Genomic DNA, 57,073 nt, shown 5'->3' with positions numbered 1-57,073 from the left:
TCGTAGGCGGTCAGGAAACCGCCGTCCACACTCGACGGTTCGACGATCCGGCTCACCTGGCGGCCGTCGGTGTCGGTGTAGCCGATCCACACCCTGCGCCCCTCCTCGGCGGCGTGGGAGAGCGCCTCCATAGCCGCCTTGGCCCGGGAGCCGGGCGGCCCGTCCCCGGGCAGCGGGACGGGCCGCCGCGCGGCCGTGGCCGCCTCGTCCCCGGCGCGGACCGCGCGGACCGCGGCGCGCGCCAGTTCCCCGCGCGTCCCCGACTCGGCCGGGACCCCGGTGTCCGCGGGCGCGGCGCGGCGGACCTCCGGGCGGGTCAGCCGCATGGAGCCGTCACCGCTCTCCGCCACCGGGTGGTAGCCCAGGGACCGCAGCCGCTCCACCAGGGCGGCCCGGTTGAGCCGACTGGCCACGACGGTGGGGGCCAGCCGCACTAGGCCCAGCTCGGCGGTCCTGCGGTCGCCCACCAGCTCCTCCAGCACCGTCGGCTCGTCGCACCGCAGGTAGCTGGAGGCGCTCCCCGCGCGCAGGCGTCCGTGGCGGCGGGCCGTGTCCGACACCAGGTAGCGCAGCGCCTGCGGGACCGGTGTGCGCGAGTGCCGTTCGAGCAGCGCCGTGAGGTCGGCGGCGCCCCGGCCGGCGTCCAGCGCGCGCCGCACCGACCCCTCCGTGAAGCGGTACACGGTGGCACCGCCCGTCGACTCCACGTCGGCGACCAGGGCGAGTTCGCGGGCCAGTTCACTCACCAGGGGCCCCGGGGCGACCGCGGTCATGTCGCCCTGGAGGAGGACGTGGTCGAGGGGTTCGGGCAGCTCCGGCGCCAGAAGGTGGGCCGCGCCGTCCTCGTCGCCGTCCAGGAGCGGCCGCGTGTGCTCGGCGAGGGCCCCCAGCCCGGTCAGGCCGAGAACGGCGGCCTCGTCCTCGGCCGCGCCCACGAGCTCGGTGTACACGGCCGAACCGCGGCGCGGGTGGCGCCAGGCCAGGCGCGCCTCCAGTGACTCGGCGGTCGGTGCCAGGCCGGGGGGCGCGCTCCCCAGTTCCCCGAGCACGTCCAGGCGGGCCTGCGGTGCGCCGGGGCGGGTCAGGCCGGGGCCCAGGACGTTGCGGACCCGGCCGCCGGAGTCCCGGGTGCCGGTCAGGGCCGCGACCCGGTCCGACCCCAGCCACGCCGAGGCGAGCCGCAGCCAGCGGCGTTCGGGAGGGCTCTCCCGCCACAGGTCGTACTCGCGGGTGGGCAGCCACTCGCCGCCCACGCGGTCGTCGGCGCCGATGAGGCCCGCGGCGCGGGCGGTCTCCACGAGCAGGGCGGCCGTGGGTTCGTCGGTGTCCATCACCTGGGCGGCGCGCCGCAGGTCCCGCACCCCCAGCCCGCCGTTGCGGAGCACGGCCGCGGGCTCCTGGGACCAGTGTTCCAGGAGCTCCCCGACCGCGCGCAGCACGGTGAACGCCTGACCGGCCGCGGTCCGCGACACCGATTCGGCCGCCCGATCCGCACCTTGGAACGGCGGCGGGTCCAGGGCCAGGTCCTGGAAGAGCGTTCCGCCGCGCAGGACCAGACCGACCTCGCGCGGCAGGGTCAGCGTGTCGTCTCCGGTGGGCAGCAGCAGGGCGCGGGCGATGAGCGCGTCGACGGGGGAGGCGGCCGCGTCCGGGGCCACCTCGCGGCGCGCGTTGGCGACCGTGCCGTTGGGCGGCCCCCAGGCGAGCCCGTCCAGGAGTCGGTGCGCCCGCGCGTCCACCCGTTCGAGCAGGCCGGCCACCCGAGCCGGGTCGGACAGGGCCGTGGCCACCGTCTCCACGGGTGTGGCGGCGGTGCTGCCGGGGGCGAGGCCGTCCGCGAGCCGGACGACGGCGGCGTGCGGCAGGGCGGTGAGTAGGGCGCGCACCGGGGGGCCCAGCCGTGCGGGGTGGGGGATCAGGTCGCGCAGGACCTGGACGGGGCGCAGCCGCCCCCGGTCCGGCCAGACCAGGGCCAGGCCGAGGAGGGTGTCCAGTGCGCGGGCGAGGGGGTCGTCGGCCGGTGCCGGGGGCGGCTTGACGCCCAGGGCCTCCGCCAGGTCGGCGGGGGCGGCGCCCACCGGTTCGGAGAGGCGGTCGTCGCCCAGGGCGATCACCGACTCCAGGACCTGGAGGGTGAAGCGGTCCAGGCGCTCCAGGACGCGCAGCACGGCGTTGCGTCCGGCGGCCCGGGCGGCCAGCGCGCCCACGTCGGCCGGAACCGGCCGGGCGAGTTCGGGACGCGCGGTGAGCAGCGCGGTGAGTTCGTCGTCCGAACGGCCGCGCAGCCAGGACGTGAACGTCGGCGGACGCCCGGAGGAGACCGCCGAGCCGCTCCGCGTCCCAGGTCGACCCGGGTGTGCGTTGTCGTTCATCACGCTCCACGCTAGGCGATGGCCGCTGCGGGGTTCGTCGGGGTCCGTGCCGGTCCGCCGACGCCAGCGGTGACCGAAGGCCCGTATTCGAACAGGAATCGTCAACCGGAATCAGGAGAGAGGGTTAAAACCCGGGGTCGCTTGGGTCACTATGGGGTCATGTCCCAGCGAGCGGAACAACTGGTACTCGACTACCTGTCCGAGGTCGGTCTGGCCCTGCACGGCCGACTGTCCCCCAGGGAGCGCACCGAGTACCTGGCCGGACTGCGCAAGCGGATCGACGCGCGGCGCTCGGCCCTGGGCGACCCCGGACCGGAGGGCGTCCGCGACATCCTGCGGGTGTTCGGCTCCCCGCAGGACTGCGTGCGCCAGGCGTGCGAGGGCCGTGACCTCGACCTGGAGGACGACGACCTCATCCCGCCCATGCCCGCGCACGCCGTCCGGGTGCCCCCGCCCTGGCGTGGCGGCCCCAACCACGGCCTGATGCGGCTCCTGGACGGGCCCGGGGGCGGAAACGCGCGACCGCACCGCGCACAGCGCCATGGAGGCCTGCGGGGGCTCTCCCTCACCGTGCGCACGCACACCTCGGAAGCGGCGGCCCTCGGGCTGATGCTGCTGGCGGTGCCGTGGGGGCTGGGACTGACGTTCCTGTGGGTGCTGTCGGCCGCGCTGGTCGTGCTCAGCCGGGTGTGGGGCACCGCGGACAAGTGGATCGGCGTGGGGCTGCCGCTCGCCGCCTGCGCCGTCGCCATGCTGCTGTGGAACGGGGACGCCAAGTTCATCGACGTCTACATCGCGCGCTCGCTGCCCGACACCGGGGTGATCGGGATCGGACTGGGCTCCCTGGTGTGCGTGTTCTACCTCTACCCGAAGGCCCTGCGGTCCGCCCAGGAGCACACCTGAGTCACCGGTTGGCAAATATTGGGGAATGACCGCTTCCGTTCCGCGGCGGCGCCGTGCCCGGAGGTCGGCCGGTGCGGTACTCCTGTCCTTACCCCGGTGCGCACCGCGCCCAGGGGGCCGAGTCACGGCACCACGCCCGGCGTCCAGTCCGGGAGCCGTCACGTCGAGGCGCCGCGCCCGCGCCGAGTCCCGTCCCGCACTCCGCAACCCGGCGCACGGGGCGCCGCCGACGTTCCACGGGGCCCGGATGATCCGTATCCGGGCCCCGCGCGCGGGCCGTGTCCGCACCCGGCCTCGCACAGGGGCACGGGGCACGCGATATGCCCTCGCGCGGGACAGCCCGTCCAAGTAACTTGGGAGGGTCCCCAGCAGTCCTGGGGCGCCGAGGAGACGGACGGGGGAGCGGGCGGAGCGCGTTCTCCGGGAGAGCCGGGAACCGAGGCGCCCACCAGAGAGAGCATGAGGTCGCCAGGTGCCCACCGGCAAGGTCAAGTGGTACGACGGAGACAAGGGTTTCGGTTTTCTCACGCGCGACGACGGCGGTGAGGTGTTCGTGCACTCCTCCGCGCTGCCCGACGGCACCGACTCCTTGCGTCCCGGACAGCGCGTCGAGTTCGGTGTGGCCGAGGGGCGCAAGGGGATGCAGGCGCTCCAGGTGACACTGCTCGACGGCCAGCACTCGGTGGCCAGGGCCCGGCGCAAGAAGCCCGACGAGATGGTGGTCATCACCGAGGACCTCATTACGCTGCTCGAAGGGCTGTCCAACGGCTACCGCAGAGGGCGCCACCCCGACCGTCGGGACGCGTCCAGGATCGCGTCGGTCCTGCGTGTGCTCGCCGACGACCTCGACGTCTGAGCGGTCGGGCCGGGCCCCGTTGACCGCCCCTTGGCGGGGGCGGACCCGCCCGTGACGGGGAACCGGCCCGATCTTGGCCTCCGGCATGGTCGAATCGGTGTGTGCGATCAGTGAGAATGGGGAGCGTGAGCCCTACTCGACGTTCCCCTGTACCGGACAAAGCCTGCATCGAGGCGGTGGACCTGGCGCGCTCGGTGGCCGCCGAGGCCGGCCGCCCCGAGTGGGTGGGCGAGCACCGTGCCCCCCGAGTCGAGGGCACGCGCCTGGTCACCCACTACTTCACCTGCTTGGACCCCGCCTACCCGGGGTGGAACTACGCCGTCACCGTGGTGCGCGCCTCACGCGCCAAGAACGTCACGGTGAACGAGGTGGTGCTGCTCCCCGGCGACGGCGCGGTCGTCGCGCCCGAGTGGGTGCCCTGGAAGGAGCGCCTGCGGCCGGGCGACGTCGGCGTGGGAGACCTCCTGCCCACGGACGAGGACGACGAGCGGCTCGTCCCCGGGTTCGCCCAGGTTCCCGCGGGTGAACTGGACGAGGAGGGCGCCGACCAGCAGATGCAGTGGGAGCTCGGCCTGGGCCGGCGCCACGTGCTCTCCGAGACCGGCCGCGAGCAGGCCGCCGAGCGGTGGTACAACGGCGACGCCGGACCGCGCAGCGCGGTCGCCACCGCCGCCCCCGCCCGGTGCGCCACGTGCGGTTTCATGACCCCCCTCGCCGGTGAACTGCGCCAGATGTTCGGTGTGTGCACCAACGAGTACGCGCCCGACGACGGCAGGGTGGTCTCCCTCGACCACGGCTGCGGGGCCCACTCCGAGGTCCGCCACCCCGAGGAGCGCGCCGAACGCAGGAGCAGCACACCGGTGGTCGACGAACTCGGCTACGACCACATCGTCTTCGACGACACCGCGGAGCTGGAACTGGTCTCCTCCGACCACTGAGCGGTCCGGTCCAACGGGCGGTTCGGTGCGTCCCGTCGCGCGGCGTCGCCGACGATGGCCTAGGGTCGTCCTGGTGCCCGGGCCACGTTCGCCCGGTGCGCCGTTCCGGGGTGGTCCGCACCGCAGGAGGAGTCCGCGATGTCCGAGCCGGTGACCGCTCCGGCGGTCGATCCCTTCCACACCGCCGAACTCCGTCGGCGCGTGCTCGCCGCGTGGGCCGACGCGCCCGCGCGCTTCCGCGAGGACGCCAACGCCGAGGAGGACTACGCCCTGGACGGCTACCGCGACCGCGTGGTCGTGGAGCTGGCCCAGAACGCCGCCGACGCCGCCCGCCGCGCCGGGGTGCCCGGTCGGCTGCTGCTGGCGCTGGAGGGCGACCGGTTCACCGCGGCCAACACCGGTGCCCCCCTCACGGCGGAGGGGGTGGAGTCGCTGGCCACGCTGCGGGCCTCCACCAAGCGCGGTGAGCACGGGGCGGCCGGGCGCTTCGGGGTCGGCTTCTCCGCCGTGGCCGCGGTCAGCGACGACGTCACCGTCGCCTCCGGCGGCGCCGCCGTGCGGTTCAGCTCCGAACAGGCCAGTGCCGCCGTCGCCGACCTGCTCGTCGAGGGCGCCGCCCACGAGGGCCTGGCGGACGAGGTGGGGCACCGCTCGGGCCACGTGCCCATGCTGCGCCTGCCCTTCCCCGCCGAGCCCCGGGGCGTGCCGGGCTACGACACGTGCATCACCCTCCTGCTGCGCGACGAGGCCGCCCGTGAGCGTGTGGCGGCCCTCCTGGACGCCACGGGCGAGGCGCTGCTGCTGACCCTGCCCGGCCTGGGCGAGGTGACCGTGTCCGTCGACGGCTCCGAGCGCGTCCTCACCCGGGACGACACCGGCGCCGACGGGCCGGTGACCGCCTACAGCGACGGCGGAGGCACCCGGACGACCTGCTGGCGGGTGCTCTCCCGCTCCGGCGCGTTCGACCCCTCCCTGCTCGCCGACCGCCCCGTGGAGGAGCGCGGCCGCACACAGTGGTCGCTGACATGGGCCGTGCCCGTGGACGCCCGGGGGAGGGTGACCGAGCTGCCCCCCGACGTCGAACCGGTCGTGCACGCGCCAACCCCCACCGCCACCGAACTCGACCTTCCCGCGGTCCTCATCGGCACCTTCCCGCTCAGCACCGACCGGCGGACGGTCCAGACCGGTGCCGCCACCGACCTGCTGCTCGTGGAGGCGGCCCACGCCTACTGTGCGCTGTTGAGGGAGATCGACCCGCGCTGCGCCCTCGACCTGGTGCCCGGCACCCGTATGGGCGGCGGGGCCGTCGACGCCGTCTTCCGGGCCCGCGTCGCCGAACCGCTCCGGGACACCCCGTTCCTCACCACCGCCCTCGGCGCACCGGTGGCCCCGCGCGAGGCGGTGCTGGTCGACACCGGCGCCCCGGGCGGCGCCGACGAACTGGTCGGTGTGCTGTCCGAGCTCGTCCCCGCCCTGCTGCCCGGATCCTGGAACCCGCGCCATCCCGCGCTGGCCGCCCTGCGCGTGGACCGCCTCGGGCTCGCAGACATCGCCGACCTGCTCGCCGACACCGAACGGCCGCCCCTCTGGTGGGCCGGGCTGTACACGGCGCTGGAACTCGCCGGGACCGCCGGGGCCGACCTGGACGAGCTGGGTGCGCTGCCGGTCCCCCTCGTCGACGGCAGGCTCGTGCGCGGCCCCCGGTCGCTGCTGCTGCCCACCGAGGACTGGTCCGGCGGCGGTGTCGACCCCGTCGCGGTGTCCGCTCTGGGGGTGCGGGTGGTCCACCCGGACGCGGTGCGCCCCCTCCTGCGGCGGCTTGGCGCGCTGGACGCCGGCGCGGCGACCGTGCTGTCCGATCCGCGCACCGAGGCCGCCGTCCGCGACTCCCTGGAGGCGGAGGACCCCGACCCCGTCGCGGAGGCCGTCCTGGAGCTGGTGGCCGCTGCCGGGACGACCGCCGCGGACGCCCCCTGGCTGGCCGACCTGGCTCTGCGCGACGACGAGGACGGCTACTCCGTCGCCGCCGAACTGCTCGTGCCCGGGGCGCCCCTGGCCGACCTCCTCGCGGACGACGCCCCCTTCGGCACCGTCCATCCCGACCTCGTCGAACGGCACGGAACGGACGCCCTGCGCGCCGTCGGTGCCCTGTGGGAGCTGTCGGTGGTGCGCGCCGAGGAGGCGGTGCTGGGCGAGGAGGTCGTCTCCTCCTTCGGGGAGAACGCCCCGGAGGGGCTGGAGGACTGGGCGGACGAGGTGCTGGAGCGGGTCGGCGACCCCGACCTGCCGCCGGTCGTGCCCGAACTCGTCTGCGTCGCCGACCTCGACTACGTGGACGACGACCGGTGGCCGGAGGCGCTGCGGATGCTCTCCCGCGGCCCCCTCCGAGAGGCGGTCACCGCACCGGCCCGTGTCCTGCTTCCGGACGGGCGCGCGGTGGACGTCCCCTCCTACACCGCCTGGTGGCTGCGCGGGCGTGCCCTGATCGGGGGGCGGACCCCCGTGCAGTTGCGCATCGCCGACGCCGAGGAGACCCTGGCCGGGCTGTACGACGAGGCGCCCGCCGACCTCGACCCCGAGCTGGCGCGGGCCCTGGGCGTGCGTACGAGCCTGGCCGACCTGGTCGCCGACCCCGACGGCCCCGACGACCTGCTGGAACGGCTCGCTGAGCCGTCCCGGCACGTGGACCGGGCGGCGCTGCGCCGGGTGTGGGCGGCCCTGGCGGGGGTCGAGGCCGACCTGGTCACCCCGCCGTCCCGGGTGCGTGCCGTGCGCGACGGCGCGGTTGTCGTCGCCGACGCCGAGGACGCCGTGGTCGTGGACTCGCCGGACCTGCTGCCGCTGCTCGCCGACCACGCCTTGGTGCTGGCGCCCGCCGACTCCGCCGAGGCCCTCGCGGACGTGCTCGACCTGGAACTGGCCAGCGAGAGCGTGGATGGCGATGTGGAGGGCGAGGGACGGATGCGCTCCGTCCCGGGGGAGGCCGCCCTGTTCCTCGACCCGGCGGAGGAGCCGGACCGCACCTACCTGCACCACGACACGCTCACCGTGGACGGTGTCGAGGTGGCGTGGTACGTGGGCGACGGCCGGGTGCACGCCTCCACCGCCGACGGCCTCGCCCGCGCGCTGTGCTGGCGGGCCGGGCAGTGGGAGCGGCGCCACCTGCTGGCCGCGGCGCTGCGGGAGCCGTCCGCGGTGGCGGACCTGCTGGCCGAGGCCGACCTGGACTGAGCCGGTTCCGCTCCGCCGCCCCGCTCAGGCCAGGGCGGCGGCCAGGCGTTCGCCCAGCCCCTCCTCCGCCTCGCCCCAGGCGGTGACGTCGACCGTGTCGCCGACCGACAGGGTGCCGGGGCGGGTGACCGCGAACTTGGCGCCGAAGGCCACCCCGCCCTTGTCGGAGCGGCGGTAGACGGCCAGGGAGCGGATCGGTTCGGGGCCCCGCTTCTCCCCGGTCTCCTGGTCCACGGTGGGCACCGCGCAGCGGATGCATACCTTCGCGTAGCCGAGTTCGGCCGTGCCCAGGCGGGCCGTGCGGACGAGGTCCTCGGTGTGGGGCTCCGGCCAGCCTGAGACGACCACGTTGGGGCGGAAGCGGTCCATGGGGACGGGTTCGGCGCCGCGCGCGAGGATGCGCTCGTTGAGCAGGTCCAGCGAGGAGAGCGAGGCCATCAGCACTGCGGTGCTGTCGGCGAAGGCGGCGGTCCCGGGGGTCGCGCCGCCGGTACGGCGGTCGTGGCCGTCGGGAACCCGCACGAGCCGGCTGTCCGCGCCGAGCGCCTCAGAGAACCACTCGGCGGCGGTGTCGCCCTGGTCGAGGCCGGTGTAGGGCCTGCCGTGCATCACCACGTCCACGGGCGGGCCGCACGGGTTGGCCTCGATACGGAGGGGTTCGAGGCCGTCCAGGGCCAGGTCCAGGTACGCGCCGTCCGCGGAGACGCCGGTGCGCACGCGGGCCATGCGGGGGTCCACGCGCTGGCTGCGGAAGGCCCCCTCGGCGGTGACCACCATGAACGTGCGGTCGTGCCTGAGGCCGGCCGGGGTCAGCTCCGCGGCGGGCACACGGGTTCCAGAGCACCCCTTGACGGGGTAGTGGACGAGTTCGGTGATGTCGGCCATGGACAGGAACCTACCGCGTGGCCGTGCGCGGCGGCCCGGTGCGGGCGCTCCCACTCGGTATCCACTCTAGCTTATATAGTCGGTAGCTTATATAGTGTGGTCCGTGCATGCCTTCGACGTCCTCGGCGACCCGGTCCGCCGCCGCATCCTGGAGCTGCTCAACGACGGTGAGCGCTCCGCCGGCGAGCTGACCGCCGCCGTGCGCGAGGAGTTCGGCATCTCGCAGCCCGCCGTCTCCCAGCACCTGCGCGTGCTCCGGGAGAACGGGTTCGCCACCGTGCGGCCCGAGGGCAACCGCAGGCTCTACGCGGTGGAACGCGCCCCGCTGGGCGAGGCCGAGGAGTGGCTGGGCCGGTTCGCCGAGCGCTGGCGGCCCCACCTGGACGCCCTCGAAACCGAGATCGCGCGGGGCAGGCGTGCGCGGCGCCGGAGCGGCGAACAGCAGTGAGAGAGCACCCGACCAGGGGGAACACGATGGACATCGACCAGCAGACCGCCGCGACCGAGCGGACCGTGAGTGTACGGACCACCGGCTCCGGCGAGGAGACCGCCGTGGTGGTCTCCCGCGTCTACGGCACCACCGCCGAGGACCTGTGGGAGGCCTGCACCAGCGCCGAGCGCATCCCGCGCTGGTTCATGCCCGTCAGCGGCGACCTCCGGGAGGGCGGTACCTACCAGTTGGAGGGCAACGCCGGGGGGAAGGTCTTGGACTGCGACCCGCCGCGCTCGTTCCGTGCGAGCTGGGAGTACGGGGGCGAGTACAGCGAGATCACGGTGAGCGTCACCCCGGTGTCGGAGGCGAGCGCGCGGTTCGAGCTCAGGCACGAGGCCCCGATGAGCGAGCACTGGGAGCGGTACGGGCCCGGAGCCACCGGTATCGGCTGGGAGATGGGCCTGCTCGGCCTCACCCTGCACCTGGGGAGCGGGGCCGATAAGCCGGTGGAGGCCACCGAGTGGGCACGGTCGGAGGAGGCGCTGCGCTTCATGGCGGCCAGTGCGCGCCTGTGGGGTGAGGCGCACGAGGCCGCCGGGGCCGACGCCGCCACCGCGAAGGCCGCCGCCGACCGGACCCTGGCCGCCTATACTGGGCAGCCCGAGGGGTAGTGGGGCCGTCCGTCGGCGAGGGCCCCGGCTGGCGTCAGCGCATCCGGACAACCTGTCGTCCATGCCGTGCGCGGCCCCGCCGCGAACCTGTGTCCGGCCTCTTTCCGACCGTTGTCACAGGTCCCGATAGACCTCGTGTCGGTGTGCCACGCTCAGTACCAGGACCACCAACTCCTGGTCGCGGATCGCGTACACGACCCGGTAGTCGCCCACACGGATGCGCCAGGCCTCGGCATCGCCTTCATCATGCCCTAGAAGCACGCCAACCACGCCAGGTTGGCCGCAATGTCGCCTGGGGCGTTGGTGCCGGATCCCGCGGGCGTCAGCGCGTCACCTTGAAGAAGCCCTCGGAGATCAGGGTGCGCAGGGCGTCGGGGGCGCGCCCGCGCACCACCTCGGGGTGCTCGCCCATCAGCTCGGCGATCACGTCCAGCAGCGGCCCCACCGGCATGGTGCCGTCGCACACCCCGGCCAGCGCCGCCTCCACGGTCCCGATCCGGGCGACCCGGCGCAGGCCGTCGCGCTGTCTCAGCAGGATCTTCTCCGGGTCCGGTGCCCCGGGGCGGCCCACGCGCTCCTCCACCACGCCGGGGGCGAGCGCCACGCGTGCCGACAGCAGCGCCGTGTCGGGGAGCCGCAGCGCCGTCATCGCGCCGTCCACCACCTCCGGCAGGTAGGGGCCCACGGGCCGCTCGATCTCGTGGCGCAGCTCCTCCACGCGCACGGCCGCGTCCTGGGCGACGTCGTTGCGCAGGCAGATCCAGCCGAACCCGATCCCCTTGATGCCCTCGCGCTCGAAGTAGTCCAGCCAGGCGTCGTAACGCCGCGTGTACTCCGTCGTGCCGTGCTCGCACGAGTCGCGCAGCCACAGCTCCACGTACTCCGCGGGGTCCTGCACGTCCCGCTGGACCACCCAGCCCGAACAACCGGTCCCGGTCACCCAGCCGCCGACCCGGTCCTCCCAGTCGTCGCCGTCGGAATGCACCCAGTTGGCGAGGAGCTGGCACCAGCCGCCCTCGGTCAGGTGCGCGGGGGCCCGCCGCACGAGTTCGGCGCACACCTCGTCGCCGGGCAGGTCGGACTCCCGGTAGGTGTAGCGGGCCGACTCGGGGGTGATGACGAACGGCGGGTTGGACACCACCAGGTCGAAGCGCTCGCCCGCCACGGGCTCGAAGAGCGACCCCTGGGCCAGGCGGGCGTCGCGGACACCGGACAGGGCCAGGCTGATCCCGGCCAGGCGCACCGCGCGCGGGTTGAGGTCGGTGGCCACCACCTCGCGTGCCCGCGAGGCCAGGTGAAGCGCCTGGACGCCGCAGCCGGTGCCCAGGTCCAGCGCCCGGTCGAAGGGGCCGTTCACCATGAGTTCGGCCAGGGTGGAGGAGGCGCCGCCGGTGCCCACCACGTGGTCCGGGCGGGGGACGAGGCCCTGCCCGGGGCGCACCTTTGGGTCGGAGACCACGAAGCCGGGCCGCCCTTCCTCCAGTTCCCAGGGGGTCAGGTTGACCAGTGCGCGGACGGTGCCTCCGTCGGCGGCCACGAGCCCGGCCCCGGCCAGTTCGTCGACGGGCAGGATGGCGCGCGCGGCCCGTTCGGGGATCGGCGACTGCAGCCACCACAGGCGCAGGAGCAGTCCGAGCCGCTCGTCCCCTCCGGTGGCCCGCAGGGCGGGCACCAGCTCCTCGCGGGCCAGGGCGCGCGCGGCGGCGTCGCCGAGCCGGTCGCGGACGCCGGAGACCGTGTAGTCGGCGTCGATGAGGATGCCCCGGAGCCGGTCGGCGAGCGAGCGGGGGAAGTCTGTCTCAGGCACGCGCCCATTATCGGCCACGCGGGGCGTGCTCCGTGGTGGGCGGGGTGCTCAGGCCTCGTCCGCGGCGTCCCCGCCGGTGCGGGGGGCGGAGCGCTCGGCGGCCCGGGCACGTGAGCGCAGCAGCCGCGGGATGTAGAGGAAGCCGAAGACGCCCAGGAGGATCCCGGTCACGCAGACCCCGATCCACCAGTGCTCGGTCTCGGGCAGTGAGTCGCCCATGGACAGCAGGACGACGAGCGCGACCGTCCACGCGAGGGTGCCCAGGGCCGCGGGCACGCGGTAGTCGCTCTCGTGGACGCCGGGGTCGGGTCGGCGGGATGTGGGCACGACTCCAGGGTATCCGCCGACGGCCCCGCCGGACGGTGCGGCGGTCGGGGGTGGCGCGACCGGGAGTGATCGCTCACACTTTTACGATGGATCGCCCGGCTCTATGGTGTTTCCTATGAAACATGCCCGATACATGTGTCCCTATCTGTAGAAATATGCAACTAATCTGACTCAGAATCCCGTTTGTCCGTTAACAAGGTCAGGTCAGGCTGAGGTCGTGAACACACCCACCACATCCCCCAACGCCGCGGAGCGGGCCCCGGGAGGGCCGCTGGACCGCTACTTCCGCGTCTCCGAGCGCGGCTCCACACTCGGCACCGAGATCCGCGGCGGCCTGGCGACCTTCTTCGCCATGGCCTACATCGTCGTCCTCAACCCGCTGATCATCGGTACCGCCGAGGACGTCGACGGCCGGACCCTGGGCATCCCCGAGGTCGCGGCCGTCACCGCCCTGGTCGCGGCGATCTCCTGCCTCCTCATGGGCGTGGTCAGTCGCTACCCCTTCGCCATCGCCGCCGGCATGGGCCTCAACGCGGTCATCGCCTACGGTCTGGCCCCGCTGATGCCGTGGGCCGACGTCTTCCTCCTGGTGATCATCGAGGGCGTCCTCCTGCTGATCCTGGTCCTGACGGGCTTCCGTACCGCGGTGTTCGCCGCGATCCCACCGGGCCTCAAGACCGCGATCGCCGTCGGCGTGGGCCTGTTCCTGGCCCTCATCGGCCTGGCCAACGCCGGGTTCGTGCAGCAGGGCGAGGGCACCCCCGTCCAGTTGGGCGACGGCGGACTGCACGGCTGGCCCATCCTGGTCTTCGTCGTCGGCCTGCTGGTGAGTATCGCCCTGTACGCCCGCAAGGTGAAGGGCGCCCTGCTCATCGGCATCGTGGCGTCCACCGTCCTCGCGATCATCGTGGAGGCCGTGTTCGGTGGTACCGAGGAGGGCCTCGGCTGGAGCCTGACCGTCCCGAGCGTCCCCACCGGTATCGGCGACCTGGTCGCCCTGCCCGACCTCGGACTCGTCGGCCTGTTCACCGACGGCGGTTTCAACCTCGTCGAGCGCTGGAGCTCCATCGGCGTCGCGACCATCCTCATGCTGGTCTTCACGCTGCTGCTCGCCGACTTCTTCGACACCATGGGCACCATGGTCGGCGTCGCGAACCAGGCGGGCCTGACCGACGAGGACGGCAACCTGGCCAACGCCAGGGAGGTGCTCGTCGCCGACTCCCTGGGCACCGTCCTCGGCGGTGTCGGCTCGGCCTCCGTGAACACCGTCTACGCCGAGTCCGCCGCCGGTGTCGGTGAGGGCGCCCGCACCGGCATCGCGCCGATCGTCACCGGAGCGCTGTTCCTCGTCTCCGCCTTCTTCACCCCGCTGGTGAACCTGGTGCCGTTCGAGGCGGCCACCCCGGTGCTGGTCCTGGTGGCCTTCATGATGATGACCCAGGTGGTCAGCATCGACTTCAAGGACCCGGCGATCGGCCTGGGCTCCTTCATGGCCATCATCATGATGCCCTTCACCTACTCCATCGCCAACGGCATCGGGTTCGGCCTGATCACCTACGCCTTCGTCAGCCTCGTGACGGGCAAGGCCCGCCAGGTCCACCCGCTGCTGTGGCTGGTCGCCGCGGTCTTCCTGATCCACTTCGCCGAGGCCCCGATCACCGCCCTGTTCAGTTGATCCGGTCCGCTCCGGCGGGAATCACCCCGAGGTGAACGGCGTTGACTCCACTGATGAGTCAACGCCGTTTACCTTTGTGGCCGCGATCCGGCCCGCCAAGCCCCAGGCGCCCCACCACCCGTTCGGAAAGGCGGTGAGGCGCTGATGCAGCGTGTGGCGATGTTCCGTTCGCTGGCCAACCGCAACTACCGGCTCTTCGCGCTCGGCCAACTCGTGTCCAACCCCGGCACGTGGATGCAGCGCATCGCCCAGGACTGGCTCGTCCTCCAGCTCAGCGGCGGCAGCGGGATCGCGCTGGGGATGACCACCGCCCTCCAGTTCCTGCCCATGCTGCTGTTCGGGCTCGTGGCCGGCGCGCTGGTGGACCGGCTCGACAAACGGCGGCTCCTCATCCTCACCCAGAGCGCCATGGGCGTGCTCGCCGTCGCCCTCGGCGTCCTGGCCACCATCGGTGCCGCCCAGGTGTGGCACGTCTACCTCTTCGCCCTCGCGCTCGGCATGGTCACCGTCCTGGACAACCCCGGACGCCAGGCCTTCGTCCCGGAGATGGTCGACCGCGACCACCTCAGCAACGCCGTCGCGCTCAACAGCGCCAGCTTCCAGCTCGGCCGTGTCACCGGCCCCGCCGTCGCCGGACTGCTCATCGGCTGGATCGGCAGCGGCCCGGTCTTCATGCTCAACGGCGTCTCCTTCGCCTGCACGATCGCCGCCCTGCTGCTCATGCACACCGGCGAACTCGACCCCACCGACCGCGTCCCCTCGGGCAAGGGCCGCGTCCGCGAGGGGCTGCGCTACATCAGCGGCCGACGCGACCTCGTCCTCCTGCTCGTCCTGTCGGCGTGCGTTCAGTTCTTCGGCGCCAACACCCAGAACCAGATCGCCCTGATGGTCAACAACGTCTTCGAGACGGGAGCCGCCACCTTCGGGGCGGCCGCCGCCTGCCTGGCCTTCGGCGCGTTCGTCGGTGCCCTGCTGGCCGCCCGGCGCGAGAGGCCACGGCTTCGGATGGTGCTCCTGGGCTCCCTGGGCTTCGGCATCGCCCAGGTGGTGTCGGGGCTGATGCCGGGCTACCTGTCGTTCGTGTGCGTCCTCGTCCCCATGGGGCTGTGCTTCATGACCTACGTGACTACGCTCAACGCCACCTTCCAGCTCTCCGTCGAACCCACGATGCGCGGCCGGGCGATGAGCATGTTCATGCTGGTGTTCATGGGGGTGGCTCCCCTCGGCGCGCCCGTGGTCGGAATCCTCGCCGACCTCTTCGGGCCGCAGGTGAGCCTGATGGTCGGCGGCACGGTGACGGTTCTGGTGGTCGTCGTGATCAGCACGCTGCTGTTCAGGACCAAGGGCGTGCACCCGCGCGACCTGCTGCCCGGCCGGGCCGGAGCGCGCTCCCAGGCCGAGCGGGGCGCACCGGCCCCCGCCCGCTGAGGAGCACGCGTTCGGGGAGGAGCGTGCCTCCCGGCGGGGAAGGAACAGGACATGAGGCTGTTCGTCGCACTCGACCCTCCCCCCGACACCCTGGACGCCGTCGAGGCGGCCGTCGCACTTGGGCGCGCGCACGCGCCCGACCTGAGATGGGCGACCCGTGAGGAGTGGCACATCACCCTGGTCTTCCTCGGGGAGGTCGCGGAGGAGCGACTGCCCGCCCTGCACGAGCGGATCGCGGACCAGGTCCGGGTCCGCCGCCCCCTGACGCTCGGCGTCCGGGGCTGGGGGAGCTTCCCGCGGAAGGGGCGGCGTTCGGCGGTCCTGTGGGCGGCGGTCACCGGTGACACCGACGCCTTGGACCGGCTGGCTCGCGGCCTGCGCTCGGCCGCGCGCGCCGCGCGGATCCCCGTCGAGTGCCGCCCCTACGTGCCGCACGTCACGGTCGCCCGCAGCAGGCCGCCGCGCGACCTCTCCGCGACGGTCGAGGCCCTGGGAACCCTGCCCGGAACCGCGTGGGAGGCACGCCGGGTGCACCTCGTGGAGAGCCGCCCGGGAGCCGCCGACCGGTACCGGACCGTTCGAACATGGGAGTTAGGCTGAGACGATCCCTCGGCCGACCCTTCCGGAGCCCGACATGAGCATGCTCACCAACAACCGCAAGCAGCGCTGGCTGCTGCCCGTGGTGCTCGGCTCGATCATGCTTCTCGTGCTGCTCGGAGCACTGCTGGACTGAGGCGGGCCGCGCTGTCCGGGGTCACGTCCCCACTGAGGTGTGGTCCGCGCCCACCAGCTCCACCGCGCGGGCCACCAGGGCGGCGTTGTCTTGGGCCTCTGCCCCATCGGGCAGGCGCATGGTGTCCTCCAGGCCGATCCGCACGTCGTACCCGGCGGCGACGGCCGCCTCCAGCATCGGCCACGCGGTCGCGTCGGAGCCGTGCAGCAGGCGGGGCGCCGCCACCTTGGCGCGGTCCAGCAGGCCCAGGACGGCGTCGGCGTTGGCGCGGGCGTCCTCGGTCCTCACCTGGGTCGGCTCGACCAGCACCGCCGCCACGCGGAGCTTCGTGGCGACGAGGATGCGCGCCGCCTCCACCGTCCACACCCCGGCCTCCACCGCCACCCGCCGGTCCTCCAGCAGGTGGGCCAGGTCCACCGAACCGGCCTCGTGCAGGTTCACCGTCGCTGAGTCCGGGAGTGCCGAGGCCGCCCACCGCTGCACCATGTCGTAGCGGCGCCAGGGGTCGGACTGCGCGGACAGGGCGGTGGTCAGCGACACGGGAACGTTCGGTCCCGCCTCGCGCAGGTACTCCATCAGCGGCGTGACCACCTGGGGCTCCAGCGACTCGGCGCCGGTGGCGTCGCGCGGGTGCACGTGGATCTCCGTCGCTCCCGCGCCCACGACGGCGTGGGCGTCCGCCACCAGTTGCTCCGGGGACACCGGCAGGGCCGGGTGCGCACCGGGGCGGCGGTCACCGTTGAGACAGGCGACGATCCTCATGGGCCCTCCTCACCGCGCTCCGTATGCCGGAATGTGCCCGCTCCCCAGCGGGTGCAAGCACGCCTCCGCGGACGCCTGGCAGGATGGCGGCCATGACACGATCGCTCACGCTCGCCGCGGCCGCCGCAGTCGGCCTCGCCCTCGTGCCGTTTCCGGCGCTGGCCGCCGGGGTCGACGACGGCGGGACCGGCGGCCTGGACTACCCGCGGGGCGGCGAGGGCCCGGAGGGGTCGGAGACGGCGTTCACCCTCCAGGACACGCGGATCGCCGAGTCGAGCGGGTTGGCCCCCTCCCTCAGGCACGAGGGGGTGTGGTGGACCCACAACGACAGCGGCGTCGACGTGGCGCCCGCGCTGTACGCGGTGAACGGGGCGGGCGAGACGCTGGCCACGGTCACCCTGGCGGTGCGGATCCGCGACTGGGAAGCGGTCGCCGTCACCGAGGGGGCGGATGGAGCGCCCACGGTTCTCGTGGGCAATATCGGCGACAACTACGGGGGCGGTTGGCCCGGTGTCACCGTGCACCGGTTCACCGAACCGGAGGTGCTCGCCGACACCACCGTGGAGCCCGAGACGCTCACCTTCACCTACGCCGACGGCGGACGCGACGCTGAGGCGATGATGGTCGACCCCCGAGACGGGCGCCTGTACGTGGTGTCCAAGGAGTTCGCCGGAGGGGTGTACGCGGCGCCCGAGGAGATCGACCCCGCGGCGACCAACGTCCTGGAGCGGATCGACAGCGCGCCGCTGTTCGTCACCGACGCCGCGTTCCACCCCGACGGCACCCGGTACGTACTGCGCACCTACTGGGGGGTGACGGTCTACGACTCCACCGACGGTGTTCCGGGCACCTCCATGGGCTCCTTCGAACTGCCGGAGTCCGACCAGGGGGAGGCGATCGCCTTCACCCCCGACGGCACTGCCCTCATGGCCGGGACCGAGGGGGTGAACGCCCCCGTGTGGCGGGTGCCGCTGCCCGAGGAGTACCGGTCCGGACAGGCCCCGGAGACCGCCGCGGAGACCGGGCAGGCGGAGGAGGAGCAGGCCGGCGGTGCCGACGCCGGTTCGGGCGGCGCCCTGCGGTCCATCGTCGCCGGGGCCGTCCTGGCGGTGCTCGCCATCGGGGGTATCGTGCTGCTCGCCCGGAAGGGGTAGACAGTCGGTTATGCGTGGCAGACTTCTGGCTTGGGGCGCTCTGCCGCACATTCGGACGCCGCACGCGTGAACGAAACCCCCGCTTGTCGAGTCCCACCGCACGGAGTTCCCGTCTCGGCCCGTGGCGCGGACAGACCATGTGCGTGGTGAACACCGGAGTGTCCGCGGGCCGGCCCCGACCCCGTCCACGGCGGGTACGACACACCAGGAGGCATGGCCGTGCGCATGGACCACACACAGGTGCCCCCGTTCCCGGAGGCCACCATGAGGGTCTTCCACGACCAGGCGGCCGAGGTCACCGTCAACGGAGTCGCCACCCCCGTATCGGGCTCCGACCTCCGCGACACGCGCGCGAACGCCATCCGGGTCGTGGCCGTCGCCGCGGAGAGACTGGGGCGCCCCGTCCGGGCCCGGGCACTGGACGAGCAGGACGAGTGGCCGCTCATCGTGTACCCGGACGCCCTGGTCGAGAGCGACAGTACGGCGGAGCCCGGCAAGCGTTCGGGCGGGAGGAAGCCGTCCCCGGCCGCTCAGCACCCGACCGGCGGGCGGTCGGCGGAGGCCGTGTCCGAGCACGCCGGTGGCCGGCTGCCTTCGGACGGGGAAGGGCAGGAGGAGCCCTCGGGGGTTCCGGACAACCCTCCCTCCCCGGACGGCCCGACCGTCCGGCTGGGCCCGGATCCGATCGCAGCGGCCGAGGCGCCCCCTCCCCCCGTGGAACCCGTGGCCGACACCGCTCTTCCGCCGACGGCGTATCCGGAGCCCGTGCCCCCTCCGGTCCCGGCCCCGCAGTGGAACAGCGGCCCCCGCACCGCCCCCGCTCCCCATGTGTCTCAGTGGCCCGTGCCAGCACCCCAGGCGGCCGTCGAAGCCCCGCCGCACCGGCCCGACACGAGGGGCGCGAACCTGGCTTCCCCACAGGAGGCGGCGGGAAAACGCCGTTCGTCCAGACTCTTCGGCGCGATCAAACGCCGCGGCAAGAAGAAGGGGGAGGAACCGGCCGGTCCAGAGCGGCAGGGTGCTTCCGAGGGCCTGACCAGAGACGAGTCCGGGCAGGTCTGGTCCTCCGTCATCGAGGAGATCAACCGGGAACGCCGATACGCCCCTCCCTTCCCTGGGCCCCCAGCGGGTCCTCCACCCCCGCCGCCCGCTCCGGCGACGGACTGGGGCTGGGGGACCGGTCCCATGCCCGCTCCCCCCGCGCCGGGTCCCGCTCCGGGCCCGACCGGGCCCATGCCACCCGTCCACGCACCGGGACCGAGGTCCCCCGTGCCTCCGGCCGCTCCTTCCGCACCCGGTCCCCCGCCGGGACCGCCGCCCGGCCCGGCACCGGGTCCCGCTCCCTGGTCGGGGCCGTCCGGGCCGCAGGCCGCTCCGATGCCCATGGGCGAGGAGGGCAGGACCGGTTCCGGGGTCACGGCCGTCTTCCAGCGGCACGGGAACGCCTCAGAACCAGTGCCCCAGGCGCCCCTGCCCTCGATCCCCGCCGTCGGTGCCCACACGAGGATCGCGGTCCTGAGCCTCAAGGGCGGAGTGGGCAAGACGACCACCGCCGTGCTCCTCGGTTCGGTGTTCGCCTCCGTGAGTGAGAACCGCACCGTCGCCGTCGACATGAACCCGCACGGCGGAACCCTGCTCGACCGGGTACCGCTCCAGAGCCCCCACACGCTCCGCGACCTCCACGAGAACTCGGGGACGGTCACCCGTTACGCGGATGTGCGCCGGTACGTGTCGGAGAACGGAGCGGGCATGCACGCGCTCCTCGGTGACCCGGGGCAGGACTCCGAACTGCTGGAACGGCGCGGCGCCTATCCGAAGGTGGCCGGTGTCCTGGAACGGTACTACGACATCGCCCTCACCGACTGCGGTACGGGCCTCGGCCAACCCGGTATGGGCGATGTGCTGGGGCTGGCCCACCGGGTCGTCATCGTGTCGCAGCCCGCGCTGGACTCGGCCCGTGCGGCGGTCGCCACCCTGGAGTGGCTCTCCGCCAACGGCTACCCGGGGTTGGCGTCCACGGCCCTCGTGGCCCTCTCCCGAGTCGATCCCCGCGTGGTGAGCGCGGCGGAACTGGACGGCCTGGAGCGCTTCTTCCAAGGAAGGGCCGCCGGGGTCGTACGGGTCCCCTTCGACGAGCACCTGGCCCGGGGCGGCATAGTCGACCTCGGCGCCCTGCGGCCGGAGACGAGGGCCGCCAGCCACCGTCTCGCGACGCTCAGCGCGGGGCTGTGACCGGCCGCGAGGCCGCCGCGGCTCCTTCTAGGAGGACGTGCCCGACGCACCCCGCCGTTCGCGGCGGGCGCGCAGCGTGCGCACCTTGGCACGGTTGCCGCACCGCTCCATCGAGCACCACCGCCGCTTGCCGGGGCGGGAGGTGTCGACGAACAGCAGCAGGCAGTCGTGGGCGGCGCATTCGCGGACCCGGTGGGCGTGGGGTCCGGTGAACAGTGCGACGGCGTCGCGGGCGACCGTGGACAGAACCCGGGAGGCGTCGGCGGGCGCGGCCCAGGAGGCGGTGCCGTCCGGGCCGAGTTGCGGAACCAGGGGAGGCTCCGCCGCGTACCGGTTGATCTCGGCGACGTCCTCGCCGGGGAGGGCCAGTCCTCGGGCCGCCGCACGCGTCACGCGCAGGAGCGCGTCGCGTAGGCGGCGGGCGCCGGCCACGTCGCCCTCTCCCACGCGCACGTCGGCGGGGTCCAGGCGCAGGCGGCACGCCCTCATCCAGGCGCACAGGCCACCGGGGCCGTGCAGGGTCTCGAAGCGTGCAAGTTCGTCCGGTCCGCCCGTGGTGAGCAGTTCCAGACACAGCGTCCCGGGGTCGAAGAGGTGGGCCGAGCCGTCCGGGGGGTGCATCGGGATGCCCGTTGCGCTCGCGTTCATGTAACCATTATAACTGGAATTACAGGTACGGGGAGGCACCCCCGGACGACGCGAAGGAGGCCCGCGATGGCCGTGCGCTGGCAGTTGGTCGTGGACTGCGCCGAACCGCTCGCGCTCTCCCGGTTCTGGGCGGCGGCGCTGGAGTACGAACCCGAGGACAACGACGCCCTGATCGGCCGCCTCGCCGACGCGGGCGCTGTCACGGAGGAGCAGTACACCGTCGTGGACGGCCGCCGGGCCTTCACCGCACTGGCCGCCGTCCGCCACCCCGACGACCCGGTCCAGGAGGACACCGGCATCGGACTGGGGCGGCGCCTGCTCTTCCAGCGGGTCCCCGAGGGCAAGACGGTGAAGAACCGCCTCCACCTCGACCTGCACATCGGCCCCGAGCGCCGGGCGGAGACCGTCCGGAGGCTGGAGGCGCTCGGTGCGACGGCGGTGCGCGCGGTGGAGGAGCCCGGCGTCTCGCTGGTCACGATGCTCGATCCCGAGGGCAACGAGTTCGACGTCCAGTGACCGGCGTCAGCCCTGGTCGCCGAGGAGGAAGTGCTCGCGGGCCAGGAAGGCGTGCCGGGAGAAGTCGGTGAACACCCCGTCCACGCCCGCCTCGAAGAAGGCCTCGTACTCGGCGGCGAAGCCCCCGTAGTCGGCGGGCTCGCCCGGCGAGCGCAGGCTCTCGGGCAGGAAGTGGTTCTCGCTGCGGAACGTGTAGGGGTGGACCAGCAGCCCGGCCTCGTGCGCGTCCGCCACCAGCGGCGTCGGCTCATCCAGTTCGCCGTCCCCGGTCACCGGCACCACCAGGTTCTTGTCCGGGCCGATCGCGTGGGCGAACGCGGCCACCTCCGCCAGGCCCTCCGGGGTGGTGTAGGGCCGCCACGGCTCCCCGGGGCCCATGAGGTAGACGAGCCGCAGCCCGGTCTCAGCGAGTTTGCGCAGGCTCTCCGCCTCGAAGGACTGGAGGAATACCGGCACCTTCGGCTCGTCGCCGGTGAGACCGGCCTCACGCAGCGCCGCGATGAGGAGCGGTTCCAGCTCCAGGCCCTGGGAGGCGTGGTAGGCGGGGTGCTTGGTCTCCGGGTAGATCCCGATCGGGCGCCCTAGCTCCTTGGTCAGGGACAGCGCCAGTTCGATGACCTCCTCCAGGGTCGGGACCCCGTAGACCCCGTCCATGGCCGTGTTCTCCGAGCGCACGTCCCGGAGCCGCTCCACCGCCCGCAGGGTCTTGATCTCGGCCAGGGTGAAGTCCTGGGCGAAGAACCCCTCCGCCTCGCGGCCGTCGATGGTCCGAGTGGTACGGCGGTCGGCGAACTCGGGGCGGTCGGCCACGTCCGTGGTGTGCCCGATCTCCTGCTCGTGGCGGCAGATCAGACGGCCGTCCCTGGTGGCCACCAGGTCCATCTCGATGAAGTCGCCCCCGTGCCGGGCCCCCAGCTCGTAGGAGGCCAGGGTGTGCTCCGGCCGGTGACCCGAGGCGCCCCGGTGCGAGATGATCGTGATCGGGAGTTCCTTCTTGTTCCTGCGCAAGGTCGAACCGTCCTGGAGTGCGTGCGGTGGCGGCACGGCCCTTCGGGGGAACCGGGGAGGGCCGCGCCCCCCATTGTCCCCCAGCGGGCGCGCCGCCACGGACGCGAAGGGGCCGGCCCGTCCGGACCGGCCCCTCGGTGCGGCGATCGGGTCAGGACAGCTTGTCCAGGACGAAGTCGACGCACTCGGTCAGCGCCTTGACGTCGCCGGGCTCCACGGCGGGGAACATGGCGACGCGCAGTTGGTTGCGACCCAGCTTGCGGTAGGGCTCGGTGTCGACGACCCCGTTGGCGCGCAGCACCCTGGCGATCGCGGCGGCGTCCACGTCGTCGCTGAAGTCGATGGTGCCCACCACCTGGGACCGCTGGGCGGGGTCGGTGACGAAGGGCGTGGCCACCGGGGACCGCTCGGCCCAGTCGTAGAGGACCGACGACGACTCCGCCGTGCGCTCCACCGTCCACTTCAGGCCGCCCCGAGAGTTCATCCACTCCAACTGCTCGGCCAGGAGCAGCAGCGTGGCCACGGCCGGGGTGTTGTAGGTCTGGTCCTTGCGGGAGTTGGCGACCGCGGTGGTCAGCGAGAAGAACTCCGGGATGTAGCGGTCGGCCGCCGCGATCTCCTCCACCCGGGCCAGGGCCCTGGGCGACATGACCGCCACCCACAGGCCGCCGTCGGAGGCGAAGCTCTTCTGTGGCGCGAAGTAGTAGACGTCCGTCTCGGAGATGTCGACGGGCAGGCCGCCGGCGCCGCTGGTGGCGTCCACGAGCACGAGCGCGTCGTCGTCGGCGCCCGCCACCCGCTTGATCGGGGCGGCTACGCCCGTGGAGGTCTCGTTGTGGGTGAGCGCGTACACGTCCACGCCGGCCTCGGCGACCGGCTCGCCGTGGCCGCCGGGCTCGGTCTCGATGACGGTGGGCGCTTCCAGCCACGGGGCGCCCTCGGCGACCTTGGCGAACTTGCTGGAGAACTCGCCGAAGGCCAGGTGCTGCGACTTGGAGCGCAGCAGGCCGTGGGCGGCGATGTCCCAGAACGCGGTCGTGCCCCCGTTGCCGAGGACGACCTCGTAGCCCTCGGGGAGGCTGAAGAGCTCGCTCACACCCGAGCGCACCCGGGACACCAGGGACTTGACCGGCTTCTGCCGGTGGGAGGTGCCCATGTAGCGACTGCCGGAGGAGTGGAGGGCCTCCAACTGCTCGGGGCGGACTTTGGACGGGCCGCTGCCGAAACGGCCGTCGGAGGGCAGCAGGTTCGCGGGAATCTGAATGTCGTCGGTCACGGCCTCCAGCGTAGTGGTCCGAGCCCTGCTCGCGCCGGTCAGGGCGCGAGATTTCCCGGAGCGGCTCCCCGCCACCGGTGGGGGCGGGTGGCGTGGGGGCCGCGCGGCGCGAGAGTATGCCGTCTGTGCACCACCACGACCCTGCCGAACTGCGGAAACCGTACATGGGAGAGCCTTTGCGGCGATCCGGGCTGGCCGACCACCCCATGGCCCAGTTCCACCTGTGGTTCGAGGAGGCCTGTGCCCGCGGGGTCGTCGAACCCAACGCCATGGTGCTGGCCTCGGTCGAGCCCACGGGCATGCCGAGGGCCCGCACGGTACTGATGAAGGGCTACGACCGCGGCGGACTACGCTTCTTCACCAACTACGCCTCGCGCAAGGGCCGGGCACTGGACGCCGATCCGCGAGCCTGCGCCGTCTTCCCCTGGCACTCCGTGCGCCGCCAGGTGATGGTGGCCGGGCGGGTGGTGCGCCTCTCCGACGAGGAGAACGACCGCTACTTCGCGACGCGGCCGCGCGGTTCCCGGATCGGTGCGTGGGCGAGTGAGTGCCAGTCGCAGCCGGTGGCCGACCGCGCCGAGCTGGACCGCCTCTACCGCGAGTTCGACGACGTGTGGGCCGACGGTCGGGAGGTGCCCCGCCCGTCCTACTGGGGCGGGTACCGCCTGGTGCCGGAGGAGGTGGAGTTCTGGCAGGGCGGGGCCGACCGCATGCACGACCGGTTCGCCTACACCCGCGGCGCGGCGGGGGAGTGGCGCGCCGAACGCCTGGCCCCGTGAGAGCCGACACGGATCGAAGAAGTATCCACATAGTGAGACTCTGGGGAAAACGGGGCCGGTTCCGTCGCGATATGCTGACGGTAATCGGTGGTCGCTCCCGCGGTCCTGCGGACGTCCCGGTCCCCACTCGGCCCCTGGGAATCACGTGCCCCCGGCCTGTGTTGTGAGAGACCCGCCGTGCCCGGCGTAACCCGCGCGCCGGTCACAGAGCCTTGGGAGGGGAGAGTTGACAGCACACGGGCTGATCGACACGACGGAGATGTACCTCCGGACGGTCTTCGAACTCGAGGAGGAGGGGATCGTCCCGCTGCGCGCCCGGATCGCCGAGCGCCTGCACCAGAGCGGTCCCACCGTGAGCCAGACCGTGGCCCGCATGGAGCGCGACGGCCTGCTGCGCGTCGAGAACGACCGGCACCTGGTCATGACGGACGAGGGCCGCAGGCTGGCCACGCACGTCATGCGCAAGCACCGCCTGGCCGAGCGGCTGCTCGTCGACGTCATCGGGCTCCCCTGGGAGGACGTCCACATCGAGGCCTGCCGATGGGAACACGTGATCTCCGAAGCGGTGGAGGAGCGGCTCGTGGGCCTGCTCAACAGCCCCTCGGTGTGCCCGCACGGCAACCCCATCCCCGGGCTGGAGGAGCTGGGCCTGAAGGACTACGTGACCGAGCCGTTCACCGACGAGTCGATCGTCCCGATGGCGGACGCCGTCGGACCTGCGGACATCACGGTCACCGTCCGGCGCATCAGCGAAGTCCTGCAGTCGGACGCCGATACCATGCTCGCCCTGCGCAGATCCGGGGTACAACCGGAGCAGGACGTGGTGGTGCGGTCCCTGGACGGCGGGGTCCGTGTCACGGGAGGCGAGGCCGGTACCACCGATCTGTCGGCGGACGTCTCCGGGCACATCTTCGTCGCCAAACCGTGAAGCCCTTGCGCGCGGTGGCACATCGGGATCGCCACAACGCGCTGCGGGGGCATTGACGGTATTGCTACGCTCGCTTCAAGGTGCGGTCGTTTCGGGTGACCGGGAGCGGGCATGTGCGCAGCTCATGACGGCGAGGTGGCGGCTAGATGACACGGTGGGGCGAGCCCTTCCGGGAGAGCGGGACCCTGGCCTCGGCCGCTGTGGTGGACCGGGCCCAGATCGCCATCGTCGTCATCGACAGGTTCAGCCTGCTCCGGTACTGGAACCCCTTCGCGCGCGAACTCTTCGGTTTCGTCGACGGCCGCGACTACGTCGGCCTCTCCCTCCTCGACATCGGCATCCACGAGTCCGACCGCGAACACGCCTCCCAGTTGGCGCGCAGGGTCCTGCGCGGTGAGCCGTGGGAGGGCACGTTCGCCGTCCTCAAGGGCGACTCCACCTGGATCCACGTCCGCGCCCAAGCGGTCCCCATGCACGACGAGAACGGCGAGATCGACGGCATCACCCTGATCGCGCGCGAAGCGCTGCGCAGCGGCCGGGTGGAGGAGCAGTACGGCCTGCTGGAGCGGATCGGCTCTCGCCTGGCCAGCTCCCTGGGGTTCGACTCCACGGTCAAGGGCGTGGCCGGCATCCTCGTCCCGCAGTTCGCCGACCACTGCTTCATCGACCTCTACGACCACGAGCGCCTCATCCGGAAGGTGTCCGTCCACGCTGAGGGGTGGACACCCCCGGAACACACCTGGTACGGCGTCGGCGACGAGGTCCGCTACCCCGAACGCCACTTCGTCACCCAGGCACTGCGGCGCCAGGAGACCGTCGTCAGCGGCGACCACCTCCTCGACGGCGTCTACGGGGGCCGGGCCGACACCGTCTCCCGCCAGGTCGGGGTCACCTCCGCGATCGCGGCGCCCCTGCGGGCCCGCGGTGAGGTGCTGGGCGTGCTCACCCTGTCCCTGTCGGGACTCTCCCCGCGCCAGAAGAGCACCTACGGCGGGTTCGACCGGGACCTGGTGGGCGCCATCGCCTCCCGGGTCGCGCTGGCCATCGACAACGCCCGGCTGTTCGAGGAGGAGCGTGCCACCGCCCTGGTCTTCCAGAAGAGCCTGCTGCCGAGCGGTTTCCCACCCCTGGACGGGCTCACGATCGCGCACGACTACCTCCCCGCGGGCCCGTTGTCCGCCCACGGCTACGGGGTGCAGACCCAGGTCGGCGGCGACTTCTACGACGCCATCCCGCTCTCGGCGGGGCGGGTGGGCCTGGTCATCGGCGATGTCGAGGGCCGGGGCCCGCACGCGGCGGCGGTCATGGGGCAACTGCGCGCCGCCCTGCGCGCCTTCGCCCAGGCGGACCGGGAGCCCGCCGACATCCTCCGGGAACTCGACGAGTGGGTCCGCCAGCTCGGCAAGCCCGACGACGACGGCGGCGGCACCTGGATCCCCAGTGTGAGCTGCCTGTACATGGTCTACGACGCCTGGTCCCGGGAACTGTCCTACGCCAACGCCGGGCACGCCCCACCGCTGCTGGTCACCTCCGACTCGGTGGAGGCCCTCGAACTGGAGGTCACCGACCGCATGCTGGGCGTGCGCGCCCGCGGCGGAGCCGGCGAGGACATCGTCTACCACCAGGCGGACCTGACGCTGCCCATCGGCGCCACCCTGGTGATGTACACCGACGGCCTGGTGGAGCGGCACCTGCCCGGGGCCGCACCCGACACCGTCGGCGCGTTGGCGCGCCTGGTGGAGGGCGTCACCGAGGTCGCGGACAAGGACGTGCGGCAGATCGCCGAAGCCGCCCTGGACAGTGTGCCCGGCGACGCCGACGACGACACCGCGCTCCTGGTGGTGCGCACGCACTCCGACGAACTGGCGCTGCGAGAGGGCTGGTTCAGATCCGAGGCCTCCACGGTGGGCGAGGCGCGCCACCTGGCGGCCAGCACCTTCAAGGAGTGGGGGATGGACCGGGACCAGGCGGAACTGGCCTGCCTGCTGGTCTCGGAGATCGTCACCAACGTCGTCATCCACGCCACCCCGCACCCGGTGCACCGCGAGTTCACCGGCGGAGGGGTCCTGGACTCCGAGGTGCCCTTCGACACGGGCGGCGGCGAGTTCGACGAGGACTGGACGGACCTGCTGGAGGAGGTCGCCTCCTCCGACGCGGCCGAGGACCCGGCGGAGAAGGAGTTCCTCCTGCGGCTGCGGCGCGGCGCCTGCGCCGTGTGGGTGGAGGTGTTCGACCACGACCTGCGGTTGCCCCGTATCCGCAGTGCCGCCGCCGACGACGAGGGCGGCCGCGGCCTCTACCTGGTCGAGCAGCTCGCCGCCCGGTGGGGGTCGCGCCCCACGCCGGACGGCAAGGCGGTCTGGTTCGAGATGCCGATGTACGGCGGTGAGGACGAGGACGGCGCCGAGGAGCTCGGCTGAGGAGGGGCCGCCCCGCTCAGCGCCAGGACCACGCCCACAGCAGCAGGCACACGAAGATGAAGAACACCACGATCCCGCTGGTGGTCCAGGGGATGTGGACCTTCGGCCGGAGCTTGCGGACGCCGATCACGAGCAGGACGATCAGCAGCCCCATGACGATGAGGCCGTCCCACGCGCCGCTCATGGCCGTCTCCTCTGTGGCTCTTCAGATCTCCGTCCGGCGTCCGAGCCGGGTGCCCGTCCGCCACTCGAACGCGGCGGAGCCTACAGTCCCAGTCCGCGTCCCACGATCTCCTTCATGATCTCGGTGGTGCCGCCGAAGATCGTCTGGACACGGGCGTCCTGCCATGCCCTCGCCACGGGGTATTCCATCATGTACCCGTACCCGCCGTGAAGCTGGAGGCACCGGTCCATGACCCGGTTGCACATCTCGGTGGTCCACCACTTGGCCATGGCGGCGTCCTCGACGGTGAGTTCACCCCGGTTGAGCAGTGCGACCGCACGGTCCACGTACACCTGTCCCAGGTCCACCTCGGTGGCTATCTCGGCCAGGACGAAACGTGAGTTCTGGAAACGTCCGATCGGTCGTCCGAAGGCGGTGCGCTCCTTGCAGTACTCGACGGTGTGCCGGAGCATCCCCGCGGCGCCCGCGACCGCGCACGTGGCGATCGACAGCCGCTCCTGGGGCAGGTTCTCCATCAGGTGGATGAAACCCTGCCCTTCCCGGCCGATGAGGTTGCCCACGGGAACGCGGGCGTCGGAGAAGAACAGTTCGGCGGTGTCCTGCGCCTTCATGCCGATCTTGTCGAGGTTGCGGCCGCGCTCGAACCCGGGTGTGCCCCGCTCCACGGCGATGAGTGAGAAGCCCTGGGCGCCCGCCCCGGGGGCGGTCCGGCAGACCACGATCACCAGGTCGGCGTTGACGCCGTTGGTGATGAAGGTCTTCTGCCCGTTGAGGACGTACTCGTCGCCCTCGCGCACGGCGGAGGTCGTGATGCCCTGGAGGTCGCTCCCGGTCCCGGGCTCGGTCATGGCGATGGCGGTGATGAGTTCGCCGGATGCGAAGCCCGGCAGCCACCGCCTCTTCTGGTCGTCGCTGGTGAGGCCCACCATGTAGGGCGCCATGACGTCGTTCTGGAGGGTGATGCCGAGCCCGCTGGCGCGGGCCGCCGTGATCTCCTCGTTGACGATCTGGTTGTAGCGGTAGTCGTCGGTCCCCGTGCCCCCGTACTCCTCCGGGACGCCGTGGCCGAGCAGGCCGACCTCGCCGGCCCTCGTCCACACCTCGCGGGGGACGATCCCCTCCCGCTCCCACCCCTCGTGGAAGGGGGCGACCTCGCGGGCGAGGAACGCGGCCACGCTCTCGCGGAAGAGGTCGTGCTCGGGGCCGAATGCTTCCCGCTTCATGCGCTGCTCCGGATGCGAAAGGGATCACCTGATGCCCACACGCTAACCGAATCACGTTCGGTTGAGAAGGCGGGGCGACAAGCACGGGCAAAATCCCTGTTCATCCTGGTGATTCACGACAAGTCAGTGAACATCCGGTTCCTAGGGTGGAGGCGCACCCGAGCCGAGGGGGAGAGCATGGCCCGAGACGAGGCGGGGCACGGCGGGATCCGAGGAGGCCGCCGTCGGCGCCGGGAGCACGACGGGAGCCGTATCGCGGTGATCATGGTCGCGCTCATGCTCACGGTCCTCCTCGCGGCCCTGGACCAGACGATCGTCTCCACGGCGCTGCCGACGATCGTGTCCGGCCTCGGCGGCCTCAACCACCTGTCCTGGGTGATCACCGCCTACCTGCTCGCCGTCACCGCCAGCACCCCGCTCTGGGGCAAGCTCGGCGACCAGTTCGGCCGCAAGAACCTCTTCCTCGTCTGCATCGCGGTCTTCCTCGCCGGGTCCGCCCTGTGCGGAACCGCCCAGAGCATGCTCCAGTTGATCCTGTTCCGGGGGCTCCAGGGCATCGGCGGCGGCGGGCTCATGGTGCTGGCGTCGGCGATCATCGGCGACGTCGTCTCCCCACGCGAGCGCGGCCGCTACCAGGGCTGGTTCGGCGCGGTCTTCGGCGTGGCCAGCGTGGCGGGCCCGCTGCTGGGCGGGTTCTTCGTCGACCACCTCTCCTGGCGCTGGGTCTTCTACGTCAACCTGCCGATCGGCCTGGTGGCGTTCCTGGCCGTCCTGCTGGTCCTGCCCCGTGTCCGGCCCGGGAGCAGGCAGCGCGTCGACTACGCCGGGATCGTCCTCCTCGCGGCGACCGCGGTGTGCGTGACCCTCGTGGCCTCCTGGGGCGGCAGCGTCTACCCCTGGTCCTCACCGGAGGTCATCGGCCTGGGAGCGGCCGCCCTGGTCCTGGGCGCGGGCTGGTGGTGGACCGCTCGCCGCGCGGACGACCCCGTCATGCCGCTCGGCCTGTTCACCAACCGGATCATCGCCGCGTCGATGGCCCTCGGTTTCTGCACCGGCTTCGCCATGCTGGGGTCGCTGGCCTTCATCCCCATGTTCCTCCAGGTGGTGCACGGCCTGTCGCCCACGGCCTCCGGGCTGTACCTGCTGCCGATGGTGCTGGGCCTCTTCCTCACCTCGCTCGGGAGCGGGCACCTGATCACCCGCACCGGGCACTACAAGCTCTTCCCCATCGCCGGGATGGTGCTGGTGACGGCAGCGCTGCTCCTCATGTCCAGCCTCGGCCCGGACACCCCCGACCCGGTCATGGGCCTGTTCTTCCTCACCCTCGGGGTGGGGCTGGGCCTGGTGATGCAGGTGGTGGTCATCGTCGCGCAGAACGCCGCCGCCTACCGCGACCTGGGGGTCGCCACCTCCTCCGTCACGTTCTTCCGCTCCGTGGGAGGGGCGTTCGGCACCGCGGTCTTCGGATCGGTGTTCGCCGGGCGGTTGGCCGCCAACCTCGCCACGCGCGCCGGCCAGATCGACCTCCCGGCCGGGGTGAGCGTCGCCGATCTGGAGAGCGACCCGCGCGGTCTCGACCGGCTGGCCCCGCAGACGCAGGCGTCCTTCCTCCAGGCCTACGCCGACGCGATCGACGTCGTCTTCCTGTGCGCGGTACCCGTCGGGGTCCTCGGGTTCGCCATCGCGCTGTGCCTCAGACAGATCCCGCTGCGCACCACCATCGACGCCCCCGACCTGGACGAGTCGGTCCCCCCGGTGGTCTCCGGGGGCCGCAGCGCCCTCGCGCACGTGGAGCGCGAGGTCTACCGGGCATGCGGCAGGGAGGGCGCGGAGCAGATGTACGAGCGCCTGCGCGAGGCCGCCGGGCTGGAGGTCTCCCCGCGCGCGTGCTGGGTGCTGAGCCATCTCGGGGTCACCGGGCCGCTGCGCCCCGACGAGCTGGCGCGGATGTCCGGGATCGCCGCCGACCGCTGGAAGCCCGTCCACGCGGAGCTCTTGGAGGCGGGCTACCTGGTCGGCGAGGGGGAGGCCTGGGCGCTCGGACCGGCCGGCGTGCGGGCGGCGCGGAGCGTCTTCGACGCCCAGCGCACGGCACTGCGCTCCCTGCTGACCGACTACGCGCCGCAGGAGCACCCAGAGGTGGTGGCCGCCCTGGAGCGGATGACCGCGGACACCCTGGGGGACGAAGGGGACGCCGCGGCCCTGGGGAGGGGAGCCTCCGGGGCCGGCTGACCCGGTGGAACACGAAGGCGGCGCGGAGGGCACTTGTCAGCGCGCCAAAACCGAATACAGTTCGGTTCAGTGATGCCGTCCAGTGCTTGGAGGACCCCGTGGCCGAGGCCTACATCGTCGGCGCAGTACGCACCCCCGTCGGAACCAGGAAGGGCGCGCTGGCCGCCGTGCACCCCGCCGACCTGGGCGCCCACGTACTCAAGGAGCTCGTGAACCGTACCGGGGTGGACCCGTCCGCGGTCGAGGACGTCATCATGGGCTGTGTCGCCCAGGTGGGACCGCAGGCCCTCGACATCGCCCGCACCGCCTGGCTCTCCGCCGGGCTGCCCGAGACCGTCCCCGGCGTCACCATCGACCGCCAGTGCGGCTCCTCCCAGCAGGCCGTGCACTTCGCCGCCCAGGGCGTCATGTCCGGAACCCAGGACCTCGTCGTGGCCTCCGGCGTGGAGAACATGGGCATGGTCCCCATGGGTGCCAACGCCCAGTTCGCCCTCGACCACGGCCTCAGCCTGTTCGGCGACGGCTGGGCCGAGCGCTACGGCTCCCAGGAGATCTCCCAGTTCCGCGGCGCCCAGCTCATGGCCGAGAAGTGGGGCTACAAGCGCGAGGACATGGAGAGGTTCGCGCTGGAGAGCCACCAGCGTGCGGCCAGGGCCGTCGTCGAGGGCCGCTTCGACGACCAGGTCGCCCCGCTGGCCGGTGTCACCATGGACGAGGGCGTGCGCGCCGACACCACCCTGGAGAAGATGGCGGGCCTCAAGCCGCTGCGCGAGGGCTGGGACCTGACCGCCGCCGTGGCCAGCCAGGTCTCCGTCGGCGCGGGCGCCGTCCTGCTCGCCTCCGAGGCCGCGGTGGAGCGTCACGGGCTGACCCCGCTGGCCCGGATCGTGCAGTTGTCCCTGGTCGGCGACGACCCGGTGTACATGCTCACCGCCCCGATCCCCGCCACGAGGATCGCGCTGGACAAGGCCGGGCTGGGCATCGACGACATCGACGTCACCGAGATCAACGAGGCCTTCGCCCCCGTCCCCATGTCCTGGATCGACGAACTGGGCGCCGACCCGGCCAAGGTCAACCCCAACGGCGGCGCCATCGCCCTGGGCCACCCGCTGGGCGCCACCGGAACCATCCTGATGACCAAGCTGGTCAATGAACTGCACCGCTCCGGCGGCCGCTACGGCCTCCAGACCATGTGCGAGGGCGGCGGCCAGGCCAACACCACCATCATCGAACGGGTCTGAGGCCCTTACCGCTCCGCGTGCGGCCGCATGGCCGCACGCGGACGGTTCTCCTTCGGATCACGCCCCCCGGCGGGGCTCCGGCGGCCGACACCCGGCGGGTGCCGGCCGGATGTTGTGGTTGCGGTGGAAGACGTTGTCCGGGTCGAACTCCCGCTTGACCTCGGTCAGGCGCCGGTGGTTGTCCAGGCCGCGCCCGGCTACGACGCGCTCGGAGTCCTCGTCGCCGACGAAGTTGAGGTAGACGTCGCCGGTCCGCCAGGGGGCGGTGTCCTCGCGCACGCCGTGCACCCAGTCGCGGGCGCGCCGGTCGCCGGCCGCGTCCTCCCACATCGCCAGCGGGTGCACCGCCCACGCGGAGTGCCGCCACGGCACGGGGTAGTCCGTCTTTGGCCGGTCCATCGCGCCGCCGAACGGGAAGAGGACGTGCTGCGTCGGTGAGGGGATCGGCATCCCGTGGGCACGGGCGCAGAAGCGCTCGATGAACTCGTCCGGCAGCGAGTCCATGTTCTCCACCGACCAGTAGTTGCGGTATCCGGGCGGGTCGTCCAGGGCCTGCTGCGCCTGCGCGTAGGGCATCCCGGTGAGCATCCCGGCCGCCGGACCCATCCGGGTGAGCGGAGCGGCCAGGTCCCGGAGCATCCGCTCACCGCCCGCACAGGACAGGACGACCGCGCACACCAGGGTGCCGACCAGCTCGTCGGGGACGAACGGCTCCGGCTGCGGGACCAGGTAGATGACGCCGCCACCGAGTTCGTCCGGGGCCTGCTCCATCAGGTCGCGGTACGTGCGGACCACGGCGGGGCCGTCGTCGGGGCGGAAGAGGAGCAGCCCGAGCGAGAAGCTCGGCAGCGGGTGGAGGCGGAAGACCAGCCGGGTGGCGACACCGAAGTTGCCGCCGCCGCCGTGCAGCGCCCAGAACAGCTCCGGGTTCTCTCCCGCCGAGGCGCGCACGCGGTCGCCCCCGGCGGTCACCAGGTCCGCTTCGAGCAGGTTGTCGCAGGCCAGACCGAACTTGCGCTCCAGCCACCCCGACCCTCCGCCGAGCGCGAACCCGGCCACGCCGGTGGTCGAGACCCGGCCGCCCGTGGTGGCCAGCCCGAACGGCGCGGTGGCCGCGTCCAGGTCGCGCATGAGGGCGCCCCCGCCGACCCGGGCCTCCATGGCCTCGGGGTCCACCGTCACCGAGCGCATACGGCACAGGTCGATGACCAGGCCGCCGTCGGTGAGCCCCATGCCCGCGACGCTGTGCCCGCCGCCGCGCACGGCGATCTCCCTCCCCTCCTCGCGCGCGTACGCGACACAGCGGCGCACGTCGTCGACGCTCGCGCACTGGGCGATGGCGGCCGGGCGCAGGCCGATCATGCTGTTGAAGACGGATCGGGAGTCCTCGTAACCGGTGTCTCCGGGGGTGAGCACGGGGCCGGTCAGCCCGGAGCGCAGCGCTTCGAGTGCGGTTTCCGACATCGCCGCCTTGAGCCGGGTCATGGCCGTCCCCCTCGCCTTGGCGGAACGGGGACGGTACCGCACGGGGTGTGCGTGCCGCTCCCTCTCGCCTCCTCTCCAGCCTAGACCCGCGACCCGCCGTGAGATAAGTCCGTTTTAAACCAAAATCGCCTGCTCATGCGTGGTGGATGGAGTGGCGTGGGACCTCCTCCGGGATGCGCTGATCGCCCCCGCAGAGGGAACTCCGGGGCGTAGGCTTTTCCCGTGGATCGAACAACGCACGAGTCGCAGGCACTGCGGGACGCGCTCTCCCGGGCGGGTCTGCTCGACACCTCGGGAGAGCCGCGGGAACGCCCGGACGGGACCGCCTTCGAGAGGACCCGCGAGGCCGCGGGCCGGGGGCGTCTCTGGCGGACCCCGTGTCCCAGGGCCGGGGCAGAACCCACCCGCGTGGCAGGCGGCTCACCGAGCGCCTTCGCGGCAGAGGCGACGTCCGCCTGTGCACCGACCGGACCATGCAGATGACCAGAGGAGGCGGACCGGCCGGACCCTGAGCGTGAGGGCAGTGGCCATGCCGGACCCCGCGCGTCTCGCCGAACTGACCGGGCTCTCCTCCCGCTCAGGGGCCGGGGGTGGACACCGCTAACCGAGCGCCGGGCCGCCCACGCCCCTCTCCAGGCCCAGCCAGGCGGCCATCGCGGACAGCTCCTCGACCAGTTCGGGCACGGTCTCGGCGGGGGCGTCCTCCTCCAGCGTGATCCGCCGCGCCAGCAGCACCCCGGCGGCACGGTCCGCCTTGAGGTCCACCCGCGCCACCAGCCGGTCGCCCAGCAGGAACGGCAGCACGTAGTAGCCGTGCACCCGCTTGGCCGCGGGCACGTAGATCTCCAGCCGGTAGCGGAACCCGAACAGCTCCTCGGCGCGGCCGCGCGTCCACACCAGGGAGTCGAACGGGCTGAGCAGGGCGCGCGCCGCCACCCGGCGCGGGATCCGCGCACCGGAGTGCAGGTAGGCGGTCCGCTCCCAGCCCTGGACGCGCACCGGGACCAGCTCCCCGGCGTCCACCAGGTCGGCCACGGCGCGCTTGGACGCCGCGGCCTCCAACCGGAAGTAGTCCCGTAGGCAAGGCTCGGTCGCCACCCCGTGCGCTCGGGCCGCGATCGTCACCAGCTCCCGGTGGGCCTCCTCCGGATCGGGCACCGGGGTCCCGTGCAACCCCTCCGGCAGCACCCGTTCGGTGAGATCGTAGCGGCGCTCGAACTGGGCGTTGCGCCCGTCGGCCATGACGTCGCCCACCCAGAACAGGTACTCCAGGCACTGCTTGACCTCGGACCAGTTCCAGCCCCAGTGCTCCTTGGTGCGGGGGGCGTCGTGGGCCATCGCGGCCTCGACCTCGCGGGCGGTGGCCGGGCCGATCCGGGCCACCTCCTCGTGCACCGCCCTGATCAGCTCCGGACTCTCCCGCAGGGCGCCGTTGCGCCAGTCCCGGCCGGTGCTGGCGCGGTTGCGCTCCATCCGGAAGCGCATCAGTTGCCGGGTGGCGGGCGGCACCAGGCTGGCCTCGTGCGCCCAGCACTCCACCAGGCGGGCGGCGCTCCCGCCCGCGCGAGTGGTGACGGCCCGGTCCAGCAGGGCGGTGTCGTAGCCGCCTAGCCGGGCGAACACCGGCAGGTACTGGCTGCGGGCGAGAACGTTCACGCTGTCGATCTGCACCATGCCCACCCTGCGCACCACCCGTGCCAGGTGGGTGAGGGTGGGCCTGCCGCCGGGGCGCGGGTCGGCGAAGCCCTGGGCGGCCAGGGCCGTCCGGCGCGCCTGGGCGAGGGAGAGCCGCGCGTCGCGGCGCGGGGAGGGTTCTGCCATCCGCCCACGCTAACCGCCGCCTACGACGCTCCGCCCATCCTCCGGTGCCGGTCCGAGACCCACGGCGGGCCGGGCTCGGCCGGGCCGATGAGCGGGCCCGGCAGCGACGGGTCGAGGACCCCCTCCTCCAACCAGGTGTAGGAGCCGTCCATCAGGCGGCGGGAAAGCTTGCCGTCCACCTCGTCGGTGTTGGACCACAGCCCCTCGAAGAGGGCGTTCGTGCGCAGCCGCGCCTGGCGGCAGAACACGTCGGCCAGCTCCAGCGGGGTGTCACCGCGCTCGTGGTGGGCGTCGGCGTCGTGGCGGGCGCGCACGACCACCGCGCTCATCGCGAACAGCTCCGCGCCGATGTCCACGATCCGGCCGAGGAAGCCCTGCTTGGCCTCCATCCGGCCCTGCCACCGCGACATCCCGTAGAACGTGGAGCGGGCGAGCCGCCGCGACGCGCGTTCGACGTAGCGCAGGTGCGGAGCGAGCGGGCCGAACCCGGCGAACGCGGACGGCCGCTGTCCGCGGCCCACGAGCAGGGTGGGCAGCCACGAGGCGTAGAACCCGCCCGCCCTGGCCAGGGCCCGCGCCTTGTCCGCGCGCTCGGTGTCCGGGTCGATGAGGTCGCCCGCCACCGACAGGTGCGCGTCCACCGCCTCGCGCGCGATGAACAGGTGCATGATCTCGGTCGAGCCCTCGAAGATCCGGTTGATCCGCAGGTCGCGGAGCTGCTGTTCGGCGGGGATCCCGCGTTCGCCGCGCGCCGCCAGGGACGCGGCGGTCTCGTAGCCGCGCCCGCCGCGGATCTGGACGAGTTCGTCGGCGATGGCGCAGCCGTGCTCGGACGCCCACAGCTTGGCGATCGCCGCCTCGATCCGGATGTCGGTGTGCCCGTCGTCGGCGAGCCGGGAGGAGAGTTCGAGCATCGCCTCCATGGCGTAGGTGGTGGCGGCGATGTAGGAGATCTTCTTGGCGACCTCCTCGTGCCGGCCCACCGGGCGGCCCCACTGGACGCGTTCGCGGGACCACTCGCGGGCGATCCGGGTCGACCACTTGCCCGCGCCCACGCACAGGGCGGGCAGGGACAGCCGTCCGGTGTTGAGCGTGGACAGGGCGATCCGCAGCCCCTGGCCCTCCTCACCGACGCGGTGGGCGGCCGGGACGCGCACCCCGTGCAGCCGGGTGACGCCGTTCTCTATGCCGCGCAGGCCCATGAACCGGTTGCGGTGCTCCACGGTGATGCCGGGTGAGCCGCCCTCGACCACGAAGGCCGTGATGCCGCCCCGGTGTCCGGGCCGCCGGGGCACACGCGCCATGACGATCAGGAGGTCGGCGACCACACCGTTGGTGGTCCACAGTTTGACCCCGTCGAGGACGTACCCGCCGCCGTCGTCGGTGGGGGTGGCGGTGGTGCGCAGACGCGCCGGATCGCTGCCGACGTCCGGTTCGGTGAGCAGGAAGGCGCTGATGTCGCCGCGGGCGCAGCGCGGGAGGAAGGCCCGTTTCTGCTCCTCGGTGCCGAACATCGAGACGGGTTGGGGGACACCGATCGACTGGTGTGCGGAGAGCAGGGCGCCGATCGCGGGGGACAGCGATCCGATCATGGTCAGGGCGCGGTTGTAGTGGAGCTGGCCCAGACCGAGGCCGCCGTACTCGACGGGGATCTTCATGCCGAACGCGCCGATCCCGCGCAGGCCGTCGACGACCTCGTCGGGGATGCGCTCGTCGCGTTCGATGCGCTGGGGGTCGATCCGCCCGCAGAGTTCACGGAGCCGCGCGAGGAAGGCGTCCCCGGCCGCCGCGACGGTCTCGTCGGGTGAGGTGAGGGGGTGGATCAGGTCCAGGCGGAGCCGCCCCAGGTAGAGCTCCTTGGCGAAGCTCGGCCGGGTCCACTCGCGCTCACGGGCCTGTTCCGCCGTGGCGCGCGCCCGCCGCTCGTCCACGTCGGACGTGTGGGCGGGGGTGGTGCCGGGTTCGGTGGTCGGCATGGCGGATCACCTCGTCGAGGAAAAGGGTCGCACGGGTCCGGTGGCTTCCCGTGTGCGGACTCTTACCCTGAGTGGTGGTGTCTGACCCCCGCCGATCCGGTATGTGGCCTGTTCAGCGGCTCTTTCAGAGAAAACCTTGGCGGCGTGCGAACCCTCAGGGGGGTTGGCACGTCCAAGAAGTCGCGACGCAGGGCGCATGTGCGCCGGGGGTCGCACGACCCTGGTGCGGAGGACGGCCGCACCAGGGTTTCCCCTTGTCCGGGGCGGGTGTCGGTGCCATGCCCTAGCCTTGCCCTGTGCGTATCGCGACATGGAATGTGAACAGCGCCCGGGCCAGGGCCGAGCGGATCGGTGCGTGGCTGGACCGAAGTGACGTCGACGTCCTCGCCGTCCAGGAGACCAAGGCCCGGGACCACCAGTTCCCCGCCTCCGTCTTCACCGACCGCGGCTACGAGGTGGCGCACTTCGGCCTCTCCCAGTGGAACGGTGTCGCGATCGCCTCCCGCGTCGGTCTGGAGGACGTCCGCAAAGGCTTCCCCGGCCAGCCCGGGTACGGGGACCCCGAGGAGGTCGAGGCGCGGGCGATCGGCGCCCTGTGCGGCGGGGTGCGGGTGTGGAGCCTGTACGTGCCCAACGGCCGAGAGATCGACCACCCCCACTACGCCTACAAACTGCGCTGGCTGGAGGCGCTGCGCGAGGCCTCCGCCGCCGACCTGGCCGCCGACCCGGACGTGCCGATCGCCCTCGTGGGCGACTTCAACATCGCGCCCCAGGACGACGACGTGTGGGACATGGCCGAGTTCGAGGGGAGGACGCACGTCACCGCACCCGAGCGGGCGGCCTTCCGCGCCCTGGTCGGGGCCGGGTTCGACGAGGTGGTCCGCGAGTACGCCCCAGGGCCGGGCGTGTACACCTACTGGGACTACAAGGCGCTGTCCTTCCCCAAGCGCAAGGGCATGCGCATCGACTTCGTGCTCGCCTCCCCGGCACTGCGCGCCAGGGTCACCGACGCCCGCATCGACCGCGAGGAACGCAAGGGCAAGGGCGCCTCCGACCACGCCCCGGTGATCGTCGAACTGGACGGCGACGGGGCGGGGACCGACGTGTGAGCGCGCCGCGGATCGCCGTGTTCGGCAGCGTGAACATGGACCTGGTGGCCTACGCAGACCGGGTGCCCTCCGCCGGTGAGACCGTCACCGGAACGGAGTTCCGCCAGGTGCCCGGCGGCAAGGGCGCCAACCAGGCCGCCGCCGCCGCCCGCGCGGGCGCCCGCACGGCCTTCCTCGGCGCGGTCGGCGACGACGCCTTCGGGGACCGGCTGCGCGACAGCCTCGTCGACAGCGGGATCGACGTGTCCGGCCTGCGCACGGTGCCCGGACCCTCCGGGGTGGCGCACATCGCCGTGGACGGCGGCGGCGACAACCGGATCATCGTGGTCCCGGGCGCCAACGGCGGGGTGCGCGCCGTCTCGGACGGCGACGCGCGGACCATCGAGGGCGCCGCCGCCCTGCTGCTCCAGCTCGAACTGCCGATGGCGGCGGTCGTGTCCGCGGCGCGCACCGGTGCCGCCCTGGGCGTGCCCGTCCATCTGACCCCGGCCCCCGTCCGCGAGCTGCCCGACGCACTGCTGGAGTGCGTGGACGTGCTGGTGCCCAACCAGCACGAGGCCGCTGCGCTCACCGGCCGCACCGAGCCGGAGGCGGCCCTGGCTGCGCTGCTGGAGCGGGTGCCGGAGGTGTTGCTCACCCTGGGCGGCGACGGCTCCCTGTTCGGGCGGCGCGGCACCGAACCGGTGCACGTCCCGGCATACCCGGTGCGGCCGGTGGACACCACGGCGGCCGGCGACACCTACTGCGGTTCCTTCGCCGTGGCGCGCGCGGAGGGGCGTCCGTTGGAGGAGGCCATGCGCTTCGCCGCCGCTGCGGCCGCGCTGTCGGTGCAGCGGCCGGGGGCGAGCGCGTCGATGCCCGCGCGTTCCGAGGTCGAGGCGCTCCTCGCCGGATGATCCGGGCGGAGCGCCCCGCACCCTACATGTGTTCGGGGGCCTCCACACCGAGCAGGTCCAGCCCCTGGACCAGGACCCGCAGAGCCGTCGCGACCAGCGCCAGCCGCGACTCGCGCAGCTCGTCGGTCTCGGCGGTGAGCACCGGGCAGTGCTCGTAGAACGCCGTGAGGGCCTGGGCGAGGTCGAACAGGTACGCGCACAGTCGGTGCGGGTGGAGCAGGTCGCCCGCCTGCGCCACGGTCCCGCCGAAGGCCAGGAGCTTCAGGGCCAGGTCGCGCTCGGCGGGCTCCCCGACGGTGATGGCGCCGCGCGCCTGCTCCGGTGCCAGCCCGCCCTTGCGGAAGATCGAACGGATCCGCGCCTGCGCGTACTGGAGGTAGGGCCCGGTGTTGCCGGTCAGCGCCAGCATGCGGTCGAAGTCGAACGTGTACTCGGTGTCGTGGGAGACCGACAGGTCCGCGTACTTGACCGCGCCGATGCCGACCATCTCGGCGATCGCGGCCCGCTCCGCCTCGTCCAGGTCGGGGCGGCTCTGGGCGACGACCGCCGAGGCGCGCTCCACGGCCTCCTCAAGCAGCGCCATCAGCCGGATCGACGCGCCGCTGCGGGTGCGCAGGATCTTGCCGTCGGAGCCCAGCACGTTGCCGATCTGCACGTGGACGGTCTCCACGTGCTCGGGCAGCCAGCCCGCCTCGCGCGCCGCCGCCCACACCATCTTGAAGTGCAGGGCCTGTGGGGCGCCGACCACGTACACGATGCGGTCGGCCTTGAGGTCGTCCACGCGGTGGCGGACGGTGGCCAGGTCGGTGGTGGCGTAGCCGTAGCCGCCGTCGCTCTTACGGACGATGAGCGGCACCGGTTTGTCCTCGCGGCCGGTGAACTCGTCGAGGAACACGCACAGGGCGCCGTCGCTGACCTCGGCGATGCCCTTGGCCTCCAGCTCGTCGCACACGTCGGCGAGCATGTGGTTGTAGGTGCTCTCCCCGGCCAGGTCGTCGTCGGTGAGGGTCACCTTGAGCGTGGAGTAGACCTTGTTGAAGTAGGCCCGGGACAGGCCGACCAGCTCGCGCCACAGCCGCAGGGAGTCCTCGTCGCCGCCCTGGAGCGCCACCACGCGGCGGCGGGCGCGCGCGGCGAAGTCGTCGGCGCCGGGGCCGGATGAGTCGAACTTGGCCCGCGCCGCCTGGTAGAAGGCGTTGGGGTCGGTGGTGACCAGGCGGGCCTCGTCGGAGGCCTCGCCGACCTCCAGCAGGTGCTCGATGAGCATGCCGAACGGGGTGCCCCAGTCGCCGATGTGGTTCTGGCGGACGACGTTGTGGCCCAGGAACTCCAGGGTGCGGGCCAGGGAGTCGCCGACCACGGTCGTGCGCAGGTGACCGACGTGCATCTCCTTGGCCACGTTGGGCGCGGAGTAGTCGAGCGGGATGTTGAGCGCGTCCTGTTCGGGTACGCCCAGGCGGGGGTCGTCGAGCAGGGCGCGGGCCTGTCCGGCGATCCAGTCGTCGCGCAGGGTCAGGTTGATGAAGCCGGGCCCGCTGACCTCGACGCCGTCGCAGACGTCGGCCACGTCCAGGTGCTCCATGATCGCCGCGGACACCTCGCGCGGCTTTCGGCCCAGGCGCTTGGCCAGGGCCAGTGCGGCGTTCGCCTGGTAGTCGGCGAACTGGGACGGGCGGATGACGGGGTCGGTGTCGGCGAACTCGGGGCCGAAGGCGGCGCCGAGGGCGGACTGGACCCGTCGCGAGAGTACTTCCTGCGGGTCGGCCATGCCCCAAGCGTACCGACCGGACCGTGCTTTCCGGCCCGGCTTGCGGTGCGGGGCGGCGTCCCCCGCGCGGTCCGGGCCGTGGCCGCGGTGTCCCGCTAGCGCACGCCGTGGCCGGGGTGGGCGCTGTCATAGCGCCGCCGCGACTCGCTGATGGTGTCACGGTGCGTGAGGGACCAGTCGGCGAGTGCCCTGACCAGGTGGGTCAGACTGGCTCCGGTCTCGGTCAGGCGGTAGTCGACCTGTGCGGGGACGGTCGGGTACACGGTGCGGAGCACGAGCCCGTCGCGTTCCAGCCTGCGCACGGTCAGGGTGAGCATGCGCTGGGAGATGCCGTCGATCGCCCGCTGTAGCTCCCGGAATCGGCGCGGCCCGCCGGCGAGTTCCACGATCACCAGCACCGACCACTTCTCGCCCATGCGGTCCATGACGTCGCGGATACCGCAGTCCGGGTGCTCCTCGCGGCCGCAGGGATCGAGTTCGGCGGGCTCGGCGGTGACACGGATGTGCGTGGGTGACATGAAACTGCCTTCTTGTCGCAGGTGAACGGGGGGTCCAGGATCAACCGTAGTGACCGATACGAACCACTGCGGAAGGCCGTGACCGACATGATTCTGGTGACCGGAGTACAGGGCAACCTCGGCGGGGCCGTGCTGGCCGCGCTGCGCGATCGGGGCGCCGTCGCGGCCGGAGGCAGCCGTACGCCGTCCGAGGGGGTGCGTCGCCTCGACTTCGACGACCCCGCGAGCCTCGACCTCACCGGCGTGTCGGTCTTGGTGCTGGTCTCCGCCGGGTACGCCGAGGACGACCGCGTCGTCGCACGGCACGCCGCCGTGATCGACGCGGCGGTCCGCGACGGTGTCGGGCACGTCGTCTACACGAGCCTGACCGGCGCCGGGGACCACCTCGGGTTCGCGCTCGCGCACCGCGCCACCGAGCGGCTGCTGCGTGCGAGCGGTCTGCCGCACACCGTCCTGCGCAACGGCCTGTACGCGGAGCTCCTCGGCGCGCTGCCGATGTGGACCGGGGACGGTGTGGAGACCGCCTTCGGCGACGGTGCGGTGGCCGCGGTCACCCGCACGGACCTGGCCGAGGTCGCGGCCGTCGTCGCCTCGGATCCGGCACGGCACGCCGGGCGCGTCTACGACCTCGTCGGCACGCCGGTCACGGCGGCGGATCTGGCGCGGGAACTGGGGGTGCCCCACACCGTGGTCGGCCTGGAGGAGTACCGCCGCAGGCTCCTTGAGGAGACACCGGGGCTGCTGCCGTTCCAGCCCCCCATGCTCCTCTCGATCGCCAGCGCCGTCCGGCACGGCTTCCTGGGCGAGGGCGGACCGGATCTCGAAGCCGTCCTCGGCCGCCCGGCGGACCACCCGCTGGCGACGGCCGTCGCGGTCGCCTCCGCCCTGAGGCCGGCGGCCCTGGTGTAGTAGTACCGCGGCCGGGGCGGCGTCCCCCGCGCGGTCCGGGCTCAGCGCTCCTCGGGTTGGGCGAGCCGGTGCAGCCAGCTCGGCGGCCGGTGCTGCACGCGGCGGCGGATCCGCTCGCCGACGCGGCCCGCCGCCAGGTCGTGCGCCAACTGGCAGGCGCGTGCGACGCCCCGGGCCCGGCTAGCGCCGTGGGCGATCACCACGGTGCCGTTGAGCCCCAGGAGGGCGGCGCCGCCGTAGGTCTCGCTGTCCAGGCGGGCGCGCAGTTCGCCCAGCGCCTTGCGCTGGAGCAGTGCGCCCGCCTTGGCGCTCCACGACGACGTGAACGCCTCGCGCAGTGCCGCCATGGTGAACGCCGCGGTGCCCTCGACCGTCTTCAGGGCCACGTTCCCGGTGTGCCCGTCGGCCACCACCACGTCCACCGCTCGGGACATGAGGTCGTGGCCCTCGATGTTGCCGCGGAAGTCCAGGGACCGGGAGTCGTCGTCGGAGGCGGCCGTCAGCAGTTCCGCCGCCCGGCGGGTCAGTTTGTTGCCCTTGCCCGGCTCCGAGCCGATGGTGAGCAGTCCCACACGCGGCTGCTCGACGCCGAAGGCGGTCTGTGCGTAGGCGCACCCCAGGTGGGCGAACTGGACGAGCATCTCCGGTTTGGCGTCGGCGTTGGCGCCCGCGTCCACCAGGATCGTCGGGGTCTCTCCCGTGGGGAGGGGGACGGCCAGCGCGGGGCGCAGCACCCCCGGCTGTGTGCGCAGCCGCACCGTGGAGGTGGCCACGACGCCGCCGGTGGACCCGGCCGAGACCAGGGCGTCGGCGTCGCCGCGCCGGATCAGGCGGCAGGCGACGGCGGCGCTGGAGCGGGGCCGCCGCCAACTGGCCAGGGCCCCCTCGTGCATGGCCAGGCTGTCCTCGGCGTGCACGACGGGCACCTCCTTCAGAGCGTCCTCCCGGGCGAGGATCTCCGCGATCTGCGACCGCCGCCCGATCAGGACGACGCGCAGGCCCAGTTCCCGCACGGCCAGCACGGCGCCCCTGACGATCTCCTCGGGGGCGTGGTCGCCGCCCATGGCGTCCACCGCGATCATCGGCGGGGCCGCGGGTGCCGGGGCGGTCGTGTCGGGTGTGTCCGCGTCGGATGTACCGCTCAACTCGAGTGCCCTTCACGGGTGGGTGCGGTGGTCGGGTGGCCGCGGACGGGCGTCCGGCCCGGCCCCGCGGTGCCTCGGAGCCTGCGGGGAACACGGGTCCGACCTGGTGTGGTCGGCCCCGGCCACGTTATCGGGTTCCGAGGTCTTGGTTGGGGATGTACGTAGTGCCATGCGAAGATGATGGCTGCATGTCTGGTTCTCAGTGCCGGGTATCGTGCGTGCCGAGTACCCGATGGGTATAAAGCCCCTGATAGGGGGTATACCCGGCCCTTGGTGCGGTCTTCCGACAAGATCACCGGACCGGTGTGATCATCACACAGTTTTCCGTATGCAAGGCGGTCCGCCGGTGACCCGTGAACCGGAACCGCCCGGTCAGGGCTGCCCGCGCCACCGCACGGCGCGGCCCTGCTGACATGTAGGAGAGGAGAGGCGTGAGCGTAACGCCAGACGCGGCACTGTCCCCGTCCGCCGGACGTCGGTTTCGTGCCTACACGACGAAACACCTCGACGAGCTCACGGCGCGAGCAGGACTCGCCGCAGACGAGCGGCTGGCCGTGCAGGCGGTGGCCACCGTGCTGCCGTTCCGGGTCAACAGCTACGTCGTCGACGAGCTCATCGACTGGGATGCCGCGCCCGACGACCCGATCTACCGACTCGTCTTTCCACAGGCCGACATGCTGCCCTCCGGCGATGTCGCCAGGATCGCCGATCTGATCCGCTCCGGTGCCTCCCGCAAGGAGCTCAACGAAGCTGCCAACGGGATCCGAGCCGAGCTCAACCCGCACCCGGCGGGCCAGATGGAGCTCAACGTCCCCAAGGCCGGCAACGAGGAGCCGATCCCGGGTGTCCAGCACAAGTACAAGGAGACGGTGCTCTTCTTCCCGAAGCAGGGGCAGACGTGCCACGCGTACTGCACCTACTGCTTCCGCTGGGCCCAGTTCGTCGGTGACGCGGACCTGAAGTTCGCCTCCAGCGACATCGACCAGCTCGTCGAGTACGTCAAGTCCCACCCCGAGGTCACCAGCGTCCTCTTCACCGGCGGCGACCCCATGATCATGGGTGAGGGCGTGATCTCCCGGTACATCGAGCCGCTGCTGGAGATCGAGCACCTGGAGGCCATCCGTATCGGGACGAAGGCGCTCGCCTACTGGCCGCAGCGCTTCGTGACCGACCCCGACGCCGACGACACCCTGCGCCTGTTCGAGAAGGTCGTCGCCTCGGGCAAGAACCTCGCGTTCATGGCCCACTTCTCGCACCCCAACGAGATGGCTCCGGAGCTGGTGCAGGAGGCCGTGCGCCGCATCCGGAACACGGGGGCGGTCATCCGGACCCAGGCGCCGCTGATCCGCACCATCAACGACGACTCGGCCACGTGGGAGAGCATGTGGCGCACCCACCTGCGCCACGGGATGGTCCCCTACTACATGTTCGTCGAGCGCGACACGGGCCCGCAGGACTACTTCGCGGTGCCCCTGGCCGAGGCCTACGAGATCTTCCAGGGCGCGTACAAGAACGTGTCCGGTCTGGCGCGTACGGTGCGGGGTCCGTCGATGTCGGCGACACCGGGCAAGGTGTGCGTGGACGGGGTGGTCGAGGTGGGGGGCGAGAAGCTGTTCGTCCTGCACTTCATCCAGGCCCGCGACGCCGAACTGGTGGGCAAGCCCTTCTTCGCCAAGTACGACGAGAAGGCCGCGTGGCTGTTCGACCTCAAGCCCGCGCTCGGGGCGACCCACTTCCCGTGGGAGGACGCGCCGCCCGTCGGAGCCGGCGGCGCGGTGGTCGATCCCACCCGCCTGTAGGCGCACACCAGCGAAGACCACGGAGCCCGGCACCGGTGCGGTGCCGGGCTCCTCGCGTGCCGCGGGGCCGGGGCCGCCGGGGAGTGGGATGGGTCGGCGGCCGACGGGTCGGGCACGCCCCTGGGTGGCTCGGGAGGGCGCGTCCGGTACGGGAGCGGCCTCAGGTGAGCAGGGCGTCGAACTCCCCGGTCTTGGCTCCCATGACGAAGGCCTCGATCTCGGCGGGCGTGTAGACGAGCGCGGGCCCCTGGGGGTCGCGGGAGTTGCGCACCGCGATGTCACCGCCCGGCAGTGTGGCCACCTCGACGCAGTTGCCGTTGGGGTTGCTCCAACTGCTCTTCGTCCATGCGACCTTCGGCAGGCGGTCGGCGGGGACGCCGTTGTAGATCGAGTGCAATTCAACCTCCTGGAGCTTCGGCGGACGTGTGAGCGGGGGTGTCCTTACGCGGTCGTCCAGATGCCGCCCGCGGCCCGGGAAGCGCGGCCCCTCAAGGCATCCGCGTCCCTGCTACGAGGCCAAAGCGTATCCCATGCACGTGCATATGTGCTTACATCGGTAAGTACATGGCAGAGAACCGGGCGTGATGCGAACACTTCGTCGCATGTCACACATGGTGGAACCGAGTGCCGAGTGTGCTCGGGCGGGGCGATCGTTCTCGTTCCGTGGCCGAACAAGGCCAATTCCGAACCCCTGGCCCGGCGGCGGTGTCACACAGGCGGGTGCCGTGCACGGGTCCGGTCACCTCGGGTGCCCGTCCGAACGCGCACGAGAACGGCCCCCGCCGTGGGCGGGGGCCGCGGGGTGCGGTGGGGCGCGTCAGCCGCTGTAGCGGGAGAGGAACTCCCGCAGGATGTCCTCCGTCTCCTCGGGCCGCGGGGCCTGGGTGGCGAGGTTGTCCATCGTCAGCGCGTAGCCGTGGGTGTCGCTGTACTTGTCGAAGTACAGGGCGCTGTTCAACTGCTCCAGGTAGACCACGTCCGGCAGTTGCGGGGTGGGGAAGCGCAGGATGCTGAAGGGGCCACCGGCCGCGGGGTGGCCGCCCATCGCGAAGGTGGCCACCTGGATGGTGATGTTGGGCAGCCTGCCCATCTCGATGAGGTGCTCGATCTGCCCGCGCATGACCTCCGGGGAGCCGTAGGGCCGGTGCAGGACCGCCTCGTCGATGACGGCCCACAGGCGGGGCGCCCCCGGCGTGGTGAAGCGGTGCTGGCGACGCATGCGCATCTCGACCCTGTGGTCGATGTCCTCCGAGGCCGTGGCCGTGCTCGACAGGCGGATCACCGACCGGGCGTAGCCCTCGCTCTGGAGCAGGCCCGGCACGAACTGGACCTCGTAGGTGCGGATGCCCGAGGCCGCCTCCTCCAGCCCGACGTAGATGCCGAACCAGTCGGGGAGGACGTCGCCGTACCTGTGCCACCACCCCTGGGCGTTGGCGCTGGAGACGAGGCCGAGGAGGGCCTCGCGCTGCTTGGGGTCCTCCACCCCGTACAGCCGCAGCAGATCGTCCACGTCCCGCGGTTTGAAGCTGACCTGGCCGAGCTCCATCCTGCTGATCTTGGCGTGCGAGGCGCGGATGGCGTACCCGGCGTCCTCGCGGGAGATCCTCTTCTCCTGGCGGAGCCTGCGCAGTTGGCCGCCCAGGAGAATGCGCAGCACGGTGGGTCCACCGCTGGAATTGGCCAGAAAATCCTGGGTGACCTGCAGTTTCAAGGCCTGGTCGCCGGCCACGTCGCCCTCCCTGTAGCGGCTTCTGAGCTCGCGACGGCTCAGTTAGCGGCTCCTGAGGTCGCGGGCGGCCCAGTATACCGAGATCGCAAAAGTGTGAACAGGGGGGAACGATTCTCGTTTTGCGGCGGCCCGGAGTCAGTGGTCCGCGTGTCATCACTTGTGCTTGTCGGTGAATTCGTGGCCAGAGGATCTACCGTTTGACCCTCTTCGTCCTATAGTCTTGGCCAACGTTGATCTGCACGTGCATACGTAACTTACAAATGTAAGGAACGCTCACTGTGTCGGATCTGGCCGCGTGACCCGACATCACATCGTGAGGACCGTGATGAACGCAGAGCTGGTGCCTTCGGAAGCCGACACCGGGGCATCCTGGAGCCGTCCACCACTGGTGGAGGCGTCCGGTGCCGTTCTCGGAGGATGGTGGGAGGCCGCGCTGGGCCGGATCGGCGTGGGGGAGTACGCGCGAACGCCCGAGGTCGTGGCTCGGGCGTTCGCGTCCACCCCCGACTCGGTCCGCGGGGCACGCGCTCTCGCGGCCGAGGCCGCCGCGGAGTGGGGGATGCGGGGCGTCGCCGAGGATCTGCGGCTGATCATCTCCGAGTTCGTCGGCAACTCGTGCCGGCACGCGGTCCCCGGGGGGCGTTCACTGCTGGCGGCCCCGGTCCTGGTGCAGTTGAGGCGGCTGGCTCTGTCGCGTCAGGTGGTGTGCATGGTCGCTGACACCGACGAGCGGGGCCCCGTGCGGGTCGACGCCCACCACTTCGCGGAGTCGGGCCGCGGACTGGGCCTGGTCAGCGCTTTCAGCAGTGAATGGGGATGGGAGCGGATCCCCGGCGAGGGAAAGGTCGTCTGGGCGATTTGTTCTGCTGATGTGTAAATCGTCCCTTATCTTGCTCGGATAAGCTGCATTCATCCCGCTGGGGGGATCGGCATCACCGCTCGGGCGGAGTAGGCTGTCACTGCATATCGGCATTCGACCGATGCATCATGACAAGCGAATTCCTTACCTTTCGAGCCCGGGAGCGTGGCGTGACCGTGCTGGACACGGAACGGGGCCGGTTCGTCTGCGGTGGGACCACCGTCGTCGAACTGGACGGTGAGATCGACATGGCCACGGCGGACCACGTGTTCGCCCGACTGTCGTCCTCGGTGTCGACCGAGTGCGCGGTCGCGGACCTGTCCCTGGTGCAGTTCATCGACGCCTCCGGGGTCAACGCCCTGCTCGCGGCGCAGCGTGTGGCCACCCGGTCCCGGCACCACCTGGTCCTGGCCTGCCCACCGCGCCAGTTGACCCGCATCCTCGACGTACTGTCCCTGCACCCCCTCCTGCCCACGCACGCCGACGTCGCCGCCGCCCGCGCGGCGCACGACCGCGCCGTCTCCGAGCCCCGCTGAGGCCGCCGGGCGCTCACGCGTGAGGGGCGCGCCGGGGAGGCCCGGACACGCCCCTCAGGCTCGGAAACCGCTATTCGACGGTCACGCTCTTGGCCAGGTTGCGCGGCTGGTCCACGTCGTTGCCCTTGGCCAGCGCCAGCTCGCACGCGAACACCTGCATCGGGATCGTCGACACGATCGGCTGCAACAGGGTCGGTACCGCGGGGATCTCGATGAGCGTGTCGGAGTAGGGCCGCACCGACTCGTCGCCCTCCTCGGCGATGACGATCGTGCGGGCGCCGCGGGCGCGCACCTCCTGGATGTTCGACACGATCTTGTCGTGCAGCACCCCGCGGCCCTTGGGCGAGGGCACCACCACGACCACCGGCAGGCCCTCCTCGATGAGCGCGATCGGTCCGTGCTTGAGCTCGCCGGCGGCGAACGCCTCCGCGTGCATGTACGCCAGCTCCTTGAGCTTGAGCGCGCCCTCCAGGGCCACCGGGTAGCCCACGTGGCGGCCCAGGAACAGCACCGTGCGGGCGTCGGCCAGGGACCGCGCCAGCTCGCGCACCGGCTCCACCGTGTCCAGGACCCGCTCGACCTGGTCCGGCATGGTGGCGAGCTGCCCGATCACCGCGTCGATCTCGTCGTCGAACTTCATCCTGCGCACCTGTGCCAGATACAGGCCGACCAGATAGCAGGCGGCCAACTGGGTGAGGAAGGTCTTCGTGGCGGCCACGCCGACCTCCGGGCCCGCGTGCGTGTACAGCACGCCGTCGGACTCGCGCGGGATCGTGGAACCGTTCACGTTGCAGATCGCCAGGACCCGGGCGCGCTGCTCGCGGGCGTAGCGCACCGCCATCAGCGTGTCCATGCTCTCGCCGGACTGGGAAATGGCGATGACCAGGGTCTGCTGGTCCAGGATCGGGTCGCGGTAGCGGAACTCGCTGGCCACCTCGACCTCGCACGGGATCCGGCACCAGTGCTCGATGGCGTACTTGGCGATGAGGCCGGCGTGGTAGGACGTGCCGCACGCGATGATGACGATCTTCTCGACGGTGCGCAGTTGCTGCGGGGTCAGGCGCATCTCGTCCAGGGCCAGCCGCCCGTCGGCGGTCACCCGGCCCAGCAGGGTGTCGGCGACCGCGCGCGGCTGCTCCACGATCTCCTTGAGCATGAAGTACTCGTAGCCGCCCTTCTCGGCGGCGGAGGCGTCCCAGTCCACGTGGTACTCGTTCACGTCGACCGGCGCGCCGTCGTAGTCGGTGACCGCCACGGAGTCCGCACGCAGCTCCACGACCTGGTCCTGGCCCAGCTCGACGGCCTCGCGCGTGTGGGCGATGAACGCCGCGACGTCGCTGGCCAGGAAGTTCTCGCCCTCGCCGCGGCCGACGACCAGCGGGGAGTTGCGGCGGGCGGCGACCACCAGGCCGGGGTCCTCCACCGAGGTCGCCACGAGGGTGAAGGCGCCCTCCAGACGGCGGCACACGGCGCGCATCGCGGCGGCCAGGTCGCGGTCGCCGCGCCGCTTCAGCTCGGTGCTGAGCAGGTGGGCCGCCACCTCGGTGTCCGTCTCGGAGACGAACTTGCAGCCCGCCTCCTCAAGCTCCTCGCGCAGCGCGGCGAAGTTCTCGATGATGCCGTTGTGCACCACGGCGAGCCGGTGGTCGTTGTCCACGTGGGGGTGGGCGTTGACGTCGTTGGGCGCACCGTGCGTCGCCCAGCGCGTGTGGCCGATCCCCGCGCCGTCGCCCTCCACCGGATGGTTCTCCAGCGCCTGGCGCAGGTTGGCGAGCTTGCCCGCCCGCTTCTCCGTGTGCAGGGCGCCCCCGCCCTGCACGGCGACACCCGCGGAGTCGTATCCGCGGTACTCCAGCCTCGCGAGGCCGTTCACGACGACATCCAGCGCCGGTTGCGGCCCGACGTAGCCCACGATTCCGCACATGGGCGCAAGACTAGGTGAAACCGGACAGTAAATCGACCAACCAGTACCTCATACCAATGGATGTTTTCCCAGGTAACGGTATAGACCATTTGGTGTATCAGGGGTAGACCGCGCAGGTGGGGGAGGTGTGGGGGTGTGGAGTGGAACACCGTTCTGTGCTTCCGGGCCACCGAAAAAACCTTCGGCGACACGGACGTGAACGTATGGTTTCACTCACGTTCCCTCCCCAGTTCACGCAAGATCCGAAACTAGGGGTACCCGGCTGCGCGGAGCGCGACGGTGCCTCGTCTAGGGTGGGCAACCGTGTCTTACGCGACGAAGAACGGCGTCTCCTCGCCGTACGTGGAGCTCGACAGAGAGCAGTGGGCCGCCCTGCGGGCCAACACGCCGCTCTCGCTGACCGAGGCCGACCTGGCCGCCGTGCGCGGTACCACCGACCCCACGTCCCTGGAGGACGTGCGGGACATCTACCTGCCCCTGTCGCGTCTGCTCAACCTCTACGTGGGCGCCACCCAGCAGCGGCACTCGGCCGTGCGCGCGTTCCTCGCGGAGGACGCCCGCCCCTCCCCGTTCATCATCGGGGTGGCGGGAAGCGTCGCCGTCGGCAAGTCGACCACGGCCCGCCTCCTGCGCTCCCTGCTCGCCCAGTGGCCCGACCACCCCAACGTGGAACTGGTGAGCACCGACAACTTCCTCAACCCGAACTCCGTGCTGGAGTCGCGCGGCCTGATGCGCCGCAAGGGCTTCCCCGAGAGCTACGACCGCCGCGCGCTGGTGCGGTTCGTGTCGGAGATGAAGGCGGGTGCCGAGCGCATCGACATCCCCGTCTACTCCCACCTGGCCTACGACATCGTCCCGGGCCTGACCCAGACCGTCTCGCGCCCGGACATCCTCATCGTCGAGGGCATCAACGTCCTCCAGCCCGCCATCCCCGGACGCCTGGCCGTCGCCGACTTCTTCGACTTCTCCATCTACGTCGACGCCAAGGTCGAGAACATCCGCGGCTGGTACCTCGACCGCTTCCGGGAACTGCGCCGTACCGCGTTCGCCGACCCGCGGTCCTACTTCCACCACATGGCGACCAACTACGACGAGGGCGAGGCCCTGGACTTCGCCGCCAACACCTGGCGCACCATCAACGAGATCAACCTCGTGGAGAACATCATCCCCACCCGGGGGCGGGCCACGCTGGTCCTGTACAAGGGCGACCGGCACCGCGTACAGCGGGTCCGTCTGCGCAAGACCTGAGACCGCCGGGGCCTGCTCAGCCCTCGCCCTCCGCTGAGCGCAGTACGACGGAGACGTCCTCCACGGGGACTTCCAGTACGCCCGCGACCGCGTCCCTGGCCATGTCCTCGGCATCGACGAGCGTGCGGCCGTAGGTGTGGATACGAAGATCGGGCAGGTCGACGGACCAAGAGTCACCGTCTCGCTCACACCACGTCTGGTAGCGGTACTCGGACGGGGGCACGGGAATCGTCCTTCCAGAGTCGTTTCGGTACGGAGGCGGGGTCAGCGGGGGGCGGCGGCCCTCCGGGCGCGGGGGGTGCGCAGCCACGGTCCGCGCAGGAGCCCGGCGGCCAGCAGCCACAGCGCGAGCGCCACCAGGTGGGCCCGCTCCGCCGTGCCCATCGCGGTGCCCGGCTGCCCCGTGCCCGAGGACACGAACACCCAGGACACCACCAGGACGCCGACCGCCGTCACGGCCTGGAACCCGGCCAGGACCGCCACCGGCACCCACATCCGGTCGCCGCGCCGCCACCGGTTCACCGCCAGCGCCACCACGCTCAGCAGCGCCGCGGCCATCGCGGCCACGGCCAGCACCGCCTGGAGGGTCGCGGGGCCGCCGGCCCCCTCCACCAGCGCCTCCACCGTGCACGCCACGTCCGTGGACACCGTGCACCGGCCCGGTATGAGGGACGTGGCCAGAGACAGGGCGCCGAAGGCGAACATGGCCCACCAGGACACCAGCAGCCAGCGGCGGGTCTCCCGAGCGCCCAGGGACAGGCCCAGCCCCGCGGCCACCATGACCAGGATCGAGGCCATCCGGTGGGCGCTCTCCCAGAACGCCTCGAACGCCGAGACCGGTTCGCCCGGCGCCGCCCGCACGGTCTCACCGCCGGGCAGGACCATCTCCAGGACCCACAGGCTGTAGACCACGGCCGCCGCCACGGCGGCGACCCTTCCGTCGCGATAGTCCCAGTGCAGACTCGCGGTGCCCTTGTCCGGCATGGCGCCTCCAGTTGTGCTGGGCCCCTCTAATGCCCCTCTAATACACCTATGGGACGCGGCCCGCGGGACCCGCGTTCCTCGCTTCCGCTGGAGGACGGTCGTCATTTCCGGACCCTACGTCACCGGAGTCGCAGTGGCACTGTTACCCATGTGTGCGTGTTCCCGCGCCATGATCGGTGGAAGCGGGGGTGCGGAACACGCGCGGGGCCGACGGCCCCGGGTAGGGCCATGAGTGACGGGAGAGGCGCACGCGATGGACGGCGCGGCCACCACACGGTGGCTCATCGTGGGAGTGGACGGCACCGACTCCAGCCGGCACGCCCTGGAGTGGGCCGCGCAGCAGGCGCTGCTGCGCGAGCTGGCGCTTCGGATCGTCGTGTCCGCCGGGGCCAGGACACCGGTGGGCGCGTTCGGCGCCCACCTGCCCGGTGAGCCCGTGCCCCCCGGCGAGGCCGACACCCCGGGTGCCGAGCGCCTCCTGGAGCGGGCCGCGGACTGGGTGTCCCGCCTCTTCCCCGAACTGGAGGTCCAGCCGCGCCTGTCCTACGCTCGGCCCCTCGACGCCCTGCTCGCGGAGGCGGCCGAATCCGGTGCCGCGGCCGTGGTCGTAGGCTCGCGCGGCCTCAAGGGAATCGTCGCCGCCTTCGTGGGCTCCGTGGGTATCGAACTCGCCGCCCGCTCGCCCGTCCCCGTGGTGATCATGCCGCACGAGCACGCCTTCGCCCACGGGGTCCGCGGCCGTGTGATCGTGGGGGTGGACGGCTCCGAGCCCAGCCGCCGGGCGGTGGGGTTCGCCTTCGCGCAGGCCGCCTTCGCCGAGACCGACCTGGTGGCGGTCAGCGCCTGGCAGCCCTTGGTGGCGTTCGCGGCCGCCACCGGCCCCATCCCTCCCGAGCTGTTCGACGACTCCACCGCCGAGGAGGCGGCGCGCGGCTCCCTGGAGGAGGAGGTCGACGCCGCACGCCTGCGCCACCCCGGGGTGCGCGTGGTCCAGCGGGTCGTACGCGCCCACCCGGTGGTGGCGCTGCTGGAGGAGGCCACCCCGGCCGACCTGATCGTGGTCGGCTCCCGCGGCCGCAGCGGGTTCCGCGGACTGCTGCTCGGCTCGGTCAGCCACTCCGTGGTCCACGGGGCGAAGGGGCCCGTGGCGATCCTGCGCTGACCATGGGGCCGAGGTGGCACCTGGGGTGCATCTTGCCTGGTGAGGCTATGAATGTGACGAACAGCACGCCGTGTCGGGCTGACGGGCCGCCGAGGGGCCGGATACGCCCTGTACAGGGAGGAGCGGTCGCGCGGCCCTGACCTCACGAACACGACGTGAGCACTGTCAGGCACGTGGTTCAACGGACGGGATCCCTTGCTGCGCTGGGTATTCCGAAGGTTCGCCATAACAGTTTTAGACCATTGGCCTATACCAATTGGTCACCATTGGGGCTCGTCGTTCATGATGCGAGTGTTCTCGACATTCGATGAGGAGCGGCTGTGACTGACGTGGGTATCGATGTGGGCGTAGCACCGACCAGCCACGAGGAGATGATCTCCTGGGTCCGTGAGGTCGCCGAGCTCACGCAGCCCGACGAGGTCGTGTGGTGCGACGGATCCGACGCCGAGTGGACCCGCCTCACCGACCTGCTCGTGGAGCAGGGCACCTTCACCCGGCTCAACCCCGAGAAACGCCCCAACAGCTTCTACGCCACCTCCGACCCCACCGACGTCGCCCGTGTCGAGGACCGCACCTTCATCTGCTCCGAGCGGAAGCAGGACGCCGGACCCACCAACAACTGGATCGCCCCCACCGAGATGCGCGCCACCTTCGGCGAGGTCTTCAAGGGCGCGATGCGCGGCCGCACCATGTACGTCGTCCCCTTCTGCATGGGCCCGCTCGGCGGCGACATCTCCCAGCTCGGTGTCGAGATCACCGACTCCCCCTACGTCGTGGTCTCCATGCGGATCATGGCCCGCATGGGCACCCCCGCCCTGCGTCTCATCGAGGAGCGCGGCGACTTCGTCAAGGCCGTCCACTCCGTCGGCGCCCCCCTGGAGCCCGGCCAGCAGGACGTGCCCTGGCCCTGCAACCCCACCAAGTACATCTCGCACTTCCCCGAGACCCGCGAGATCTGGTCCTACGGCTCCGGCTACGGCGGCAACGCCCTGCTCGGCAAGAAGTGCTACGCGCTGCGCATCGCCTCGGTGATGGCCCGAGACGAGGGCTGGCTCGCCGAGCACATGCTGGTCCTGAAGGTCACCCCGCCCCAGGGCGAGCCGCACTACATCGCCGCGGCCTTCCCCAGCGCCTGCGGCAAGACCAACCTGGCCATGCTCCAGCCCACCATCCCCGGCTGGAAGGTCGAAACGGTCGGTGACGACATCGCCTGGATGCGGTTCGACTCCGGGGGCCGCCTGCGCGCCATCAACCCCGAGGCCGGGTTCTTCGGCGTCGCGCCCGGCACCGGCGCCGACACCAACGCCAACGCCGTCGAGACGCTGTGGGGCAACAGCATCTTCACCAACGTCGCCCTCACCGACGACGGCGACGTGTGGTGGGAGGGCCTCACCGAGGAGCCGCCCGCGCACCTGACCGACTGGAAGGGCCGCGACTGGACGCCGCACTCCGACGAACCCGCCGCCCACCCCAACTCCCGGTTCACCACCCCCGCGGGCCAGGCGCCCACCATCGCCCCCGAGTGGGAGGACCCGGCGGGCGTGCCGATCTCGGCGATCCTCTTCGGCGGGCGCCGCGCCACCGCCGTCCCGCTGGTCACCGAGTCCCTGAGCTGGCAGCACGGCGTCTACCTGGGTGCCAACGTCTCCTCGGAGAAGACCGCCGCCGCCGAGGGCACCGTCGGTGAGCTGCGCCGCGACCCGTTCGCGATGCTGCCGTTCTGCGGCTACAACATGGGCGACTACTTCGCCCACTGGATCAAGGTCGGCGCCGGTGCCGACCCGGCCAAGCTGCCCACGATCTTCTACGTGAACTGGTTCAAGAAGGACGCCGACGGCCGCTTCGTGTGGCCCGGCTTCGGCGAGAACAGCCGTGTGATCAAGTGGATCGTGGAACGCCTGGAGGGCAGGGCCGAGGCCGTCGCCACCCCGATCGGCAACGTGCCGCCGGCCGAGGCGATCGACACCGAGGGCCTGGACCTGTCCGAGGAGGACCTGAGGTTCGTCCTGGACGTGGACCCGCAGGTGTGGAAGCAGGAGGCCGCGCTGGTCCCCGAGTTCTTCAAGACCTTCGGCGACCATCTTCCCAGCGAGCTCTGGGACGAGTACCACGCCCTGCTGGACCGTCTGGGCCAGTAGGCAGCCTCACCGGCCCCGCTTCCGTGCGGGGGGCCGGTCCAGGGGGCGCGGGATCCGTGGCACCCGCGCCCCCTTCCGCATGTTCCGGGCGGTCTCGGCACGCCTCCGGGGAGTCAGTCGAAGAGGTCCTCGGGGCGGTCGACCGTTGCGGCGCGGCGCATCCAGGTGTGGAGGGTCTCCAGGTCGGTGCAGCCGGTGATCCTGG

General features: G+C 72.1%; 48 protein-coding genes (1 of these 48 cut by a window edge). 26 read left to right on the top strand and 22 right to left on the bottom strand.

Annotation, left to right across the window (positions count from 1 at the left end):
• On the bottom strand, positions 1-2,372 hold the 5' portion of the coding sequence (locus ACFHWE_RS05575) for a helicase-associated domain-containing protein (RefSeq protein WP_416599518.1). It extends 79 nt beyond the left edge of the window; the window shows 2,372 of its 2,451 coding nt (coding positions 1-2,372); its start codon is at positions 2,370-2,372; its stop codon lies beyond the left edge, outside the window.
• 159 nt (positions 2,373-2,531) lie between these two features.
• Between ACFHWE_RS05575 and ACFHWE_RS05570 the strand changes: the two genes are divergently transcribed.
• From ACFHWE_RS05570 to ACFHWE_RS05555, 4 genes are all read left to right on the top strand, one after another.
• Positions 2,532-3,275, top strand: a complete 744-nt coding sequence (locus tag ACFHWE_RS05570; RefSeq protein WP_416599517.1) for an HAAS signaling domain-containing protein — start codon at positions 2,532-2,534, stop codon at positions 3,273-3,275.
• A gap of 472 nt (positions 3,276-3,747) precedes the next feature.
• On the top strand, positions 3,748-4,131 hold the full coding sequence (locus ACFHWE_RS05565) for a cold-shock protein (RefSeq protein WP_416599516.1): 384 nt from the start codon (positions 3,748-3,750) through the stop codon (positions 4,129-4,131).
• Between the two features lie 176 nt (positions 4,132-4,307).
• The gene (locus ACFHWE_RS05560) at positions 4,308-5,069 is read left to right on the top strand and encodes a DUF3027 domain-containing protein (RefSeq protein ID WP_416599641.1); all 762 of its coding nucleotides are present in this window, start codon (positions 4,308-4,310) and stop codon (positions 5,067-5,069) included.
• A 138-nt stretch (positions 5,070-5,207) separates the two neighbouring features.
• Positions 5,208-8,300: a sacsin N-terminal ATP-binding-like domain-containing protein gene (locus tag ACFHWE_RS05555; protein ID WP_416599515.1), complete on the top strand. Its 3,093-nt coding sequence runs from the start codon at positions 5,208-5,210 to the stop codon at positions 8,298-8,300.
• A 24-nt stretch (positions 8,301-8,324) separates the two neighbouring features.
• Here ACFHWE_RS05555 and ACFHWE_RS05550 read toward each other — a convergent pair whose 3' ends face one another.
• Positions 8,325-9,185 carry an MOSC domain-containing protein gene (locus ACFHWE_RS05550; protein WP_416599514.1) on the bottom strand — a complete coding sequence of 287 codons (861 nt, stop codon included), beginning with the start codon at positions 9,183-9,185 and terminating at the stop codon, positions 8,325-8,327.
• 103 nt (positions 9,186-9,288) lie between these two features.
• Here ACFHWE_RS05550 and ACFHWE_RS05545 point away from each other — a divergent pair, with 103 nt between their 5' ends.
• On the top strand, positions 9,289-9,633 hold the full coding sequence (locus ACFHWE_RS05545) for an ArsR/SmtB family transcription factor (RefSeq protein WP_028650033.1): 345 nt from the start codon (positions 9,289-9,291) through the stop codon (positions 9,631-9,633).
• 26 nt (positions 9,634-9,659) lie between these two features.
• Positions 9,660-10,289, top strand: a complete 630-nt coding sequence (locus ACFHWE_RS05540; protein ID WP_416599513.1) for an SRPBCC domain-containing protein — start codon at positions 9,660-9,662, stop codon at positions 10,287-10,289.
• Positions 10,290-10,403: 114 nt separating this feature from the next.
• On the opposite strand, the gene ACFHWE_RS05535 is transcribed toward ACFHWE_RS05540, so the two are convergent.
• The 3 genes from ACFHWE_RS05535 to ACFHWE_RS05525 all read right to left on the bottom strand — a co-directional run bounded on the left by ACFHWE_RS05535 (position 10,404) and on the right by ACFHWE_RS05525 (position 12,423).
• The gene (locus ACFHWE_RS05535; RefSeq protein WP_416599512.1) at positions 10,404-10,550 is read right to left on the bottom strand and encodes a type II toxin-antitoxin system RelE family toxin; all 147 of its coding nucleotides are present in this window, start codon (positions 10,548-10,550) and stop codon (positions 10,404-10,406) included.
• Positions 10,551-10,611: 61 nt separating this feature from the next.
• On the bottom strand, positions 10,612-12,096 hold the full coding sequence (locus tag ACFHWE_RS05530; protein ID WP_416599511.1) for a methyltransferase: 1,485 nt from the start codon (positions 12,094-12,096) through the stop codon (positions 10,612-10,614).
• 48 nt (positions 12,097-12,144) lie between these two features.
• The gene (locus tag ACFHWE_RS05525; RefSeq protein ID WP_416599510.1) at positions 12,145-12,423 is read right to left on the bottom strand and encodes a DUF2530 domain-containing protein; all 279 of its coding nucleotides are present in this window, start codon (positions 12,421-12,423) and stop codon (positions 12,145-12,147) included.
• Positions 12,424-12,640: 217 nt separating this feature from the next.
• Here ACFHWE_RS05525 and ACFHWE_RS05520 point away from each other — a divergent pair, with 217 nt between their 5' ends.
• From ACFHWE_RS05520 to thpR, 3 genes are all read left to right on the top strand, one after another.
• A complete protein-coding gene (locus tag ACFHWE_RS05520; RefSeq protein ID WP_416599509.1) occupies positions 12,641-14,098 on the top strand; it encodes an NCS2 family permease in 1,458 nt (485 codons plus the stop codon).
• Positions 14,099-14,242: 144 nt separating this feature from the next.
• Entirely contained in the window at positions 14,243-15,526 is a 1,284-nt protein-coding gene (locus ACFHWE_RS05515) for an MFS transporter (RefSeq protein WP_416599508.1), read from the top strand.
• A gap of 51 nt (positions 15,527-15,577) precedes the next feature.
• On the top strand, positions 15,578-16,126 hold the full coding sequence (gene thpR / locus ACFHWE_RS05510) for an RNA 2',3'-cyclic phosphodiesterase (RefSeq protein ID WP_416599507.1): 549 nt from the start codon (positions 15,578-15,580) through the stop codon (positions 16,124-16,126).
• Positions 16,127-16,280: 154 nt separating this feature from the next.
• On the opposite strand, the gene ACFHWE_RS05505 is transcribed toward thpR, so the two are convergent.
• Positions 16,281-17,021 carry a 3-keto-5-aminohexanoate cleavage protein gene (locus ACFHWE_RS05505; protein WP_416599506.1) on the bottom strand — a complete coding sequence of 247 codons (741 nt, stop codon included), beginning with the start codon at positions 17,019-17,021 and terminating at the stop codon, positions 16,281-16,283.
• A gap of 92 nt (positions 17,022-17,113) precedes the next feature.
• Between ACFHWE_RS05505 and ACFHWE_RS05500 the strand changes: the two genes are divergently transcribed.
• Entirely contained in the window at positions 17,114-18,175 is a 1,062-nt protein-coding gene (locus ACFHWE_RS05500; RefSeq protein WP_416599505.1) for a hypothetical protein, read from the top strand.
• A 225-nt stretch (positions 18,176-18,400) separates the two neighbouring features.
• Complete coding sequence (locus ACFHWE_RS05495) at positions 18,401-20,407, top strand: hypothetical protein (RefSeq protein ID WP_416599504.1); 2,007 nt, start codon at positions 18,401-18,403, stop codon at positions 20,405-20,407.
• A gap of 27 nt (positions 20,408-20,434) precedes the next feature.
• Here the strand turns inward: ACFHWE_RS05495 and ACFHWE_RS05490 are convergent, their stop codons facing one another.
• Positions 20,435-21,055: a CGNR zinc finger domain-containing protein gene (locus tag ACFHWE_RS05490; RefSeq protein ID WP_416599503.1), complete on the bottom strand. Its 621-nt coding sequence runs from the start codon at positions 21,053-21,055 to the stop codon at positions 20,435-20,437.
• Positions 21,056-21,121: 66 nt separating this feature from the next.
• On the opposite strand from ACFHWE_RS05490, the gene ACFHWE_RS05485 reads away from it, so the two are divergent.
• Complete coding sequence (locus ACFHWE_RS05485; RefSeq protein ID WP_416599502.1) at positions 21,122-21,571, top strand: VOC family protein; 450 nt, start codon at positions 21,122-21,124, stop codon at positions 21,569-21,571.
• A 6-nt stretch (positions 21,572-21,577) separates the two neighbouring features.
• On the opposite strand, the gene ACFHWE_RS05480 is transcribed toward ACFHWE_RS05485, so the two are convergent.
• Together ACFHWE_RS05480 and serC are read right to left on the bottom strand one after the other, a co-directional pair.
• Complete coding sequence (locus ACFHWE_RS05480) at positions 21,578-22,579, bottom strand: glycerophosphodiester phosphodiesterase family protein (RefSeq protein WP_416599501.1); 1,002 nt, start codon at positions 22,577-22,579, stop codon at positions 21,578-21,580.
• Between the two features lie 151 nt (positions 22,580-22,730).
• Positions 22,731-23,855, bottom strand: coding sequence for a phosphoserine transaminase (serC, locus tag ACFHWE_RS05475; protein WP_416599500.1), 1,125 nt, complete (start codon positions 23,853-23,855; stop codon positions 22,731-22,733).
• A 125-nt stretch (positions 23,856-23,980) separates the two neighbouring features.
• Between serC and pdxH the strand changes: the two genes are divergently transcribed.
• The 3 genes from pdxH to ACFHWE_RS05460 all read left to right on the top strand — a co-directional run bounded on the left by pdxH (position 23,981) and on the right by ACFHWE_RS05460 (position 27,982).
• Positions 23,981-24,634 carry a pyridoxamine 5'-phosphate oxidase gene (pdxH, locus tag ACFHWE_RS05470; protein WP_416599499.1) on the top strand — a complete coding sequence of 218 codons (654 nt, stop codon included), beginning with the start codon at positions 23,981-23,983 and terminating at the stop codon, positions 24,632-24,634.
• Between the two features lie 226 nt (positions 24,635-24,860).
• Positions 24,861-25,562 carry an iron dependent repressor, metal binding and dimerization domain protein gene (locus ACFHWE_RS05465; RefSeq protein ID WP_416599498.1) on the top strand — a complete coding sequence of 234 codons (702 nt, stop codon included), beginning with the start codon at positions 24,861-24,863 and terminating at the stop codon, positions 25,560-25,562.
• A 146-nt stretch (positions 25,563-25,708) separates the two neighbouring features.
• A complete protein-coding gene (locus ACFHWE_RS05460; protein ID WP_416599497.1) occupies positions 25,709-27,982 on the top strand; it encodes a SpoIIE family protein phosphatase in 2,274 nt (757 codons plus the stop codon).
• 16 nt (positions 27,983-27,998) lie between these two features.
• On the opposite strand, the gene ACFHWE_RS05455 is transcribed toward ACFHWE_RS05460, so the two are convergent.
• The gene (locus ACFHWE_RS05455; RefSeq protein WP_028650045.1) at positions 27,999-28,166 is read right to left on the bottom strand and encodes a hypothetical protein; all 168 of its coding nucleotides are present in this window, start codon (positions 28,164-28,166) and stop codon (positions 27,999-28,001) included.
• Between the two features lie 80 nt (positions 28,167-28,246).
• Positions 28,247-29,389, bottom strand: coding sequence for an acyl-CoA dehydrogenase family protein (locus ACFHWE_RS05450; protein WP_416599496.1), 1,143 nt, complete (start codon positions 29,387-29,389; stop codon positions 28,247-28,249).
• Positions 29,390-29,566: 177 nt separating this feature from the next.
• On the opposite strand from ACFHWE_RS05450, the gene ACFHWE_RS05445 reads away from it, so the two are divergent.
• Entirely contained in the window at positions 29,567-31,621 is a 2,055-nt protein-coding gene (locus tag ACFHWE_RS05445; protein WP_416599495.1) for an MDR family MFS transporter, read from the top strand.
• Positions 31,622-31,719: 98 nt separating this feature from the next.
• Positions 31,720-32,862: an acetyl-CoA C-acetyltransferase gene (locus tag ACFHWE_RS05440; RefSeq protein ID WP_416599494.1), complete on the top strand. Its 1,143-nt coding sequence runs from the start codon at positions 31,720-31,722 to the stop codon at positions 32,860-32,862.
• A gap of 57 nt (positions 32,863-32,919) precedes the next feature.
• Here ACFHWE_RS05440 and ACFHWE_RS05435 read toward each other — a convergent pair whose 3' ends face one another.
• The 3 genes from ACFHWE_RS05435 to ACFHWE_RS05425 form a co-directional block, all read right to left on the bottom strand.
• The gene (locus ACFHWE_RS05435) at positions 32,920-34,347 is read right to left on the bottom strand and encodes an FAD-binding oxidoreductase (RefSeq protein WP_416599493.1); all 1,428 of its coding nucleotides are present in this window, start codon (positions 34,345-34,347) and stop codon (positions 32,920-32,922) included.
• Between the two features lie 600 nt (positions 34,348-34,947).
• Positions 34,948-36,168, bottom strand: a complete 1,221-nt coding sequence (locus ACFHWE_RS05430; protein ID WP_416599492.1) for a winged helix-turn-helix domain-containing protein — start codon at positions 36,166-36,168, stop codon at positions 34,948-34,950.
• Between the two features lie 20 nt (positions 36,169-36,188).
• Positions 36,189-38,144, bottom strand: coding sequence for an acyl-CoA dehydrogenase family protein (locus ACFHWE_RS05425; RefSeq protein ID WP_416599491.1), 1,956 nt, complete (start codon positions 38,142-38,144; stop codon positions 36,189-36,191).
• Between the two features lie 296 nt (positions 38,145-38,440).
• Here ACFHWE_RS05425 and ACFHWE_RS05420 point away from each other — a divergent pair, with 296 nt between their 5' ends.
• Entirely contained in the window at positions 38,441-39,253 is an 813-nt protein-coding gene (locus tag ACFHWE_RS05420) for an exodeoxyribonuclease III (RefSeq protein WP_416599490.1), read from the top strand.
• Positions 39,250-40,149: a ribokinase gene (locus tag ACFHWE_RS05415; protein ID WP_416599489.1), complete on the top strand. Its 900-nt coding sequence runs from the start codon at positions 39,250-39,252 to the stop codon at positions 40,147-40,149. The genes ACFHWE_RS05420 and ACFHWE_RS05415 overlap by 4 nt, the downstream gene beginning before the upstream one ends.
• A 22-nt stretch (positions 40,150-40,171) precedes the next feature.
• Here the strand turns inward: ACFHWE_RS05415 and argS are convergent, their stop codons facing one another.
• Positions 40,172-41,917, bottom strand: coding sequence for an arginine--tRNA ligase (argS, locus tag ACFHWE_RS05410; protein ID WP_416599488.1), 1,746 nt, complete (start codon positions 41,915-41,917; stop codon positions 40,172-40,174).
• Positions 41,918-42,012: 95 nt separating this feature from the next.
• Positions 42,013-42,435, bottom strand: coding sequence for a winged helix-turn-helix transcriptional regulator (locus ACFHWE_RS05405; protein WP_416599487.1), 423 nt, complete (start codon positions 42,433-42,435; stop codon positions 42,013-42,015).
• 87 nt (positions 42,436-42,522) lie between these two features.
• On the opposite strand from ACFHWE_RS05405, the gene ACFHWE_RS05400 reads away from it, so the two are divergent.
• Positions 42,523-43,344 (top strand): NAD(P)H-binding protein, encoded by an 822-nt coding sequence (locus ACFHWE_RS05400; RefSeq protein WP_416599640.1) that lies wholly within the window; start codon positions 42,523-42,525, stop codon positions 43,342-43,344.
• 41 nt (positions 43,345-43,385) lie between these two features.
• Here the strand turns inward: ACFHWE_RS05400 and plsX are convergent, their stop codons facing one another.
• Complete coding sequence (gene plsX, locus ACFHWE_RS05395; RefSeq protein WP_416599486.1) at positions 43,386-44,489, bottom strand: phosphate acyltransferase PlsX; 1,104 nt, start codon at positions 44,487-44,489, stop codon at positions 43,386-43,388.
• Positions 44,490-44,920: 431 nt separating this feature from the next.
• Here plsX and ACFHWE_RS05390 point away from each other — a divergent pair, with 431 nt between their 5' ends.
• A complete protein-coding gene (locus tag ACFHWE_RS05390) occupies positions 44,921-46,288 on the top strand; it encodes a KamA family radical SAM protein (RefSeq protein ID WP_416599485.1) in 1,368 nt (455 codons plus the stop codon).
• 160 nt (positions 46,289-46,448) lie between these two features.
• Here ACFHWE_RS05390 and ACFHWE_RS05385 read toward each other — a convergent pair whose 3' ends face one another.
• Positions 46,449-46,685: a DUF397 domain-containing protein gene (locus ACFHWE_RS05385; protein WP_416599484.1), complete on the bottom strand. Its 237-nt coding sequence runs from the start codon at positions 46,683-46,685 to the stop codon at positions 46,449-46,451.
• A 420-nt stretch (positions 46,686-47,105) separates the two neighbouring features.
• The gene (locus ACFHWE_RS05380; RefSeq protein WP_416599483.1) at positions 47,106-47,945 is read right to left on the bottom strand and encodes a helix-turn-helix domain-containing protein; all 840 of its coding nucleotides are present in this window, start codon (positions 47,943-47,945) and stop codon (positions 47,106-47,108) included.
• A 397-nt stretch (positions 47,946-48,342) separates the two neighbouring features.
• Here ACFHWE_RS05380 and ACFHWE_RS05375 point away from each other — a divergent pair, with 397 nt between their 5' ends.
• Together ACFHWE_RS05375 and ACFHWE_RS05370 are read left to right on the top strand one after the other, a co-directional pair.
• On the top strand, positions 48,343-48,894 hold the full coding sequence (locus tag ACFHWE_RS05375; RefSeq protein ID WP_416599482.1) for an ATP-binding protein: 552 nt from the start codon (positions 48,343-48,345) through the stop codon (positions 48,892-48,894).
• A 152-nt stretch (positions 48,895-49,046) separates the two neighbouring features.
• The gene (locus ACFHWE_RS05370) at positions 49,047-49,412 is read left to right on the top strand and encodes an STAS domain-containing protein (protein ID WP_416599481.1); all 366 of its coding nucleotides are present in this window, start codon (positions 49,047-49,049) and stop codon (positions 49,410-49,412) included.
• A gap of 70 nt (positions 49,413-49,482) precedes the next feature.
• On the opposite strand, the gene glmS is transcribed toward ACFHWE_RS05370, so the two are convergent.
• Entirely contained in the window at positions 49,483-51,336 is a 1,854-nt protein-coding gene (glmS, locus tag ACFHWE_RS05365) for a glutamine--fructose-6-phosphate transaminase (isomerizing) (RefSeq protein ID WP_416599480.1), read from the bottom strand.
• Positions 51,337-51,678: 342 nt separating this feature from the next.
• Here glmS and coaA point away from each other — a divergent pair, with 342 nt between their 5' ends.
• A complete protein-coding gene (coaA, locus tag ACFHWE_RS05360) occupies positions 51,679-52,584 on the top strand; it encodes a type I pantothenate kinase (protein WP_416599639.1) in 906 nt (301 codons plus the stop codon).
• Positions 52,585-52,600: 16 nt separating this feature from the next.
• On the opposite strand, the gene ACFHWE_RS05355 is transcribed toward coaA, so the two are convergent.
• Both ACFHWE_RS05355 and ACFHWE_RS05350 read right to left on the bottom strand, forming a co-directional pair.
• Positions 52,601-52,807 (bottom strand): type II toxin-antitoxin system HicB family antitoxin, encoded by a 207-nt coding sequence (locus ACFHWE_RS05355; protein WP_416599479.1) that lies wholly within the window; start codon positions 52,805-52,807, stop codon positions 52,601-52,603.
• 41 nt (positions 52,808-52,848) lie between these two features.
• Complete coding sequence (locus ACFHWE_RS05350; RefSeq protein WP_416599478.1) at positions 52,849-53,568, bottom strand: DUF998 domain-containing protein; 720 nt, start codon at positions 53,566-53,568, stop codon at positions 52,849-52,851.
• Positions 53,569-53,821: 253 nt separating this feature from the next.
• Between ACFHWE_RS05350 and ACFHWE_RS05345 the strand changes: the two genes are divergently transcribed.
• On the top strand, positions 53,822-54,730 hold the full coding sequence (locus ACFHWE_RS05345; RefSeq protein ID WP_416599638.1) for a universal stress protein: 909 nt from the start codon (positions 53,822-53,824) through the stop codon (positions 54,728-54,730).
• Positions 54,731-55,059: 329 nt separating this feature from the next.
• Complete coding sequence (locus ACFHWE_RS05340) at positions 55,060-56,868, top strand: phosphoenolpyruvate carboxykinase (GTP) (protein ID WP_416599637.1); 1,809 nt, start codon at positions 55,060-55,062, stop codon at positions 56,866-56,868.
• Positions 56,869-57,073: the final 205 nt, after the last annotated feature.

It is taken from the genome of Nocardiopsis sp. LOL_012 (assembly GCF_048060475.1).
Lineage (GTDB): Bacteria > Actinomycetota > Actinomycetes > Streptosporangiales > Streptosporangiaceae > Nocardiopsis.
This window is presented reverse-complemented; position numbering and strand designations above follow the sequence as displayed.

What these genes read in the sequence shown, in the direction of transcription:
- ACFHWE_RS05570 (WP_416599517.1), top strand. Translation starts at nt 2,532, where the DNA reads ATGTCCCAGCGAGCGGAACAACTGGTACTCGACTACCTGTCCGAGGTC.
- ACFHWE_RS05555 (WP_416599515.1), top strand. Translation starts at nt 5,208, where the DNA reads ATGTCCGAGCCGGTGACCGCTCCGGCGGTCGATCCCTTCCACACCGCC.
- ACFHWE_RS05550 (WP_416599514.1), bottom strand. Translation starts at nt 9,185, where the DNA reads ATGGCCGACATCACCGAACTCGTCCACTACCCCGTCAAGGGGTGCTCT.
- ACFHWE_RS05540 (WP_416599513.1), top strand. Translation starts at nt 9,660, where the DNA reads ATGGACATCGACCAGCAGACCGCCGCGACCGAGCGGACCGTGAGTGTA.
- ACFHWE_RS05515 (WP_416599508.1), top strand. Translation starts at nt 14,243, where the DNA reads ATGCAGCGTGTGGCGATGTTCCGTTCGCTGGCCAACCGCAACTACCGG.
- thpR (WP_416599507.1), top strand. Translation starts at nt 15,578, where the DNA reads ATGAGGCTGTTCGTCGCACTCGACCCTCCCCCCGACACCCTGGACGCC.
- ACFHWE_RS05505 (WP_416599506.1), bottom strand. Translation starts at nt 17,021, where the DNA reads ATGAGGATCGTCGCCTGTCTCAACGGTGACCGCCGCCCCGGTGCGCAC.
- ACFHWE_RS05500 (WP_416599505.1), top strand. Translation starts at nt 17,114, where the DNA reads ATGACACGATCGCTCACGCTCGCCGCGGCCGCCGCAGTCGGCCTCGCC.
- ACFHWE_RS05495 (WP_416599504.1), top strand. Translation starts at nt 18,401, where the DNA reads ATGGACCACACACAGGTGCCCCCGTTCCCGGAGGCCACCATGAGGGTC.
- ACFHWE_RS05490 (WP_416599503.1), bottom strand. Translation starts at nt 21,055, where the DNA reads ATGAACGCGAGCGCAACGGGCATCCCGATGCACCCCCCGGACGGCTCG.
- ACFHWE_RS05485 (WP_416599502.1), top strand. Translation starts at nt 21,122, where the DNA reads ATGGCCGTGCGCTGGCAGTTGGTCGTGGACTGCGCCGAACCGCTCGCG.
- ACFHWE_RS05460 (WP_416599497.1), top strand. Translation starts at nt 25,709, where the DNA reads ATGACACGGTGGGGCGAGCCCTTCCGGGAGAGCGGGACCCTGGCCTCG.
- ACFHWE_RS05455 (WP_028650045.1), bottom strand. Translation starts at nt 28,166, where the DNA reads ATGAGCGGCGCGTGGGACGGCCTCATCGTCATGGGGCTGCTGATCGTC.
- ACFHWE_RS05450 (WP_416599496.1), bottom strand. Translation starts at nt 29,389, where the DNA reads ATGAAGCGGGAAGCATTCGGCCCCGAGCACGACCTCTTCCGCGAGAGC.
- ACFHWE_RS05445 (WP_416599495.1), top strand. Translation starts at nt 29,567, where the DNA reads ATGGCCCGAGACGAGGCGGGGCACGGCGGGATCCGAGGAGGCCGCCGT.
- ACFHWE_RS05435 (WP_416599493.1), bottom strand. Translation starts at nt 34,347, where the DNA reads ATGACCCGGCTCAAGGCGGCGATGTCGGAAACCGCACTCGAAGCGCTG.
- ACFHWE_RS05430 (WP_416599492.1), bottom strand. Translation starts at nt 36,168, where the DNA reads ATGGCAGAACCCTCCCCGCGCCGCGACGCGCGGCTCTCCCTCGCCCAG.
- ACFHWE_RS05425 (WP_416599491.1), bottom strand. Translation starts at nt 38,144, where the DNA reads ATGCCGACCACCGAACCCGGCACCACCCCCGCCCACACGTCCGACGTG.
- argS (WP_416599488.1), bottom strand. Translation starts at nt 41,917, where the DNA reads ATGGCCGACCCGCAGGAAGTACTCTCGCGACGGGTCCAGTCCGCCCTC.
- ACFHWE_RS05405 (WP_416599487.1), bottom strand. Translation starts at nt 42,435, where the DNA reads ATGTCACCCACGCACATCCGTGTCACCGCCGAGCCCGCCGAACTCGAT.
- ACFHWE_RS05400 (WP_416599640.1), top strand. Translation starts at nt 42,523, where the DNA reads ATGATTCTGGTGACCGGAGTACAGGGCAACCTCGGCGGGGCCGTGCTG.
- ACFHWE_RS05375 (WP_416599482.1), top strand. Translation starts at nt 48,343, where the DNA reads ATGAACGCAGAGCTGGTGCCTTCGGAAGCCGACACCGGGGCATCCTGG.
- glmS (WP_416599480.1), bottom strand. Translation starts at nt 51,336, where the DNA reads ATGTGCGGAATCGTGGGCTACGTCGGGCCGCAACCGGCGCTGGATGTC.
- ACFHWE_RS05350 (WP_416599478.1), bottom strand. Translation starts at nt 53,568, where the DNA reads ATGCCGGACAAGGGCACCGCGAGTCTGCACTGGGACTATCGCGACGGA.
- ACFHWE_RS05345 (WP_416599638.1), top strand. Translation starts at nt 53,822, where the DNA reads ATGGACGGCGCGGCCACCACACGGTGGCTCATCGTGGGAGTGGACGGC.